Consider the following 43,137-nt stretch of genomic DNA (forward strand, 5'->3'; position numbering starts at 1 on the left):
GGGCAGGGCGCGGCTCGGGGCGTTTGGGCGCGGTCAGCGTGCCGTGGCGATATCGAACCCGCGCCACCGCCGCATATCCGAAAAAGCGGTTCACCCGCGCGATGATCTCCGGCTCGGCATGCTGCATGAAGATCGCCGTGGCGCTGGTCACGACGAGGTGCAGCGTGCCATCGGCCTTCTTGCCGCGGGCAAAGGCGATCGATTCCGGGCTGGCCATAGCGGCATAGCGCGGCCCGGCGATCTCGGCCCAGCGGCTGACCAGCGAGCTCTGGATGAAACCGAACTTGCGGAAGCTGGTCTCGCCGATCGACGGAATCAGGTCGGCAATACCGCGCGCATCGCCGCCGCGCCTGCGCCGGGGTGCCGGGGCAGGCTGCGCTGTCTTGCGCGGCTTGGTGGTAACGGGCTTATCGCTTTCCATTTCGCGTGCGACCATGGCATAGCGCCCCCATGTCCGTCGAGTGTCGCGATGATATTGTGGAAACCGGCACCGGCACCGGCGCTGTCGCTGAAGCGCTGCTCGGTCATTACGACATGCACGCGCGCGACCTCCCGTGGCGCGTTTCGCCCGCCGCGCGCAGGGCAGGGCTGAAGCCCGATCCGTACCGCGTCTGGCTGTCGGAGGTGATGCTGCAGCAGACCACAGTCGCGGCGGTCACCGGCTATTTCGAACGCTTCACCACCCGCTGGCCGACGGTCGAGGCGCTCGCCACCGCGCCGCAGGAGGACGTGCTCGCCGCCTGGGCGGGGCTCGGCTATTATGCCCGCGCGCGCAACCTTATCGCCTGCGCGCGGGCCGTCACCGTGGATCATGGCGGGCGCTTTCCCGGCACGGAGGCGGGTCTTCGTGTCTTGCCCGGCATTGGCGATTACACCGCAGCGGCGGTGGCAGCGATCGCGTTTGACGAACCGGCAGCGGTCGTTGATGCCAATGTCGAGCGGGTGGTCGCGCGGCTGTTTGCGATCACCACATCACTGCCCGCAGCCCGGCCCGAAATCCGCAAGTACACCGCCGAGATCACCCCGCGCGAGCGTCCCGGCGATTTCGCACAGGCGATGATGGACCTTGGCGCGACCATCTGCACGGTGCGCAATCCCTCGTGCCTGCTCTGCCCGCTCGCGCCGCACTGTGCAGCGCACGCGCAGGGCATCGCCGAATCGCTGCCGGTCAAGCCGCCCAAAAAGGCCAAGCCGCAGCGCACCGGCACAGCCTTCTGGATCGAGCAGGACGGCCAGGTGCTGCTCGTGCAGCGGCCCGGCAAGGGGATGCTCGGCGGGATGCGCGCACTGCCCGACGATGGCTGGGCCGCGGGCCGCAACGGAACCGCCCAGCCGCCCGTTCCGGGCCAGTGGCAGGTCATCGATGGTGCGGTCGCGCATGTCTTCACGCATTTTTCGCTGGAGCTTGCATTGGCGCTTTATCGCGGCCCTCAAATCGATAAGGTTGCCATTGAAAACCTGAATGGCATCTGGTGGCCGGTGGAACATATTGCGGCGGCAGGGCTTCCGACGCTGTTCGCCAAGGCCGCCGCGCTCGCCATTCAGTATCGATAAAGCCGGACTGGCCAAAGGCGCAGATCCGATCAACGGGAGAAACACATGTCGAAGCTTTTGAGCCAGATGCCGCAGATGAGCCGCCGCCACATCCTGGGATCGGCGGGCCTGCTGGGCCTGTTCGCGGCGATGCCCGGCTATGCCCGCGCGATGGCGAGCGGGGATTTCGGCCTGATCCGCAAGCAGGTGGAGGATTATGTCGCGACCAAGAAAGTGGCTGGCATGCTGGTCTCGCTCGGCTTTGGCGCCCAGCCGGCGGCGCTGATCGGCGCGGGCAATCTGGCGCTCGACGTGCCCACCCCGGTCGATGCGAATTCGCTGTGGCGCGTCTATTCGATGACCAAGCCGATCACCGGCATGGCCGCGATGATGCTGATCGAACAGGGCAAGCTTAAGCTCGACCAGCCGATCGCCGATTTCATCCCCGAATTCGCGAACATGAAGGTGCTGACCGATCCGGCCAAGAGCCTCGACGCGGTCCCGGCGAAGACGCTGATCACGCCGCGCCACCTGATGACGCACACGGCGGGCCTGGGCTATAACATCATCACCAAGGGGCCCTTGCTCGAGGAATATAACAAGCTTGGCATCAATCCCGCAGCGGTGAGCAAGACGCCGATCCCCGGCTTCCCGATGCCCGCGCCGACCCCATCTATCGACGAATTCGCGCGCCGTGTCGCCTCGCTGCCGCTGATCGCGGAACCCGGCACGGTGTGGAGCTATTCGATCGGACTCGACCTGCTCGGCTATGTCATCCAGGTCGCATCGGGCATGGAATTCGGCGCGTTCCTCAAGAAGAACATGTTCGATCCGCTGGGCATGACTAGCAGCTATTTCACCGTGCCGCAGAGCGAAGTCGCGCGGCTCAGCACCAATTACGCGCCCTTTGCTGGCGCGTTGATCCCGATCGATCCAGCGCAGGACAGCATCTTCACCGTGCCGCCCGCCTTTCCGTTCGGCGGGGCAGGGCTGGTCAGCAGCGCGGCGGATTATGACCGGTTCCTCGCCATGCTGGTCGGCAAGGGGCAGGTGAACGGCACCCGCATCATGTCCGAAGCGACCGCGCTGATGGGCATGTCCAACCTGTTGCCGCCCGGCGTGGAAACCAAGGGCACCATGGCCGACGGATCGGGCTTCGGCGCGGGTGGCCGCGTGGGGATCGGTACCGATACGAGCCCGATCGGCACCTATGGCTGGGGCGGCGCGGCCGGAACCGTGGCCTTTGTCGACCATGTCCGCGGCATTCGCGCATCGGGCTATACCCAGTACATGCCGTCCGACACCTATCCCTTCCAGCGCGAGTTCCCCAAGATGGTGTACGAGCAGCTCAAGGCCATGGGCTGAGCGCGGGCCGGGGGCATCGTCATGAGTCTGTCGCTGATCGCCCCGGCATTGACCGGAAACCGCATCGACCGCGCCGATCAGGTGCGGGTCGATCCGGACCGGCTTGCCGGATACATGAACTGGAAGGCGAAGGTCCTCAGCCTCAATGGGCTCGAGCCAGAGGTGGATTTCGAAGGCCGGCTGGTCTGGCGCAGCCTGGCCGATGCCGCGCCCGACAGCGAGCTCATCTTCCTGGGCCTGATCGATGAGAAGGCGCATTTTGCCGAGCTGAAACGCGGCGAGCGTGGTTCGGGCCTCCACTATAATCCGCGCGTCTGGCAGATGCTCTCTGCGCTGCCCGCCGACGAACTGGCGCTCTATGGCGGTGCACGCACTCTGGTGGACTGGCATGCGCGGCACCGCTTCTGTTCGCTGTGCGGCGCGGCCAGCGCGATGAGCAAGGGCGGCTGGTCGCGCACCTGCACCGGCTGCGGCGCGGAGCATTTTCCGCGCGTCGACCCGGTGACGATCATGCTCGCCGAATATCAGGGCAAGGTGCTGCTCGGCCGCCAGCCGCGCTTCCCGCCGCGCCGCTTTTCCGCACTGGCCGGGTTCGTCGAACCGGGCGAGGGCATCGAGGAGGCGGTCGCTCGCGAGCTCTGGGAAGAGGCGGGCGTGCGCGTGAGGAACGTGCGCTATGTCGCCAGCCAGCCCTGGCCGTTCCCGTCATCTCTGATGATCGCCTGCACCAGCGAAGCGCTGAGCGACGAACTGACGCTCGACACAACCGAGATCGAGGAAGCGGGCTGGTTCAGCGCCGCTGAGGTCCGCGCCGCGATGGCAGGCGACGAAAGCGCCCCCTTCATCGCACCACCGCCCTTCGCGATCGCGCATGATCTGCTGAAACACTGGCTGTCGCAGCAATAGGGGCGGGGTTAGTGCTGGGGTCAGGGGCTCATCCGGTCGCGGCGCATCACGCCAGATATTGACGCGCCCTGCATCCGGTGGCATGTGCGCCCGACCACGCCACACGGCGCCAGGCGCGCGGGTATAGCTTAGTGGTAAAGCTCCAGCCTTCCAAGCTGGCTAGGCGGGTTCGATTCCCGCTACCCGCTCCAAGGCCGCAAGTTTTGGAATGCTTGCGTTACGACCCGGTCTGCAGCGTTTTTGACCCTATCTCTACGCACCTTCCATCGGCCTAGGTCGAAAGCACCATCATCGCTGCTATGCTCCGCATGGAAGCAGCAAGGGTGAAATGACCATACGGCTCCCCGCTGGATAGCAGCCCGAAGGGGTGATGTATTGGGCCGACGGCCTGTAACGCTATCACGTGCCTGGGAACGATCTGCCGAGCCCTGCTTATTGCTGCAAGTGCCGCCCGATTTTGGCGCAGCAATAAAAAAGGATGGAGACAGATATGGAAGCGACCCGCAGCGCCTTGAAATCACTGGTCGAAACGACTTTTGATTCGGTTGAAGGTTATCGCAAGGCGGCTGAGACCGCGAAGTCGCCGCAGCTCAAGGCTGTCCTGACCCAGCAGGCGCAGAAGCGCCAGTCGACGCTGGACGCGCTCAATCAGGAACTGGTGCGGGTCGGTGGCCATGCCGTGACCAGCGGTACGACCGCTGGTGGCCTGCATCGCCTGTGGGCGGACATCACGTCGCTGTTCGAAAAAGGCGACGAAGCTGCCGCCGAGCGTGCCGAAGAGGGCGAGGATTATCTCGTCAAGAAGTTCGAAGCAGCCCTGAAGGACCAGGATATCGACCCAGCCGCGCGAGCCGCGATCGAGAAGGCGTGTCTCGAAGTGAAGGAGGGCGAGCGCCTGACCGATCAACTGGCCCGCCAGTACGACTGACCCGAACCCTCGTTCTACCATCGCAGCCCCGGCGGGACTAATTTCGGGACCACCGGGCCTGCCATGTTCTCCCTTCACTGGAGTGCTCGAAATGCCAGCCCCCGATACGAAAGACCTTCCTTCGCCCGCCATCAGCAATGGCCTTGCTGACCACCAGCCCGGAGAGGGCTCCTCGCCGATTTCCGAAGCCGAAGGCAATGCTGGCGAACTCCATCAGGACGTTCCGGAGGATGCAGACCACGACGCCGCCCAGGCCCATCTGACCGACAATTTCGGTCACCGGATTTCCGACAACCAGAATTCCCTGAAGGCGGGCGAGCGCGGGCCGACGCTGCTGGAAGACTTCGTTCTCCGCGAAAAGATCTTCCATTTCGATCACGAGCGGATTCCCGAGCGCATCGTGCATGCGCGCGGTTCGGGCGCGCACGGGACTTTCGAGGTCACGAAGGCGATACCTGAATGGACCAAGGCGGCGCTGTTCCAGAAACAGGGCAACAGCTGCCCTGTTTTCGTTCGCTTTTCGACCGTAGCGGGCGGCTCGGGCAGCGTCGACACGCCGCGCGACGTACGCGGATTTGCCGTCAAGCTGTACACCGAAGAAGGCAATTGGGACCTGGTCGGCAACAATATCCCCGTCTTCTTCATCCAGGATGCGATGAAATTCCCCGATCTGGTCCACAGCGTGAAGATGGAAGCCGACCGGGGCTATCCGCAGGCCGCCAGCGCCCATGATACGTTCTGGGATTTCATCAGCCTGATGCCCGAATCCATGCACATGATCATGTGGGCGATGTCGGACCGGGGCATTCCGCGATCGTTGCGCATGATCGAGGGCTTCGGCGTCCACACCTTCCGCTTCGTCAATGCCAAGGGCGAAGGAAAATTCGTGAAGTTTCACTGGAAGCCCGTGCTCGGGCTCGAGAGCACCACCTGGGACGAGGCGGTCAAGATCGCGGGTGCCGATCCCGACTTCCACCGCCGCGACCTGTGGGAAGCGATCGACTCGGGCAATTTCCCGCAATGGGATCTCGGCGTCCAGGTGTTCGACGAAGCCTGGGCCTCGCAACAGCCCTATGACGTGCTCGATGCCACGAAGCTGATCCCCGAGGAGGAGATTCCGGTGGAGGTCATCGGTCGGATGACACTGAACCGCAATGTCGACAATTTCTTCGCGGAAACCGAGCAGGCGGCATTCCTGCCGACCAACATTCTGCCGGGAATCGACTTTTCCAACGATCCGCTGCTTCAGGGGCGGCTGTTCAGCTATCTCGACACGCAGAAGTCGCGGCTGGGTACGACCAATTTCCACCAAATCCCGATCAATGCGCCCAAATGCCCGTTTCATAATTTTCAGCGCGATGGCCTGATGCAGACCCTCGTCCCGACCGGACGCGCGAACTACGAGCCGAACACCCTCGCCGAGGCGGGCGAGGACGGCGGTCCGCGTGCATGCCCCGAAACCGGGTTCACCTCATTCCGGGAGAATGCCGAGCGCAACGATCCCACCGAGAAGCTGCGGGTGCGGGCGGAAGCCTTTGCCGATCACTACAGCCAGGCGAGGCTGTTCTATCGTTCGCAGACCGAAAACGAACAGGCGCATATTGCATCCGCGCTCGTGTTCGAGCTGTCAAAAGTGGAGATCGAGCATGTCCCGCCGCGGGTGATCGCGCGGTTGAGAAACATCGATGAGGACCTCGCCAAGCGGGTTGCCGACGGGTTGGGCATCGATCTTCCCGGACGGGCGGCTGCTGCCAAGGCTCCAGTGGATCTTGGCACTTCCGATGCCTTGTCGATTCAAAAGCAGGCCAAGCAGACCTTCAAGGGCCGCAAGATTGGTATCCTGTTCGACGAGGGATCGGATCGCCAGTCGATCACGCAGCTGGTGTCCGACATCCAAACCGCTGGCGGCACGGCGTTTCTGGTGGCGCCGAAAATCGGTCCGCTAAAGCTGAAGGGTGGGGAACTCAAAGCCAATGGCCAACTCGCCGGTTCGCCTTCGGTGCTCTTTGACGCAGTGGTTGCCATGCTGTTGCCGGAGCGCGCCGAGAAGCTGGCGAGGGACGTAGGTGCTGTCGCCTGGTTCTCAGATGCGTGGTTTCACTGCAAGACCATCGGGGCATGCGCGGGCACCCGCAAGTACCTGCTTCCCAAGGCCAATATCGAGCCCGATGACGGGGTCGTGGATCCCGAAGCCTTTATGGCGATCGGGCCAGTCCGACACTGGGAGCGTGAGCCGAACGTTCGCGACCTCGCCTGACACACGTTGATGCGGGCGGCAAACTGACGGCCATAACGGGACGGCCATAGCCTGGCAGCAGGTCGCCGCAAGATATATTTGGCGCATGAGTCCAGCAATGGTCTCATGCGCCAGGCTCCGCCGGTTGCGCGCTGGCGCGCAGCCTAGGGGCAAGCGGATCTCCTAGGGAACTGCGCTTGCCCCGTATGTTCTTTCGCTAGCTGCGCGAGAGCGCTCCTCCACTCATCGCGGTAGCAAAAGGCATCAGCTTTACCTTCGGAACCGTTTGATGGACTATTTCTGAATATCTGCAGATACGTGGATACTCAATTGCACGATAACTGTGGACTTGCAGTCACCCAATAGGTTTTTCCTATGCAGGTCATAGAATGATTTCTAATTTCGTTCTGCCAGTTATCGTGGAATATAGCCCTGTTCCTGCGTGCCGGGAGGGATTTCGTGCGGCTTGATATGGCAGCACAGGATTTCGGTGCGCGCATTGGAGCAGATCCATGGTGATGCCCCGGTTTTGCCGGGTCGCAGCTGGAGCAATCCGGGGCATTATCCATCCCTCAGATGCACCTGTCTAAGCCGCATGATTTGGGTCTTCACTGCGGCTCACGCTGCCAGGTCGGGGCGAGCGAGGCCGGACACCAGACGTGCCAGGAAAAAGCAAAGGCTGACATGCACATCGAACCAGGCCTGTTCCCCGCCCTTGCCCGCAAACGCCAGATTGCCATCCTGGCCGCCGATTGCTGAGCGGACGCGACATCATGCAGCATCGGATTCTGCTCGTTGCGGGCTTCTTTCCGCCTTATTCGCCGCTGGGTGCGGTGCGTGCCCCCATGCTGGCGCGCTGGTGGTCGCAGCAAGGCCATGACGTTAGGGTGATTGCGCTCGAGAATCCGGCGGTTGCGGGACAGCTCGAGCACTGTCTGGCGCCCGAGGCCGTCCGCTACATTCCGTTCAGTCCCCCCGCGCCGGTGCTCCGCCAGGCTGCAGACAGCGCCAAGGTGCTGCTCGCGAAACCAGACAGCCGCATCAAGCCCCATATAGAGAGCTGCAAGACGCTGTATCGCCAGGTGGTCCACTTCCCCGACCGGTACCGCAAATGGATCAAGCCTGCCGTCGAGCATGCGGTGGCGATGGCAGGGCAATGGCAGCCGGACCTGATCTATTCCACTGCTCCGCCCCATTCCGGCCATGTCGTTGCCTGCCAGATTGCCCGGCGCTTGCGGTGCCCATGGGTGGCCGAGCTTCGCGACCTCTGGGCGGACAACCCCTATAATGACGGCCATCCCCTGTTCGAGCCGATCGCGCGTCGCTATGCCTGGACCACGCTGGCGAAAGCGGCGGGGCATGTGGCGCTCACCCGCGGCTCGGCCAAGCGTGTAGGCCGCGCGCTCGGTCGACCGGTGACGCTGAGCTATAACGGCTTCGGTGCAGACGATTTCGCCTCGCTCGACAATGTATCTGCGCATGATCCGCACCGGCTGACGCTGGTCCATGCCGGGATCATCTATGCCGGGCAGCGCGAACCGACCATGTTGCTGGCCGCACTTGCAAAGCTCGACGCTTCTGCACGGGCGCAAATTCGGGTGATCTTCTTTCACGATGAGGAATCGGCCGTGCTGTCGGGCGCTGCGAATCACGGCGTTTCGGACTGTATCGAAATGCGCGACCCCGTTCCGCGCCCCGAAATCCTGAAGCTGGAGCGCGAGGCCGATGCGCTGCTGCTGTGTCGCTGGAACGATCCCGCCGAGGATGCGATCATCCCGGGAAAGCTGTTCGAATATATCGGTGCCCGCCGGCCGATCCTGTCGATCGGTTCGCTCACCGGCGAGGCCGCGGACATCGTGCGTGCAGGTCCGTTTGGCGTGGTGATGACCGATCCGGACGACATCGCGCGCCAACTTCTCGCCTGGCTGGCGCAGAAGGACGCCCATGGCGGCCGACTTCCGGACCTGCCGGAGGAGCCGACCCGCGCCTATCTTCGCGAAACCCAGTTCCAGCAGGTCGATGCGGCGATGGCCGACGTCCTGCGTTAGCCTGGATTTAAGTCACCCGCCTTATGGACAAGACCATGCTTGCTTCGGTGAAGACCGCTGCCAGTCACGCTCTGGATTGCCGGCCCTGGGTAGCCGGGCATGGCGCCTATCTGCTGCATCAGGTGAGCGGCAGGGGTCCGATCGACGAGACCGGGGCACTGGACGATGCGGCGATGCGCGCTGCCGCCGGCTGGCTCGCCGCCGCGCAGGACAGCCAGGGCGATGGCGGCTTTTCCGGGCGGTACAAGCTGGCGAGCGGATGGTCGTCCAGCTATCCCGAAACCACGGGCTATATCATCCCCACGCTGCTGAAGTTGGCAGACCATTGGGGCGAGCCGCAATGGCGCGATCGTGCCGCGCGCGCCATCGAATTTCTGCTCGGTCTGCAACTGGCCGATGGAGCCTTTCCTGGAGGCGAGGTGCTCGAGAACCGCACCAGGCCATCGCCCTTCAACAGCGCGCAGATCCTGCATGGGCTGACCCATTGGGCGCGCAGCACAGGCGACGGCCGGGCTGCCGCCGCCGCTGCCCGCTGCGCGGCGTGGCTGATGTCGGTGCAGGATGCGGATGGTGCCTATCGCCGCCATTTCTATCTCGATGTCGCTGCAACCTATGCCGCGCATCTGAGCTGCTGGCTCGCCGAATATGGCGATGCCTTTGGCGACAGCGCGGCGCTGGCCAGTGCGGAGCGGCACCTGGACTGGGTGCTCGCACGCCAGGACAAGGCGACAGGCTGGTTCGATCTGGCGGGCTTTACCGAGGACCAGCATCGCGACCGCAACGCCTATACCCACACCATCGCCTATACGGTGGCTGGCGTGCTGACGACAAGCCTGATCCTGAAGCGCGAGGACGGTATCGCCGCGGCGCGACAGGCCGCCGAAGGGATCATGCGCCGGCTGGAACTGTCGCGGCGGCTGCCTGGCGTGCTCGACTGGCGCTGGCGCGAGGTCGAACATCCGCAATGCCTGACCGGCAACGCCCAGATGGCATTGATCTGGTTTGCGCTGACGCGGCATGGCGGCGACTGGCGCTTTGCCAATGCCGGGTTCAAGGCGCTCGATCTGGTCAAGCATGCGCAGCTTCGCGTCAATGCGAACCCTGGCCTTGCCGGCGGAATCGGCGGATCGGACCCGGTCTGGGGCAGCTATATTCCCAAGGCACTGCCCAATTGGGCCGCGAAATACTTCATCGACGGGCTGCTGGAGAAGCGCGGCCTTTTGCAGGAGGCCGCTTCGAACCCGTGAGGATCGCGCTGCTGACCCACCGGCACTCGCGCAAGGGCGCGGTGGTCGCCTCGGCGCTGGCGGCGCGCGGAATCCGGCCAGCCCTGATCGTCTGCGAGCAGCCCCAGGTTGCGCCAGCCACGGCGCGGCTCCGCGCGCTTATCCTCGAGCGCGGACCCCGGGCCCTCACCGACAAGCTGCTCTCCAGGCTGGGTGCCAGCTCCCGGGCGGAGCCGCCACAGGCGAGCGCATCGGCCCCCTTGCTCGATGCGGCGGGCTGGGCGGAGCAGCACGCGACCGCACTTCTCGACCTGCCCGACCTCATTTCCGCCGCCTCGCTCGACCGGTTGCGCGGTGAAGCGATCGACCTGATGATCCATGCCGGCGCTGGCATCTTGCGCGCGCCGCTGCTCGCCATCCCGCGCCTGGGCGTGCTCAATGCGCATATGGGGGTGCTGCCGCGCTATCGCGGAATGAATGTCGCCGAATGGGCGGCTTGGGAAAACGGGCCGCTGGGGGCCACGCTGCACTGGATCGATCCGGGTATCGATACCGGGCGGATCATCCGCATCGTCCCGGTGGCGCGCCAGGGCATCAGCAATATTGCTGCCCTGCGCAAGGCGGTGGACGAGGCGCAGACAGCCGCACTCGCCGACCTGGTCGCGGAGATGGTGGCGAGCGATCAGTCGCCCTCAGCCGAACCGCAGCGGCGCGAGGACGGCCGCCAGTATTTCACCATGCACCCGCAGATCGCCCGACTGCTCGAGCAGCGGCTGGCTCAATCGGCATAGACCGCGCACCAGCGGTCGAACATCGCGATGCCCCAGAGCTGTTCCAGCGCGCGCCGGTCGTTCCGGCAGGCGCGGGCGACGATCGGCTGCAGGCCCTCCAGCGATATCCAGTTGTGGAACTCGCGGCTGACCGGAACATAGCCGCGCGCATCGCGCAGCCGCTCGGCAAACCAGGGGAAGATCGGCAGCGGGAAGCCCCGCTTGGGCGCGTTCAGCACCGCATCGGGCAGGCGGGTGGCGACAAAATCGCGCAGCACCGCCTTGGTGCGAAACTGCCCGGGCGAACCGATCCGGGCCTCGATCGGGGTCGACTGGCACCATTCGACCAGCGGCAGGTGGAGAAAGGGCACGCGCGTTTCCAGCGAGGCTGCCATCGCCATCTTGTCGGCCTTCATCAGCAGGTCCTCGACCAGCCAGGTGCCGAAATCGGCCTGCTGGCTCTGCGCCAGCGGGTTCACGCAATCGGGCAGGCTGTACCAGCCCTGCACCAGATCGAAGCTGGGCACCATCGCTGGCCCGCGCCAGAATGCGGCCTTTTCCGCATCGCTGATCGTCCAGCCGATATGCGCGGCCATGCCCCGGCGATAGGCCCCGGGCCCGCCTTCGGCCATGGCGCGGAAGATCGATGCCCGATCGGACGAAACCAGCCGCGCGGCCAGCCCCAGCAGCGGACGGGGCACATGACCATAGCGGCGCTCGACCTTGGCCAGGGTCGCAAGATCGGCTTGCCGGGTATAGCCCAGCAGCAGTTCGTCCGACCCTTCGCCCGACATTGCGACCTTTACATGGTCGCTGGCCTTGCGCGACAGCAGATACAGCGCGGCGCCGGTCGCATCGCCATAAGGCTCGTCAAAGGCGCGTACCACATCGTCCAGCGCGTCGAAATAATCGGCCTGCGCCATGCGGATCTCGTGGTGCCGGGTGCCGAAGCGCTCGGCCACGGCGCGGGCCAGCGGCAGTTCGTCATCGGCGCCAGCGCCATCGCCGCTGATCGAGAAGCTGTGCAGATCGCGATGGCCAAGCTCGCTGGCCGCAGCCACGATCGCCCCGGAATCGAGCCCGCCCGAAAGAAACGCGCCCACCGGCACGTCGGCGGCCACGATATGGCTGTCGACCGCAGCGAGGAACTGGTCGGCAAACTCGCGGGCATAATCGCGCCCCGGGTCAAAAGCTCCGGGGGTGAGATCGGCACGCCAATAGGTCTCTATGGTCTGACGGCCATCGGCAAGCTTGCGCCGAAGCAGCTGGCCGGGGCCGAGCTTGCCGATACCGGCCCAGATCGTCCGGTCGGGCGCCATGAAGCGCAGCGAGAGATAATCCCACAGCGCCTGCGGATCGATCGCGGGGCGGCCGGGCAGGGCGGCCAGAATCGCCTTGATCTCGCTGGCGAAAAGGAACTCGCCCTGATGCTCCGCGATATAGAGCGGCTTGATGCCGATCTGATCGCGCGCGAGGATGAGCTCGTCGCTGCGCGCATCGTGGATGGCCACCGCGAACATGCCGTTGAGGCGCGCAAAAGCCGCCGCCCCTACGGCATGATAGAGGTTCAGGATCACCTCGGTGTCCGAACGCGTGTGGAAGGCATAGCCTTTCGCTTCGAGCTCGGCGCGCAATGCCTGGAAATTGTAGATCTCGCCGTTGAACACGATGGTGACGCCATCGGGGGTCTGCATCGGCTGGTGGCCGGTGCTCAGATCGATGATCGCCAGTCGCCGCATCGCCAGGGCCAGCCCGGGCGCGAGATGAACCCCCGCATCGTCGGGACCGCGATGCAGGATGGCGGCGTTCATGGCCCCGACCCGGCGGGCGAGCCTGTCAGGAGGGTCAGCGCAAATCAGTCCAACGATGCCGCACATGGCTTCGCGAATAGCGAACAATGGTTAGCAAAGCGCTATCCATTTGTCTGGGCGCGCGGGCTAGAGCAGTTTCCGCAGGCTGAAGCTGAACACGCGGCCCAGCGGATCGAGATAGGCCGACTGGTAGCTGAGGGGCACTGTGCCGGCAGCATCGCGCACTTGCGGACGGGTGTTGAACAAGTTGGTTATCCCGATCGATGCGCGCATGCCCTTGAGCCAGCGCGGTGCGGTTTCGCCTCCGAAGCGCTCGGCAAGGTTGGCGAACAGGGCGAGATTGACCACCGCCAGATCGTTGAAGCGCAGATCGCCTGCGACCGTGCCTGTCTCGGCAATGCGGGTGCCGCTTCGCCAGCTTGCGCTAAGCCGTGCGCCGAGCCCGCGCTTGAAGACACCGGCCTGAAGATCGATCTCATGACGGCGGCGGCCCCCCAGAAAATCGACCGCGCCATCCTCGAGCAGGTTGAGGACCGGCACGCCCGGGCGCAGCACGATTTCGTCCTCGAGATACCAGTTGTGGTAGAGGCTCACGAAGAAGCGGCTGGTGAGATTGGACGCGCCCTGAAAAGTGGCGCTTCCCGGCTGCGCGCGCACCATTTCCGCATTGGGGAACAAGCGCCGCGCCTCCGCCTCGCTGGTGACGACGCGGACCTGGGCATTACGCATGAATTCGGGCACCTCGCCGAGCGGACGGGTGAAGTTCACTCCCCAGCGCAGCTGCTGCTGGTGCGCGGCGGCAAAGTTGATGGGCCGTGAGTCGATCCGCAGCAATTGTCCGGTCGCGCTGCGTGCAAAGCGTTCGGGAAACGCGGCCTCGACCTGCGGGGTGACGATGGGAAAGGCGGCGATCGGATCGTCGATCCGGGTGCGGACATAATCGATGCTGAAGGTCAGGTCGGTGCTGGCGAGCGGACGCAGATTGAGGCCGAGCCGGACAAGCTGCCGGTCATCGTTGCGCAGGGCCGCATTTCCGCCGGATATCCGGGTGAGATCGACAACCTCGCGCCGGGCGAAATCGAAGGTGCGCACATTCGGCGTCACCAGAACCGGGCCGCCCAGCTGTTCGAGGCTGGGTGCGCCCTCTTCGCGTGTCACCGATGCCACCAGGTCGATCCCCTTGGCGGGTGACCAGTTCAGACCGAAGCCATAGGTCCATAGCGATCCGGCGTCGGACAGGCGCTCGAACGCGGCATTGCCGTTCAGGGCGAGATGGCCGAGTGGCGAGGCCTTACCACCGGCATCGCCCAGCAAGGGCAGGCCAAGATTGATCTGCGCAGCGCCGCGATCGCGCGCAAGGTCGGATCGGACGTCGTTTCCGGCAAATTCAGCCCGGCTTGAAAAGTCCCTGAACTCGGCCCCCAGACGCAGACTGGCGGTGAACGGCCCGGCCGGCAGCGTTGCAAGCGGGCCGGAGGCAAGCAGATCGACATTGGTCAGCGTGTCGGTGGATCGTGCGGCATCGCGGCGATTGCCGATGCCGGCCCGGTCGGTCTGGATCTCGGTCTTGCTGCGGTCGAAATTGCCTAGCGCCGACCATTGCCAGCGGCCGCTCCTGCCGCTGAACGTGGTGCCGACATGCACAAGCGAGCGGTCGCTGTCGCGCTGCAGCAGCCGCGCACCGTCCGTTCCGAGCAGACTGTCGTTGCGGCTGACATCGATCCGGCCATTGAGAGTCGCCGCCACATCGGACAGCACATGCCCGCTGACGACGCCGTTCACGCCGAAGCTCTCGGTCTCGGACAGCAGGGTGCGCGCTGTCCCCAGGTCCGGCGCGGCGGCAAACTGGCGGATATCGCGCTGGCTTTCGAGCAGCTGGTCAGCGCGGCTGTAGCTTGCGCCCAGAGCGATCCGCGTGTCGCCTGCAAGCTTCAGGTAATCGGCATTCGCGATCCAGCTGTCCCGTCCGCCTTCGCCCGGGACCAGCGCGCTGGCCTGGCCGACGCGCGACCGGAAGTTCGGGAAGGTAACGATGTTGACGACCTTCTGATCGGCCCGAAAGCCATATTGCAGCGCCACTTCCTCCGGAAAGATTTCCATGCGCTCGATGGCTTCGGCTGGGATACGCGCGATTTCCGCAAAGTCGGCAACCCTGCGCCCGTTCAGCAAGGTCACCGGCGCGCTGTTGCCGCGCCCCCGGTTGCTCGCGGTCTGCGATCCGATCGTGTCGAGCACGGCAGCGATGTTCTCCGCGCCGAGCGCCCGGATATCGAGCTGGTTGAAGGTCCGCTCGGGCGGGATATCGCTGTCAATGGCTCCGCGAGGGCGCTGCGAGGAGACGACAATCGGCTGCTTGTCGACCGGTTCTTTCGGAGAAGTCTGATCCGGCCTGCTGTCCTTGTCGGGCGCAGGCGGGACCAGGTCCTTCAACTGTTCCTGCAAGCGACGGGCAACCTCGGGAGGGACCGGTTTGCCATCGGCGCCCAGAATCCTGATCTGAGGCGCCGATGGCTCTGCGCCGTCCGGCCTCTTTTCTGCCTCCGCTTTCAATTGCTCCTCGATCTGGCGCAGCAACTCGGGTGGAAGCGACTTGCCGTCGCCACCCATGATGACAGGTTTGGATGGAGCCCCATCGCTGGGCGGTGCGCTCAGTGCGTCGCTCGCGCGGATCGGTTGCGCAGCGAGCGCGCCTGCCAGGGTGCAGACCCATAGGCCGAGAAGGGGTGTTGCAGGTGCTTTCATGTTGGTTCTCCGGCTTGCCAAAGCAGGAGCGAGGAAAAGCACTTCCGGGTAGCGCGATGATGGCCCGCGCGTAACCGGACCTGATACGCGAATGCTACAAAGCCGTGCTAGGAGCGCGGACATGGAGCCAATGACCGATTCCATGAGCAGCATCCTGGTCGTCGACGACGACGCCAGCATTCGCGACGCGATTGCCGATTTTCTCGGTGCGCATGGCTATGCGGTGCGTGCCGCTGCGAATGCCGCTGCCTGCGACCGGGCGCTGGGCGAGGCAGCGGCCGATCTCATAATCCTGGATGTGATGATGCCGGGCGAGGACGGGCTTTCGCTGTGCCGTCGTTTGGCAGGCGGGGACATCCCGATCCTGATGCTGAGCGCGCTGGACGCGGTGACCGATCGGATCGTCGGGCTGGAAGTCGGCGCGTGGGATTACATGACCAAGCCCTTCGAGCCGCGCGAACTGCTGGCGCGGGTGCGGGCATTGTTGCGCCGGCCGTCTGCCGATCGGTCGGACCAGGCCCAAACGGCCCAGGGGCTGACCTTTGCCGGCTGGTGGCTCGATATAGAGGAGCGGCGTTTGCGCGACCCGGCAGGTCGGGCCCTGGTGCTGACCGAAGGCGAGCACGCCCTGCTCGCGGCCTTCGTGCGTCGCCCGGGGCGCATCCTCAGCCGCGATACGCTGCTCGATCTGACCCGGGGGATCGATTCGGCGCCTTATGACCGCGCGATCGATATTGCGGTCAGCCGCTTGCGGCGCAAGCTGGCCGAGGCCGATCAGACCGCGCTGATCGAAACCGTGCGCGGCGTCGGGTACCGTTTCGTCCCGGCGGTACGCCCGGCATGAAGCGGGCACCCAGCGCGCTGGTGGCCATCGGTGGCTTCGGGGTCGCGGTAGCCGCGCTGAGCGTCGCCACCACGGCCGCGATCGTGCTGGCGGCTCCGCCACCACCTTCGATCCGCATGACGGCGATCGATGCGATCTCGGCCCTGCGCCAGCCGGTCGACGGCTTCGAACGCAGGGTGGATCGCGATCCCCCGTCAGGCACCCGCATCTCCATGGTCGAACTGCTGATCGCGTCGCGCTTGGGCAAGCCCGCCCGCGATGTGCGCGTGACGCGTCTCGAAAGCGCAGAGCCGGTATCGATACGGTTTCAGATGGTGCCTCGACCCTCCCAGGCACCGAACGCGACAACCCGTCTGCCGTCCCCGTTCCTGCTGCGTCAAAGCCGGATGGGAACGATCGAGATCGTGGAGCCTGCTGCGATCGATGGCGCATTGAGCGCTGCTCTGCTCGCGATGCCGCTGCCGGCCTATACCGCCAGCGTGCGCCAGGCCGACGGACGCTGGCTCGTGATCGAGCCGGTTCAGCCTTTTCTGGGCGGTTGGCAGCGCAGCATTCTGATCGCGCTGGCGGTCAGCCTGTTGCTGCTTGCGCCGCTGGCCTGGATCTTCGCGCGGCGGCTGACCCGGCCGTTTCGTGCGCTGGCGGGCGCGCTCGAGGATGATGCGGCGCAGATCCCCAGAGAAGGGCCTCGCGAACTGCGCGAAGCGGCGACGGCCATCGCCGCGATGCAGAGCCGCCTTGCCATGGAAGCTGCGGAGCGCGCCAGGATGCTGACCGCGATAGCGCATGACCTGCGCACGCCGCTTACCGGTCTGCGCCTTCGCATCGAGTCCGCGCCAGAGCCGCAGCGCGCGCGCATGGTGGCGGATGTCGAGCGCATGCAGGCCATGATCGACGAAGTCCTCGCCTTTGCCCGCGATGCCGCTGCGCCCGCAGAGATCGTGGATGTCCGCGCGCTGCTCGCGGGCATCGTGGAGGAAATGTCGCAACCCGACGCCCCGGTACGGCTGCTGGCGGGCGACAATCCGACGGTCCGGGTGCCTGAACCCGCCTTCCGGCGCGCGATCGAGAACCTGATCCGCAATGCCATCGATTATGCAGGCGGCGGCACCATCGCATTGGAACAGGACGAGCGCCAGGTGCGGATATCGGTCAGCGACCATGGTCCGGGCATCCCGGCAAGCGATCGGGAGCGGCTCATGCGCCCGTTCGAGCGCGGCGATGCATCGCGCAACCGGGGAACAGGCGGGGCAGGCCTGGGCCTCAGCATCGTGCGCGACTTCGTGGCGCAGAATCGCGGCGATTTCAGCCTGTCCGATGCGCCGGGCGGCGGTGCGATCGCGACCCTGAGCCTGCCGCGCGCCTGAAAGGGTTTGGGCCCATCGAAAGCCGATGATGTGCCCCATATTGGGAATTGCCTTTGCAAGCAGCCGAGCTAACCTCGAGCAAGTTTTTTGGGGGAGTCGCGGGATGACGAAGCTTCGATCCGCAGCAGCAATGCTGGGCATGCTATTCCTGGCGGGGGCACCAGCGATGGCGCAGACGGCCGAAGAGCTGGTGGCGAAGAATCTCGCGGCACGGGGCGGTGCCGCCGCTCTCGATGCCATCGAGTCAGTGAAGTTCGACGGCACCGTCATCTTTCCCGGCGACTTCCAGCTGACCTATGCGGAGGTCCGTACCAGAGGCGGGGACGTCCGCGTCGATATGGCCCTGCAGGGGCTGACCCTGGTGCAGGGCTGGGACGGGCGGACCGGCTGGCGGATCAACCCGTTCGAAGGGCGCAAGGACGCCGAGCGGATGAGCGATGACGAGGCCCGATCGCTTGCCGATACTGGATCGATCCGCGGGCCCCTGCAAAGGGCGGCCTCGCTGGGATCGACCGTCACCTATCTGGGCCGCGAGGATTTCGACGGCACCAACGCCTACAAGCTCAAGGTGACCGAAAAGGATGGCGACGAGTTCGTCTATCTGCTCGATCCCGACACCATGCTCGAAGTGAAGATGATCGAAACGCGCAGGATCCGTGGCGCGCAACAGGTCTTCGAATATGAATTCGGCGACTATGAAAAGGTGGCTGGGGTCTATTTCCCGATGTCGGTCGAAAGCTGGGCGGCGGGGCAGGGCAACAACCGCCAGCGCACGATCATTGCCTCGGGCACGGCCAACGTGCCTGCGCCTGCCAGCCTTTTCGCTCTGCCCGCCAGCCCGGCCGCCGCGCCGAAGGGGAACTGATCCGATGCGCCGCACCCTCCTTTTTGCCGGCACCATGCTGGCACTTGCTGCTCCTGCCTTCGCCCAGGACGCCGCCACACCTCCCGCCGCTTCGGGGATTTCGGGCCTTGGCATCCGCAATATCGGATCTGCCGAAATGTCGGGCCGCATTGCCGCGATCGATGCCGTGCAAGGCAAGGATGGCAAGGTTACCATGTATATCGGCGCTGCATCCGGCGGCGTCTGGAAGTCCGAGGACGGCGGCACCACGTTCCGCCCGGTCTTCGACAAGCAACCGGTCCAGTCGATCGGTGCGGTGGCGATCGACCCCTCGAACCCCAGCACCATTTGGGTCGGCACCGGCGAGAGCTGGACGCGCAATTCGGTGTCGATCGGCGACGGCGTCTACAAGTCGACCGATGGTGGCGACAACTGGACCCGGATGGGCCTGCCCAAGACCGAGCGGATCACCAAGATCGTCGTCCATCCGACCAATAGCGACATCGTCTATGTCTGCGCGCCCGGCGCGCTCTGGTCGGACAGCCCGGACCGCGGCCTTTACAAGACCACCGATGGCGGCGTCACCTGGACGCAGATCCTGAAAGGCAGCAACCTGTCGACGGGCTGCTCATCGGTCGCGCTTGATCCGGCCAATCCCGATCGGGTGATGGCCGGCCTGTGGGATTTCCGCCGCAAGGGCTGGACCTTCCGCTCGGGCGGAGAGGGGCCGGATGCGGCCTCGGGCAGCGCCATGAAGATATCGAACGATGGCGGTCGGACCTGGGCAGCGATGGACGCCAGCACCACCAAGGGTCTGCCCAAGGGGCCTTGGGGGCGGATCGAGGCGGTGTTCTCGCCGGCGGACCCCAACCGGGTCTACGCCTTTATCGAAAGCGAGCGTTCCGCGCTGTACGTGTCCGAAGACGGCGGCAAGAGTTTCGAGGAGCGCGATCGCAGCCGCAACATGGTCTGGCGGCCGTTCTATTTTAGCAAGATCGTGCCCGATCCCAAGGACGCCAACCGGCTGTTCAAGATGAACCTCAACATGATCGTGTCCGATGACGGCGGCAAGAGCTTCGCCAATGCATCGGGCGGTAGCCATGGCGACTGGCACGACATCTGGATCAACCCGGCCAATACCAAGCATATCATCGGCGGTGACGATGGCGGCCTGTGGATCAGCCATGATGGCGGCAGCAAATGGGTGAAGAGCTTCAACCTGCCGATCAGCCAGTTCTATCATGTCAGCATCGACGACAAGGACCCCTATCAGGTCTATGGTGGATTGCAGGACAATTCGAGCTGGGTCGGCGACAGCGAATATCCCGGCGGCATCACCAATAGCCGCTGGGAAAATCTCTACGGCGGCGATGGCTTCTGGGTGTTCCCCGATCCGGCGGACCCGGATTATGTCTATGCCGAATATCAGGGCGGCAATATCGCGCGGATCAACCGCAAGACGCTCGAATCGCGCGATATCCAGCCCAAGGGCGGCTACAAGGAAAAGCTGCGGTTCAACTGGAACACCCCGATCGCGCTCTCGCCGCACGAAAAGGGGACGATCTATATCGGCAGCCAGTTCCTGTTCCGCACGCGCGATCACGGCACGACCTGGGACCGGATCTCCCCCGATCTCACCACCAACAATCCGGCGCGTCAGCAGCAGGAAAAGTCGGGCGGCATCACCGTCGACAATTCGTCGGCGGAAATGCACACGACCATCTATTCGATCTCGGAAAGCCCAATCACGGCCGGGCAGATCTGGGTCGGCACCGATGACGGCAATGTCCAGCTGACGCGCGACGGCGGCCAGAGCTGGGCCAATGTCGGCAAGGCAATGAAGCTCGGCCCCGATGTCAGCATCGCCTGGGTCGAGGCGAGCCGGCATGATCCGGCGGTGGCCTATGTCGCGGTCGACCGGCACAGCTTCGGCGACATGGCGCCCTATATCCTGAAGACCGCCGATTACGGCAAGAGCTGGACCCGGCTGGTCGGTCCGGCCACCCCGGGCGTGCGCGGCTATGCGCATGTCGTCAAGGAAGACCGGCTGAGCCCCGACATCCTGTTCGTCGGCACTGAATTCGGCCTGTTCATCTCGCGCGACAAGGGAGCGAACTGGGAGGAATTCCGGCCCGGCAACTTCCCCGCAGTGGCGGTGCGCGACATCGCCGTGGCGTCGCAGGGCGATGACCTGGTGCTGGCCACGCACGGCCGCGGCATCTGGATCATCGACGACATCAGCCCGGTCCGGGCTCTGAGCCCCGAAGTCGTGGCCAGCGATGTGACGCTGATCCGCTCGGAACCCGTGCAGCAGCGGATCCGCGGCAGTGGCGGCTGGCCCGAAGGGGATGCGACCTATGTCGGCCAGAACCCGGTCGATGGGGCGGTCATCACCTATTATCAGAAGGCCCGGCACGTGCTGGGGCGGATGAAGCTGGAAATCATCGATCCCAATGGAAAGGTGATCGACGAGCTGCCGACATCGAAGCGCAAGGGGCTGAACCGCGTGGTCTGGTCGATGCGGACCAAGCCGCCGCAAGTGCCGCCCGCAGCATCGCTGGCCTTCGCCTCGACCCAGGGGCAGCGCGTGATGCCGGGCACCTATACGGTGCGGCTGACCAAGGCCGGCAAGGTCACTGAAATGCCGCTGGTGGTCGGACTGGACAAGCGTGCCAAGTTCACGACGGCCGATCGCCAGGCGCAATATGATGCGGCTGAACGCGTGAAGGGCCTGTTCGTGCGGATGAGCGCGCTGACCGCAGGCCTGAACGCCGTGAAATCGCAGGCCCAGGCGGTGGCCGACAATGAATCGACCTCGGCTGCCAACAAGGCCAGGGCGCTGGCGCTGGTCGGCAAGGCCGATGCGCTGCGCAAGCAGGTCGTCGCCACCACCGAAGGCGGCGCGATCACCGGCGAGGAACGCCTGCGCGAGAATATGGACATGGCTTATGGCGCGATCACCGCGACCGAGGCGCGGCCGACCAGCTATGCGCTGGCGCGGGTCGATGCGCTGGAAAAGGAGCTGGCCGAGGTCGAATCCGGCTTTGCCGCGCTCAAGGCAGGCGATGCTGCGGCGCTGAACCTGGCACTGCAGGCAGACGGCGTGCCCGCGATCGACCTGGCCGCTGTCCTGCCGCGCGCCGATGATGCACGCGGTGGTCCGGCGGCGGCGGTGGGCAGCTTCATGCTCGGCACCCGCTATACGGGCTCGATGAGCGCCTTGCGCACCAGCCGCAAGCGCAACTGAGCCCAGCCTGTTCCGACCGTCGCGCTTCTGGCGCAGCGGTCGGCAGGCTTAGGATAATCCTGCTTGCCGCGTGGAAACGGACCGGCGCGGCTGAGCGCCGGGCGGTGCCATTGCGCGCACCACACGGCGCCAATTGACCCGCTGCGTGCGTGGCTGTGGCAACCAAAACCGCAGTTGCGATTAATCCATGTTATATTTTCTCTTCGTGCTCGGAACCCGACCTCATCGGCAACGTATTCAACAGACGTTGAATTAGCTCGGCCGTGTCGTGCCGAACGCATGGATGGCACATGGCAGATCGCAAGAATCCCGGACGCCCACGAGACAATGGGCGAGAAGTCGGCGCCGCCCTGCTCGAGGCGGCAAGGACGCACTTTGCCGCCAAGGGCTATGAGGCCACGCCGCTGCGCCTGATCGCGGCCGATGCCGGGGCGGATGTCGCGCTGATATCCTATCATTTCGGCGGAAAGCTGGGGCTGTGGAAGGCGCTTGTTGCAAGCGCGGCGGCCCAATTGTTCGATGCGCTGAGCGCGGCCGAAAGCGGGGAGGGCGGCTCCTCACCTGCCGCGCGGCTGCGCAGGATCATGGCCGCGTATATCGCGCATCTGTTGGCCCATCCGGAAGTCCCGCGTCTCATTCTGCGCGATATCACGGTCGACTCGGATCGATCGGACTGGCTGCTGCGCGAACTGTCCGCTCCGCTCCATCAGCGCTTCTACGATCTGGCGCGCGCTGCTGCGCAGTCGCTGGCAAGGCCGACGCTCCATCTCGAGTTCAGGGTCGCCAACTTCATCTATGCGGCAGCCAGCAGCGTCGCCCGGCGCGAGCGGCTGACGAGACTGGTCGAGGGCATGGAGGACGACCAAAGGTTCGGCGACGCGCTCGAGCTGGTGCTGATCGACGAGGTGCTCGACTGTGGCTGAGCCCCCGCGTCCCCTGATCGACAAGGCCGACGGCTATGCGTTCAAGCCGCACGAGATGCCGATCCTGCCCGGATCGCCTGCCAATCCCGATCATCCGCCCCGAAGAAAGGCCGCCTATCTGGCCATCGGCGTGTTCATCGGCCTGGTCGGCGGCGCGCAGAACGGCTTTCTGCTGGCGAACACGCCCGCGCTGCAGGCCGAGTTCGCGCTGACCCCGGTCGAGGCGGGCTGGATGACGGTGGCGTTCTACGCGACCTATGCCACGATGAGCATGCTGCTGTTCCGCGTCCGGCAGGAATTCGGCATCCAGCTCTTCGTCCGATGGGCGATGGCGGGGCTGGTGCTTGCCAATTTCGTGCAGCTGATCGGCCCGGGCTATCATGCCGAACTGGCCGCGCGCGCGGTGGCCGGAATCGCCGCGAGCGGGCTGTCGGCGCTCACCATCTATTATCTGATGCAGGGGCTTCCGGCGGCGATGCGCACCGTCGGCCTCGTGCTCTCGCTCGGCCTGACCCAGATCGCCTTTCCGCTCACCCGGGCGCTCTCGCCCGCGCTGCTCGTCGATGGCGACATGGCGCATGTCTTCCAGTTCCAGTTCGCGCTGTCGCTGCTCGGGCTCGCCTTTGTCTATCTGCTGCGCCTGCCACCGGGGGTCCGCAAGCTGACCTTCGAGAAGCTCGACATTCCCAGCATGGCGCTGTTCGTGCTGGGCGTCGCCTCGCTATGCGCATTCCTGATCCTTGGTCGCATCGTGTGGTGGGATGCGCCCTGGCTCGGCTATGCGGTGGCACTGGCGGTCATCGGCCTGGGCGGTTGTCTGCTGATCGAAGCCAATCGCAAGAGCCCGATGCTCGATCTGAGCTGGCTGTCGAGCCGCGCGATCCTGAGCATCGCGGCGATCGGCGCGACCGTGCGCATCCTGGTGGCCGAGCAGGGTTTCGGCGCGAGCGGCATGTTCACCGCGCTCGGCTATGGCAACGAGCAGCTGACCGGCTATTTCTGGGTGCTCACCGGTGCGACGGTCGCGGGCATGCTGCTGTCGGTGATCCGGCTCGACCCCAAGGACCTCACCCGTCCGGTGCTGTTTGCCGTGCTGGTCATCGGCGTCGCCGCCTTTGCCGATACCCGCACCGGCGTCATGAGCCGCCCGCAGGACCTGTATCTGTCGCAAGCGGCAATCGCCTTTGCCGCGGTGTTCGCCATGGGGCCGGTGCTGATGCAGGGCATGCTGCGCGCGCTGGCGGCGGGTCAGAACATGATCATCAGCTTCATCGCCATCTTCTCGCTGTCGCAATCGGTCGGCGGCCTGGCGGGGATCGCGCTGCTGTCGGCCTTCCACACATTTCGGCTGAAGACGCATCTGATCGATGCCGGAACGACGCTGGCGATGAGCAACGCCCAGCTCTCGCAGGCCTTTTCGAACGCTGCGCAGCGCACGGTCCCGCTTCAGCAGGATCCGGCGCTGGTGCAGCAGGCGACCTCGGCCAGCATCTCCGCGCAGATCGGGCGCGAGGCCGCGGTGCTCGCATTCAACGACGTCTTCTTCCTCATCGGCACGCTCTCGGCGATCACCTTCGTCGCGCTGTTCGTGCCTTGGGTGATCAACAAGATTCGCGGGCGCAACCCGCTCGCCAAGGAACTCGCCTTTATCGAGGCCATGCGCGCAAGGAACGAGCCATGACATCCACCAACCCGCAAGCCGCCACCACCGAAGCATCGAGCAGCACGGCCGCACCTGCACCGCCTGAAAAGGGCTGGTCGCCGCAACTGTCGCGCCAGCGCGTGCTGGTTGCCAGCGTGCTGATCGTGATCGGCGTGCTCGTCGCGCTATTCTCCTGGGGATTGCCGCCCTTTGCCGGGGGCGACCAGACCACCAACAACGCCTATGTGCGCGGGCGCACGACCATCGTCAGCCCGCAGGTCGCAGGTTATCTGGTCGAGGTCCGCGTCGCCGATTTCCAGAAGGTGGAAAAGGGCCAATTGCTCGCCCGCATCGATGCCACACCCTTCCGCGAAAAGGTGCAGCAGGGCGCGGCCAATATCGCCGCGCAAAAGGCCAATCTGGCCAATAGCGAGCAGAGCCTGCGCTCGGCCCAGGCCCAGCTGCAGCTTCAGGACGCCGCCGTGGCGAGCGCGCAGGCCGGCTATCAGAAGGCGCAGGCCGACATGAACCGGATCAACGAGCTGGTCGACGAAGGGTCGGTCTCCCTGCGCGAGCGCGATCAGGCGCTGGCAGCACTGCGGCAGTCGCAGGCTGGCGTGCGCCAGGCCCAGGCGCAGCGCGCGATCGCGGCCGAGAATGTGCGTTCGGTCCGCGTGGGCCGGGGTGCGCTCGAGGCGCAGGTACTGGGCGCCGAAGCCTCGCGCGATCTGGCCGCGTTCGAGCTCTCGCGCACCGAAATCCGCGCGCCGCGGTCGGGTCGGCTGAGCGAGATCACCGCGCGCGAAGGCCAGCTGGTCAGTGCGGGCACGCAGCTGATGTACATCGTGCCCGACGAACTGTGGGTCGTCGCCAATTTCAAGGAGGCGCAGACCGAAAAGATGGCGGTCGGCCAGCGCGCGACGCTCGAGGTCGATGCGCTGGGCGGGGCAAAGCTTACCGGACGGGTCCAGAGCATCGCGCCCGCAGCCAGCAGCGAGTTCAGCATCGTCAAGCCCGACACCGGCGCAGGCAATTTCGTCAAGGTGCCGCAGCGAATAGCCGTGCGCATCGTGCTTGATCGCGGTCAGAAGATCGCCCGACGGCTTGGTCCCGGCATGTCCGTGGTCGCCACCGTGCACACCGGGGAGTAAGGCCGATGCGCAGCCCTCTCATCGCCGCGCTTACTGGTGCGCTGCTGCTCTCCGCCTGCGCCCCCGCGCTGCAAGACGCGCCGCAGGGTGCGTCGGTCGTCGCGCCGGTCGCCTGGCGCACCGATCTTGGCGTCTCCGCTCCGGTCGAGGCGCAATGGTGGCAGGCCTTTGGCGATCCGCAGCTGTCCGCGCTGGTCGAAAAGGCCCGCGCCAACAATCCTGATGTCCAGATCGCCGCAGCGCGGGTCGAGGAAGCCCGCGCCACCGAGCGCGGCTCGCGCGGGCTGCTGCTCCCCTCGCTGGGCCTGGGCGTGGATGGTGCGGCGCGGCGCGAAGTCTCGCCCTTCGGGCAGGGATTGAACTCGGTCGCCGCGCAACCGGCGTTCCGGGCGAGCTACGAGCTCGATCTTTTCGGGAAGAATGCCGCGAGGGTCGATGCGGCGCGTGCCAATGTCGCTGCGAGCGAGGCCAGCGAGGAGGCGGCACGGCTTTCGGTCGCCGCAGCCACCGCAACGGGATACATCACGCTGCTCGCGCTCGATGCGCGCCTGGTGGTGCTCGACGAGACGGTGGCAGCGCGGCAGCAGGCGCTCAAGTTCGCACGCGACCGCGCCGAGGTCGGCTATACCTCGCAGCTCGAACTGCGCCAGGCCGAGGCTGAATATCAGGCTGCGGTCCAGCTGGTGCCGCAGCTCAAGGCGCAGATCGCACGGCAGGAAAATGCGCTCGCGGTGCTGACGGGCGAGCTGCCCGGGGCGATCGCGCGCGGCGGGACGCTCGATGCCCTGCGCCAGCCGGCGGCGCCCGCGACCCTGCCTGCCGAGCTTCTTCGCCGCCGCCCCGATATTGCGGCCGCCGAATATCGCATCGCCGCAGCGGACGCGCAGATGCGGGCCGCGCGTGCGCAGTTCATGCCCTCGATCAATCTGGGCGCGAGCGCAGGCCTCGCGATTTCGGACCTGCTCGCCGACCCGATCAGCCTGTGGTCGCTCGGCGGCAGCATCCTCGCGCCGATCTTCCAGGGCGGCCGGCTCGCCGCGCAGCTCGACGGCGCGACCGCGCAGCGCGATCAGGCCGCCTGGGCCTATCGCTCGGCGGCGCTCAACGCGTTTCGCGAGGTCGAGGATCGGATGGCGGTGCTCGCCAATTTGACCGAACAGGAAACGTCCCTGCGCGCCCAGCGGGTCGCCGTGGCAGATGCGCTGCGCCACGCTTCCAACCGATACCGGGCCGGCTATACCGCCTATATCGAGCAGGTGGATGCGCAGCGCGCGCTGCTGGGAGTCGATCTGTCGCTGATCCAGACCAAGGCTGACGAACTGACGACACTGGTCGGCCTGTATCAGGCAGTAGGGGGCGCACCGGGCTGACCATTTCGCATCCATCTTCCCCTGTCCCAGAGCTTGAAGCCGATGACAGGAGCATGGGCATGGCGTAGGGCAGGGGCGAGCCTCTTGCGAAGGCAAGGGCGATCGGTCAACGCTGGACGTCAGACAGCGACAAATGGGATGGAGCAGAACGATGCAGGCACGCCAGGCGATAATCCGGTCCAATGGTGGCCCCGAGGTGATCGAGTGGCAGACGGTCGAGCTTTCCGCTCCAGGACCCGGCGAGGTGACGCTGCGCCAGACCGCGGTCGGGCTCAATTATATCGATACCTATCACCGGCGCGGGATCTACCCCGTCGATCTTCCTGGCGGCCTGGGCCTTGAAGCTGCCGGCATCGTCGAGGCGGTCGGCGAGGGGGTCGAGGGGCTGAGCGTCGGTGATCGCGTGGCGACCTTCGGTCCGGCGCGCGGGGCCTATGCCGATATCCGCAACCTCCCCGCCGCCAGCCTGTTCAGGTTGCCCGAGGATATCTCGGACGATGTCGCCGCCGCCGCGCTTCTCAAGGGGTGCACCACCGAATTCCTGGTCGAACGCTGCGCGCGGGTCGAGCCGGGCCAGGCGGTGCTGGTCCATGCCGCGGCGGGCGGGGTCGGGCTGCTGCTGGTGCAATGGCTGAAGGCCGTCGGCGCGACCGTGATCGGTACCGTCAGCAGCGATGAAAAGGCAGCACTCGCGCGCGGGGCAGGCGCCGACCATATCGTCATCTATACTCGCGAGGATACGGCGCGCCGCGTGCGCGAGCTGACCGGCGGTGCGGGCGTGCGCGTGGTCTTTGACGGCGTGGGGCTAGATACCTGGGAAGCCTCGCTGGACAGCACGGGACGGCGCGGACTGATCGTTTCCTACGGCAATGCAAGTGCGCCGGTGACCGGCGTCAATCTCGGCATTCTGGCTGCCAAGGGATCGCTCTACAGCACCCGGCCGACGCTGTTCGATTATTATGCCGATCCGGCCGAGCGCGAGGCGGGTGCGGCGCGGCTGTGGCAGATGATCCGTGTAGGCAAGGTCAAGGTGACCATCGGTCAGACCTATCCGCTCGATCAGGCCGAACAGGCGCATCGCGACCTGGAAAACCGCGCGACCACTGGCTCGACGCTGCTGCTCCCGTAAATTGCCGGTCGGGCACCGTTGGATGGGCCACTGCCGGAAGCGGCAGGCTCAATCCACCGGCGGAACGCCTTCGGGATACCACGAAACCTCGACGCGCAGACCGTCAGGATCGGGCATGAACAGCGCGACGATGCCGTCGCCGAACCGCTGCAACCGTGCCTCGTGGCCCAGATTGGTCATGTGCGCGGCCAGGGCTTCGACGAAACCGGGATCGGGCGCGGTGAAGCCCAGATGGTTGAGTCCCGCTCCATAGCGTTCATAGGGGCGCGTTTCCGCCTTGGCCGTGCGAAACTGCAGGTACAAGCCATTGGCATTGTGCCAGATGCCGGGCTTGGCGCGCTCGAAACCGAGCCACGGCAGCACCGCGCCATACCAGGCCGCGCTTGCTTCGGCATCGCGGCTCAAGATGGTCAGGTGGTCAAGCGGCAGCGGGGACATCGACATCATGCTTCCTTAGCGGGCAACCAGAGCGGGCCGACCAGGATCAGCAGTACGGCCACGTTGAAGAGCGCGTTGATCGGCTGGCCCGACGCAATCGAGCCTGTGCTGTCGAGCAGGAACCAGCCGAGCAGTCCCGCCAGCACCGCCTGGCGGACCGGCTCCGGAGCGTGCCGGTGGACGCGCGTGGCGAGGAACCAGATCATCACGCCCCAGCCGAGGAGAAATCCGCCGGTGAGCGCGGAGAGAAAGCGCGTGGTCGGCGCGGCAAAATCCTGCGCGCCGTCGATTGGCCAGGCGAGAATGTCGAGCGACCAGCGCGCTGGCGCCGCGATGCTCTCCATCGTACCGGTCGCGAAGATCGGGCCGAATATGGCCACGGCGAGGGCGGTGAATTTCAACCAGCGGCGGTGCTGGGTCTCGGTCATGAACAAATGCTCTCGAATGCCTGTCAACGGATCTTGTAATAGTTGCTACATCGAATTCGATGCGGAGGGAAGGCGGGTTACACCGCCGTGCATCATGGTAGCAGAATATCGGTCAGCGCCTGTTCGACGGCGTCGGCTTCGGCCTCGCCGCTGGTCATGTCGAAAATCGCGATGCCATCGATCAGGGCGAGCAGGAATGCGGCGCGCTGGCGTCTGGCCGGACCCGGGGGACCTTCCAACCTGGCCTCTATCCAGGCCATCAGCTGATGCAGGATCGCCGTGGCGATGGCGGGGAACGGCTGCTCCTGCCGTGCTGCTGCCGCTACCATGTCCAGCCACAATCGCATGGTCGGGCGCATGGCGGGCGTGCGCACCAGCGCACTCGCCTGTTGCAGCAGCACATGCGGCGGTAGCCGCTCGGGCGGCAGCGCCTGGTCTAGCGCGCTCGAAAACTGCTCGGCGACTCGCCCAAGCACCAGGGTCATGATTTCTGCCTTGTCGGCGAAATAATAGAGCAGCATCCGGTCGCTGGTGCCGCACGCAGCCGCCAGCTGCCTGAGGCTGGTTTGCGCCAGGCCGGCTGTCAGCAGATGATCCGCCAGCATCTGGATCACTTTCTCGCGCTGGTCCTGACGATTGGCCATGGCGATCCTTGTAATGACTGCTACAATCCCGTAAACTTATGGGATTGCGGCCGATGACGTGCCGCTGACCGCTATCGTGACGATTTGGAGGGCGATATGCAAATGCGCCGTGCTGCCGAAGACGTGATCGGTGTCATCCGGCCCAAGGCTCCCGGCCTCTCGCTGCAAAGGGCGCGTTGAACATGCGGGCGTCAGGCACGACCAACGGAATCGCCTGGATTGCTGCGGGGCGGATGCGAGCCGACAGGCCCAGCCTGTTGTTCATCCACGGGGCGGGCGGCAACAGCGCAGGCTGGTGGCAGCAGTTCGATCATTTTGCGCCGCACCGTCATGTGGTTGCGATCGATTTGCCGGGCTTCGGCCGATCCGATCTGCCATCGCCCGACAGCGATCCGGTCGCGGCGATGGTACAAGGCGCCGCCGGCGTGTGCGAAGCGCTCGGGCTTACGCGCATAGATCTGGTGTGCCAGTCGCTCGGCGGCTGGGCCGGCCTGCGCCTGGCCCTGTCGCGGCCCGATCTGGTGAACGCGCTGGTGTTGTGCTGCACCCTGGCGGGGATTGCCCATCCGCCCGGGCTTGCGGCCTTTCGCGAGGCGACAGCGCACATGGACGAACGGGGCCCAGCGGCGCTGGGATTGCAGCCGCAGTTCGAAATCGACCAACCGGCCAAGGCCTTGCTCTATCGTCATATCGCGGCGGCCAATGCGCCGCTGGATCCGGCCTGGGGGCAGCGCCTGTTCGCGCCCGAGGTGCTGATCGCGCCTGGCCGGCTTGCCGAATTCGCTGCGCCGGCAACGCTGATCATGGGTGCCTGCGATCCGATCTGGCCACCCGACAGCCTCACCGGCATGCTGGCAACGGCGGGGGCGCGTGAAGTCGTCATGCCCGGGGCGGGACATTCGCCCTATTTCGAGCAGCCGGGTGCCTTCAATGCCGTGCTGGCGGACGCGCTGGGTGTTCCGGCATGAAGGCCGGTGTTCGCCTGGTCCCGGGCGGGCCGGGCGATGCCTCAGGCCGCAGGCTAGGCTGGAGAATCGGGGGCAAGCAAGGGGTCCGCTGCAAAGGCGCGGCTCAGGAAATCGATCAGGCTGCGCGTGCGCGCCGGGACATAGCGGCCCGGGGGCAACACGATATGGATCGGCATGCGCACGGGTTCATGCTCGATCAGGATATGTTCGAGTTGCCCCGCCGCAATCGCATCCTCGAACAGCCAGCGCGCATTCACCGCGACACCCAGTCCGGCGACAGCGGCAGCGCGCACGAGATGCGGGCTGTCGGCGCGGAAGCTGCCATGGATCTCGACCGACGACCCATCCTCGAACGCCCAGCGCGATCCGGTGCCCAGCAGCGAGTAGACGATGCACTGGTGCTGCGCGAGATCGGCCGGGCATTGCGGGCGGCCGGCCCGCGCGAGATAGCCGGGCGCGGCGACCGCGATGCGCCGCGCCACGCCGATCCTGCGGGCGATGAGACGACTATCGGCGAGCTGGCCGACGCGCACCGCCAGGTCGAGATTGTCCGCAACCAGATTGAGCGCATGGTCCGAGGCGGTGAAATCGATCTCGATCCTGGGATTTTCCGCCATGAACCGCGTCAGCATCGCGATAAGGCGGCTCTCGGCCAGCGTCAGCGGCGCGGTCACGCGGACGATGCCCTCTGCTTCCCCCTCGAGCCCGACCGATGCTTCGGCCGCTTCGATCGTATCCAGCGCGCTCATCGCCTTTTCGTAAAAGCGCGCGCCATCGGTGGTCAGCGTCAGCGATCGCGTGGTCCGGTTGAACAGCCGTGTCTTGAGATGCGCCTCGAGCGCGGCGACGTGTTTCGACAGGGTCGACTGGCTGCTGCCTATCCGCGCCGCAGCGGTGGAAAAGCTGCCTGCATCGGTCACGGCGGCGAAGCTTTTCATCCAGATTGCGATATCGGCCATCGGGTCTCGCCATGCAGAAAGCGCGGATAAGGGCTTGAGGGCAAATTAATTCGATTACGGACTAAATGATAGTCAGATCGTCACAATTGACGCCTGTTTATCGTTAGATCACTGTGCCACTTGCTGCGAAAGTCAGGGGTTGTCCGGCGGAAAACGGGGATTTTCTGGCTGTACCGCCCGGAGCGCCTTTGATGGAAATGCATCAGGTCCGATATTTTCTGGCGGCGGCGCGGACGCTCAATTTCACGCGCGCGGCGGAGGAGTGCAATGTCACTCAGCCTTCGCTCACGCGTGCCATCCAGAAGCTGGAAGAGGAATTCGGCGGGCAGCTGTTCCGGCGCGAACGGTCGCTGACGCATCTGACCGAACTGGGGCGGCAGATGGTGCCGCATCTGCAGCGCACCTATGACGCGGCGCAGGCGGCCAAGCTGCTCGCGCGGGGCATCGGCAGGCAGGTACATGCCCCGGTGACGCTCGGGGTGTCCGGGGCGGTTTCCGAACAGCTGGGCAAGGCGCTGGCACAGGTGATGGAGGGGCTGCCCGGCTTTCAGCTGTCGCTGCTCAAGGCGGATGCCGCCAGCCTGTTGCAGAGCCTGTTGAAGGGCGAGGTCGATGCTGCCGTGTTGCCCGAGCCCGGCGATCCGCCCGAGCGCCTGGACACCATCGTGCTGTCCCGCCAGGAGCTCACCGCTGTTGCCCCGATCGATTGCCCGGTGGCGCAGCAGCCCGCCGTCGAGCTGCCCGAACTGGCGGCGCTCGCCTGGATCGACGGCGACGCGCATGTCGCGGCTGAGTTTACCGCCTTGTGCGCGGAGGCCGGATTGCGTCCGGAATTCCGCCATAGCGCCAATCTCGAGGGCGATGTGGTGGATCTGGTCGCCAACGGGCTGGGCTGCGCCTGGGTGCCGGCAGGCCTGGCCTTGCCGGATCGGGTCAGGCCGGTCGCAGTCCAGGGCGTTGTCATGACGCGCACGACCGTTTTTGCGACCGTATCTGGCCGCAAGCGATCGGTGGCGACCGATGCGCTGGTGCGGGCGATCCGCGCCCGGGCCTGGGGCTGAGCGCGCTTACCCGCCCGACCGGCTCAGGGCCTCGACGACCGCAATCACGGCATTGGGGTCGGCGCGCCGACGGAAATCGGGATCGATATTGGCGAAGCGAACGATGCCGCTGCGATCGATGACATAGGTCGCGGTGATCGGCAGCAGCTGGCCGGAATTGCCATAGATCGCGCCGAGATCGAGTCCGGCATCGGCATAGCGCCGGTTCAGATCCGCCCCGATCGGAAATGCCAGCCCCAGCAGCAGGGCGAGGCCGTGATCGACATCGCACAACATTGTCGCTCCGGGCGCGATCTCCCGCCGGAACTCCTCTGCCCGGCCGCCGGTCTCGGCGCTGATCGCTACGAACCTGCCCCCTGCGGCCTCGAGTCGGGGCATCGCGTCGTGCCAGGTGCTGAGCTCGCGCGCGCAGAACGGGCACCAGCGCCCTCTCAGGAAGCTGAGCACCAGGGGCCCCCGATCGAGTAGCTGGGGCAGCGTGACATGATGCCCGTGGGAATCGGGCAGCGCGAAATCGGCGAAGCGATCGCCGATGCGGGGGGCCCGCGAACCGGCGCCCGACTGGCACAGCCGCGCGACAAGATCATTGGTCGGCTGTTCCCATGGGTCATGCGCGGCAGGGCAGGGATCGCGGTCGGGCTGAGGGGTGAGGGTCATCCGCGGGATCATGCACCCTGTCGCCGCGTTTGCAAATGGTGGCAGCGTGCATGGGTTTCATGCCCTGCGGTCATGGCAAGCGCGCTGGTCACGTCAGCGCGACGAGTACTGCCTCGGAAATCCAGCGTTGCAGCATCGCACCTGCCTGCGCCGCTGCCGCTTCGCTTCCTGCGGAGCTCTTGGCGAGCATGGCACAGATCGCGCCGAAGCTCTCGCCCCGCATCGCCAGCCCCAGCGCATCGAGCTCGACAAATTCGATCGTCTGAAAGCGCGGCACCAGGCCCTGCCGCCAGACGGTCAGCACCGCTTCGCTCGGCAGCCGATCGGCCGGTGGCGGGTCGGCCTCGCCATCGTCGAGCGCTTGCCAGATCAGCGCGACATTGGTGACGATCGGGCGGCTTGCCAGCGTGGGGTTGATCACAAGCCGCGCGCGGTCCCAATCGACCTCGGCCAGCCCGGCAAGGTCCAGTTCCGGGCTGTCGGGGCCGTTGAAGGCAGCGCGCAGCGTCCAGTCGAGCCAGGCGAGCTCGGCGACTTCGGGATGGTCGGGATAAAGCGCGGAGAGCGTCTCGTCGAAGCCCGCGCCATAATCGGCCAGCGTCCAGCTCGACGGCGGATGAAGCGCGATATGGCGGTCGGCCGCCTGTTCGAAGCGCGCATCGCCCAGCCATGCGTGCGTTCGCTCGAACACGTCGCGCAGCGCGGCGCCCAGCGTCGCGCGATGCGCGAAATGATAGACGCCGAGACCCCGTTGGGCGGCCGGAGCGACGCTCGCGAGCGGGGTCGCCCTGTCGCTGCGCAGGAACGAGCAGAACTCGCTTTGAAGATCGTGCAGGGTCATGCTGCCAGGCTTTCGCCGGGTTTGGCCAGCCGCCGCGCCAGGGCCAGTTCGTCCAGCAGCGTCTCCAGCGGCGGAATATCGTCGTCGCGCTCGATCATCACGGCCACCTTGCCGAGCATGGGCATCGCTTGAGCGTAAAGCGCCCAGACCGGATCAGGAACGGGATGGTCGTGCGTATCGATCAGCAGGCCGTCCTGCCCGGCGCTGTGCCCGGCGAGATGGACCTGGCGTACGCGTTCGAGCGGGATGCCGGCCAGATAGGCGAGCGGATCGAAGCCGTGATTGGTGGCGCTGACATAGATGTTGTTGATGTCGAGCAGCAGATAGCAGCCGGTTCGGCGTGTAAGCTCGGCCAGGAACTCCCATTCTGCCATCGCGTCATCGGCAAAATGGATATAGCTCGACGGGTTCTCGATGAGCAGCGGCCGATCGAGCAGGTCCTGTGCCAGCGCGATATTGCGCGCGGCGGTTTCGAGCGCTTCGCGGGTATAGGGCAGGGGAAGCAGGTCGTGCGAATTGAAGCCATCGACGCCGGTCCAGCACAGGTGATCCGACACCCAGAGCGGCTCGATGCGGTCGGCCAATCGCTTCAGCCGGGCGAGATAATCGGCCCTGAGGCCGTCGGCAGACCCGATCGACATCGAGACGCCATGCATCGCGACGGGATAGTTCTGGCGCACCCGTTCGAGCAGGTGCAGCGGGCGGCCGCCTTCGCCCATGAAATTTTCCGAGATGATCTCGACGAAATCGGCCGGCGCGGTGCCGCTCAGATAGGCGTCGTAATGCTCGGTGCGCATGCCCAGGCCAAAGCCTGCAAATCGGGGAAGCGAGGGCTGGGGCATGGACGGGGCTTTCCGTTAGGCAACTTGGCCTGCAGCGCACGGCTGGGCAGACAATGCCCGGCCTCGCCTTTGCGGAGCCGGGCCTGTCTCAGTCGAGCGGCGCGATTACTTGGGTTCGGTCAGGCTGCCACCCTTGGCGGCGCATTCCTTGGCCGTGGTCGAGATGAACCCGCTGCCCTTGCACGAGTTCTGGCCCTTGCACGAGGTCTTGGCGGTGGCGCAGTCCGATGTGCCCTTGCAAGTGTTGATGCCATAGCAGTGCACCAGGTCCTTGGGCTTGGCCTTTTCGGCGGCATGGGCGCTGATGCTGAGGCCTGTCACGGCCAGCATCGCGGCGGTGGCAGCAAGGCTGATGGTCTTTTGAGCGCTATTCATGATCGTGTCTCCGGGAATGGGTCGTTGCGGTGCCTGTCTGGCACTCTTCCGTTCGCGGAGACGCGCTGATCGGTTACAGTCCCAGCCCGGTCACCATCGCAAAAGTCGCGGAGCGCTCACCGCGCCGAGCAATATCGCCAGCGCGATGCCGAGGCCATACCAGCACAGCACGAAAGCGGCCGATTGTTCGGTGCACGCCAGCGCATAGACCGCGGCGGCGATCGACCCCGAAAGCAGCCCGGCGATCGCGCCGGCCCGCCGCAGATGCACCGGTGCCTGCTGGCGCAGCGACCGGAATATGCCGCCGAGCAGCGGCAGCGAGAGGCCGACTATCCGCCAGGGGCAGGCTTGCCAGCTCTCGCCGAACATCAGTTGTTCTGCGCCCGATTCATGCGCTACGAGCATCTGGCCCAGCGCGACGAACCCCAGCACGGCGGTGATGACCGCCAGCCCGGGCCACAGCGCGACAGGCACGGCAGCCGGTCGCGCGAGTGCCGCCAGGCTGCGCAATGCGATGGCCGCGAGCGCCATCATCGCGCCAGCCTTCAGCAGGAATGCGCAGAGCGTCGAGCCATGATCGATGCCGGGCTGCACGCCCCAGATCGCGAGCACGGCAAGCAGCGCCGCGCTGCCGCCGATCAGCGCGCCCCTGACGATTGTCTCGCTCGGGCTTGCGGGGGTCACCGGAGTCAGGTCGTCGCAAAGCGCCTGGATGAGTGCGGCCTGGTTCATGAGATTATGCTGGGTCCAAAAGGCATCGCTGAAATGCGGATGCGCGCCACGGCAGTTGCCATGCGGTCTGTTTCGCAATTGGGGCCGAAGCGGTTACAATTTTGATGAGCCGATTTGCTGTATTGGTCCGCTAATCGCGTAACCTTGTTCGTGACATCAACGAAAACAGCGGCATGGCCCGTTGGCAAGTTACGGACCATCATGCGGCAGCTTCGGCCACACCGTTCCCCCCGAAACCCCGATGGCCAGGCTGCCGCATGCGTGTTCTTGCCCAGGGGATAGTCGGATGAAGCGATCTGGTTACTGGCAATTCGCGCTCCTGGGCGTAGCCTGGCTGCTGGCCGTGCCGCCCGCCAAGGCTGCGTGCAACAGCCCGGTCGCCATGCAGATCCTCGGGTCTGGCGGCCCGATTGCCGAAGGCTCGCGCGCCGGATCGTCCGCGCTGCTCTGGCTCGATGGCAAGGCGGTGCTGCTGATCGATGCGGGCAGCGGCGCCTTTGTGCGCTATGGAGAGGCAGGGGCGCGCTTCGAGGACCATCTAGCCATTGCGATCACGCATTTTCATGCCGATCATGCCGCCGATCTCGACGCGATCCTCAACAGCGGGGGCTTTTCCGACCGGACGGCCGATCTGCCGGTCATCGGTCCGGTGGGCAGCGACTATTTTCCGGGCATGCGCGATCACTTGCGCGCGCTGTTCGATCCGCAGGCGGGGGCCTATCGCTATCTGTCGGGCTATCTCGACGGGAGCGAGGGCAAGGTGAGGCTGCTGCCGGTCGAGGCGTCACCCGATGGCGCGACGCTTGTGTTCGAGGATGTAGCGCGGCAGGTGAAGGTCACCGCCGTTCCGGTCGAGCACGGCGTGGTCCCGGCGCTCGCCTATCTGGTCGAGATACGCGGGCGGACCATCGTCTTTGCGGGCGATCAGAATGCGATGAGCCAAGGCTTTGTCGACGCGCTCGCGGGGCGCAGACCCGACATTCTGGTTGCACACAATGTCATTCCCGAAGGCGAGGGACAGCCGCGCGGGCTGCACCGTCCGCCTGGATCAATTGGCGAGATGGCCGCGGCGATCGATCCGAAACTGCTGGTCCTGTCGCACAACATGCAGCGCGCGCTGGTGCGCCAGCAGGAGGGCGAGGCGGCGATCCGTCAGCATTATAAGGGGCCGATGGTGGTCGCGGACGACCTCGCCTGTTTCGCGCTGTGAGCGGATGATCGTCACGACCCGTCACTCTGCAGGCGCGGCGGCATAACCCGCCAGCCTGGCAAGACCGCGATGGATGTTGACCTTGACCAGCGATTCCGACTGGCCGGTCATCGCGGCGGCTTCCTCGATGCTGTAGCCCTTGAGCTTGACCAGGCGGATGACTGCGGTCTGGGCCGGACGCAGGCGGGAGAGTAATTCCTCCAGCACGATCGCGCTGGTGACGCTGAACTCGTGATCGTCGACCTGCGGCTCGACCAGCTCGTCCTCGATCGACACCGTGGGCCTGCGTCCCATGGCGCGCAGCCGGTCGATCCACTTGTAGCGCGCGATCGTCGCCAGCCAGGGACGGAAGGGGCGACCGGGCTCGTAGGTGTGGCGCTTCTGGTGCACCGCGATCAGGCATTCCTGGGCCAGGTCCTCGGCGATGCTCATCGGCAGGCGCCGCATGAAATAGCGCTCGAGCCAGGGCTGGATCTCGCCAAGCAGCCGGTTGTACGCGCCCTTGTGGCCCGCCAGCGCCGCCGCCATCAATCGACCCCATTCGTCCGGAGCGCAAGCGAGGGAGCGTTCGGCAACGGTGAGGCTTTCAGGGGCCATGATCGGTCTCCGGCCCGACGCGGAGGATGCCGCGTTCGGATGACCGTTTATCGCCGGAGGCCTTGTCGCCGTGAACGTATCAGGCGGGTATGGATTCGATACGCGTTGTGCATGAAGCGGCGGAAAGCCGCCACAAACGGCGCATCACAGCTGAGTCAGCGCCACCACCATCGCTGCCGGATCGGCGCGGACGCGGAAGTCTGGATCGACGCATGCCTCTCGCACCAGACCGCGGGAATCGATCAGGAAGGTTGCGGGTATGGGGAGAATGCCGCTGGCCGTGCCATAGACATCGGTAAGGTCGAGCCCGGCGTCGTGGTAGCGCTGCAGCAGATCGGCCCCAGCATGATATGCCAGGCCAAGGTCGAGCGCGGCGCCATGGTCGATATCGCACAGCACGACCGCTTCGCCGCCGAGCATCGCGTGGATGCGGTCCGCGCCACCTGCAATTTCGCCGACCACGACGACCAGCCTGCCGCCCGCCGCCGCCAGTGCCGGCATCTGCTCGCGCCATTGTTCCAGCTCGCCCCGGCAATAGGGGCACCAGCCGCCGCGCACGAAGCTGACGATCATCGGGCGGTTGCCCTGCAGGGCCTGCAGGCTCTGATACTGCCCGTGATGGTCGGGAAGCTGCAGATCGGGAAAGCGTGCGCCTGCGCTCGGCGCGGAGCGGCCCGCCTCGAGTGCAGTCAGCCGGGCGACGAACCGGTCGTAGATTTCGCTCCAGCCGCTATCGCCGTTGGGGCGGCGCTGCAGATCAGCATAAAGTCGGGTGGTCTGTTCCATCGCCAGCCTATGGACCCTGATCGGGCGGAAGAGAAGAGAGAGGGGTGTATCAAGTCGATACGCGCTGCGCATGGCGAAGGATGCGCAGCTGGCACCGCATGGCCTGCCTCCTTGACGCCGCGCGAGCACATGGCAAGCTGTCCGCTTCCCTGGGGTGCAGGCGATGATCGCATATTTCGAACGGCAGCCGGATCGGGCGCTCAGCTGGGCGGTCAAGGCGTTCTGGCATCTGGAGGGGCATTTGCTGGGCGAGGCCGCCGCCATTCCCAAGCCCTATGTCGAACTGGTGATCAGCCTGGGCGACGGCCACGATTGGAGCGCTGGCGAGCGCGCGACGGGCTTTGCGGGCGGATGGATCACGCCGATCCAGACCGGCCCGCGCTTTTCTCGCTCGCTGGGGGTAACGCGGTTCGTTGCTGCGCGCCTGCACCCTGACGCCGCCATCCTGCTATTCGGGCCGCTGCCGCTGGGCGATGGCGCGCCGCCGGTTCTGGCCGAGGATGTGATTGGTCCGGACTTCCGAGCCCTGCGCGACCGGCTTGGCGAGCAGAGCCACCCTGCTGCGCGGATCGATCTGTTGCAGGCCTGGCTGGCCCGGCGCTTGCCGCCGCCGCCTGCCGGGCTGCGCGTCGCGCCTGCCGAACCCTGGCGCGCCGAGCAGCTCAGCCAGCTGCTCGGCTGGACCGACCGCGACATGCGCCGCCATTTCGCCCGGATGATCGGCTGCTCGCCCAAATACTGGCTGCGGTTGCACCGGCTCTCGGCGGTGCTTGGCGATCCCAGCTTCCAGCAGGGCCGCGAAACGCTCGCCGATACCGCTGCTGCCTTCGGCTTTGCCGATCAGGCGCATTTGGCGCGCGAGTTCCGCCTGCTCGCCGGCATGCCGCCCTCGGCCTATCAGAAGCGGCGCGAGGCCGAAGGGCTCGACACCGCGCCGACCATGGCGCCGCGCGCGCCGGTTTTTTCAAGCCAGGCCGGGCGGGCCGTGGCAGACCCCAGCCACCAGGAGGTGATGGCATGATCGTTTCTCGTTTTCCGTTCCGCTTCGTACTCGCGAGTGCGCTCGCCGCTGCCCTGCTTCCTGCCAATGCCGCAGCACAGGAGGCACCCAGGCGTATGCCCGCTCCCATCGTCTATTTCGATATCGCCGGTCCCGCCGATGCCGGACAGGCCGCTTTTTACGAAAAGGTGTTCGGCTGGACCGCCGGCCCGGGCGGCGTCGTCGCGGTGCCGGTGAGCGGCCCCGTGCTCCCCGGAACGCTGCGCACCGACCCCGCGCAGAAGGTGATCTATATCGGCGTGACCGATGTCGCCGCAACGCTGGCAGAGATCGAGGCGCATGGCGGCAAGACCGTCGCGCCGCGATTCGAGGTGCCCGGTGTGGTCGTGCTCGGCCTGTTCACCGACCCTGCCGGAAACGCGATGGGGCTGGTCGAGCTGACCGCAGACGGGAAGACCAGGATCCCCTGATTTTTGCGCTGCCCAGGCCCGATTTTCCGCGCGTTTCGTTTGCCGTTCCCCCGGCCTTGCTGCTATGCAACATCGCAGCAATAATCGGGGGAGCACGCGCGTGGCGATCGACTTCAAGGTGAACGGCAAACCGGTCAGCGTCGAGGCGGAGGCCGATACGCCTCTGCTCTGGGTGCTGCGCGAGGAGCTCGCGCTGACCGGCACCAAATTCGGCTGCGGCATCGCCGCCTGCGGCGCGTGCTCGGTGCATGTCGATGGTGAACTGACGCGCTCGTGCAGCGTGCCGCTCGCCGACATGGCGGGCAAGTCGGTCACCACCATCGAGGGGCTGAAAGGGGCCGATGGCACGCTGCATGCGGTGCAGCAGGCCTGGATCGAGGCGCAGGTGCCGCAATGCGGCTATTGCCAGTCGGGCCAGATCATGGCGGCGGTGGCGCTGATCGAGCGCACCGGCAGCCCGAGCGACGAACAGATCGACGAGGCAATGACCAATATCTGCCGCTGCGGCACCTATCCGCGCATCCGCAAGGCAATCCTCGCCGCGACCGGCAAGGCTGCCGCTGCCACGAGCGCGCCTGCGACTGCACCGGCGATGGGAGAGGCATGATGGCGGACAATCCCAATCCCGATATGGACGTGATGGAGCCGGCAGCACCGGTGAAGAAGAAGCGCGGCATCGTGCGCCGCGCGTTTCTGGTCGGCGGCGCGCTGCTGGTCGGCGGCGGCGTGTTTGGCGTATACTGGTCGGATCGTTCGGCCAATGCCCGCGCCAAGGCGCTGACCGAGACGGGCAACGACTACAATTTCCTCAGCTGGATGAAGATCGCCGAGGACGACACGGTCACCGTCTACTCGCCGCATATCGATTTCGGCCAGGGCACGCACACCGCGATGGGGCAGATGCTCGCCGACGAGCTCGATGCCGACTGGTCCATGGTGAAGGTCGAGCAGGCCCCGGCGGACCTGTCCTTTGCCAATGCCGCGCTGGGCCGCGGTTTCCTGCTCAGCGATTCGTCGATGCCGGGCGTGATCAACGCGCTGCCCAATGCGGTCATGGCGATGCTCGCGCGCTCGATGCCGCTGCAGATCACCGGCGGCTCGTCGGCGGTGCGCTTTACGGGACAGGTCGGCATGCGCGTGGTCGGTGCTTCGGTGCGCCTTGCGCTGATCGAGGAAGCCGCCGACCGGCTCGGCGTTCCGGCGAGCGAGTTGACCACGGCAGACAGCAAGGTCATCCACGCCAAGTCGGGCAAGTCGCTGCGCTATGGCGAACTGGCCGCCGGTGCAGCGGAGCGCTCGCTGACCGGCTCGCCCGAACTCAAGTCGGCCAAGGACTACAAGCTGATCGGCAAGCCCGTTCCGCGCATCGACATTCCCGCCAAGGTGGATGGCAGCGCCAAATACGGTATCGATCTGGTGCTCCCTGACATGCGCGTCGCCACCATTGCTGCAGCGCCGGTGCGCGGTGGCAAGCTGGTTTCGGTCGATGAAAAGCCCGCGCTGGCCGTGGCCGGCGTCGAGAAGGTGATCAAGCTCGAAGACGCCGTTGTCGTCGTCGCCAAGCGCTATTGGCAGGCGCTCAAGGGCCTGCAGGCACTGACCCCCAAATTCTCCGATGGCGGGCATGGCAATCTGACCAGCGAGACGATCCATGCCGCGCAGGTCAAGCTGCGCCAGACCGGTGAGCCCGAGGGCGAGGCGGGCGATGGCGATGTCGACGCAGCGTTCAAGGCGCCGGGGGCGAAGCTCGTCACCGCCGATTACCGCGTGCCCTTCCTGCACCATGCGATGATGGAGCCGTTCGCGCTGACCGGCCATTACAAGAACGGAAAGCTGACGCTCTGGGGCGGCCTGCAGGACCCGCTGACCACACGCGATCGCGCTGCCAAGGCCGCCGGGCTGGGCATCGACGATGTCGCGTTCAACCCGATGATCATGGGTGGCGGCTTCGGTCGGCGCTTCCCCAATGTCACCGAGATCATCGACCAGGTGGCGGTCATCGCCAAGCAGGTGCCCTATCCGGTCAAGCTGGTCTGGAGCCGCGAGGAGGAGGTGCGCCACGGCACCTATCGCCCGCAATCGTCGAGCCAGTTCAAGGCATCGCTGGGCGAGGACGGCAAGATCACGGCATGGCAGGCCGATTATGTCCAGAGCGACACCGCCGAGGGCGAGGTGACATTCATCTACGACATTCCCGCCGTATCGCGCCGCCATTTCAAATATCAGTCGAACCAGAATGATGGGCCCTGGCGCTCGGTCAATTCGACCCAGTTCGGCTTCTACAACGAAAGCTTCATCGACGAGCTGGCGAAGGCGGCGGGCGAGGACCCGTACCAGTTCCGCCGCAAGCACCTGGCCGAAGGATCGCGCCACCGCGCGGTGCTCGACATGGTCGCCAAGCGTTCGGGCTGGGGCACGCCGCTGCCCGAAGGCACTGGGCGCGGCATCGCGATCGTCGAGAGCTTCGGCACCATCGTCGCCGAGGTGGTCGAGGCGACGGTCAAGGAAGATGGCCGTCCCAAGGTGCTCAAGGCCTGGGCGGTGGTCGATTGCGGCACGACGGTGAACCCGCTCAACGCCGAGGCGCAGATTGCGGGCGGGCTGATCATGGGTCTTTCCTCTGCGATCGGAGAAGAGATCACGCTCGACAAGGGCGCGGTGGTGCAGAGCAACTTCAACGATTACGAGCTGATCAGGCTGGCCGATGCGCCGCCGCAGATCGATGTGCATTTCATCGAAAGCGGCGCGAAGATCGGCGGCATCGGCGAGCCCGGGCTGCCGCCCGCGACGCCCGCGCTCGCCAATGCGCTGTTCGCCGCGACCGGCAAGCGCATTCGCACCCTGCCACTGCGCGATCAGGCCAAAGCCTGATCGCCGCGCGCGCGATGGCGCTGTTCGGCTGGTGCGCGGTCATCCTGGCCGCAGGTGCAGGCCGTCGCTTTGGTGGGGCCAAGCTGCTTGCGCCGCTCGATGGCGTGCCGATGATCCGCCGCACTGCCCAGGCAGTGACAGCCGGGGGTTTCGATGAGGTGCGGATTGTGGTCGGC

Annotated in this window: 39 protein-coding genes and 1 tRNA gene; 26 read left to right on the forward strand and 14 right to left on the reverse strand. The window is 65.8% G+C overall.

The window, feature by feature from the left end; genetic code table 11:
• Window positions 1-436, reverse strand: a 436-nt coding sequence (locus tag AX735_RS03450; protein WP_066275608.1) for a DciA family protein, incomplete at its 3' end; no start/stop codon positions are given.
• 14 nt (window positions 437-450) lie between these two features.
• Between AX735_RS03450 and mutY the strand changes: the two genes are divergently transcribed.
• The 9 genes from mutY (at window position 451) to AX735_RS03500 (ending at window position 11,033) form a co-directional block, all read left to right on the forward strand.
• Window positions 451-1,554 (forward strand): A/G-specific adenine glycosylase, encoded by a 1,104-nt coding sequence (gene mutY, locus AX735_RS03455; RefSeq protein ID WP_066275613.1) that lies wholly within the window; start codon window positions 451-453, stop codon window positions 1,552-1,554.
• Window positions 1,555-1,599: 45 nt separating this feature from the next.
• A complete protein-coding gene (locus AX735_RS03460) occupies window positions 1,600-2,898 on the forward strand; it encodes a serine hydrolase domain-containing protein (RefSeq protein WP_066275615.1) in 1,299 nt (432 codons plus the stop codon).
• 21 nt (window positions 2,899-2,919) lie between these two features.
• Window positions 2,920-3,804: an NAD(+) diphosphatase gene (nudC, locus tag AX735_RS03465; protein ID WP_066275620.1), complete on the forward strand. Its 885-nt coding sequence runs from the start codon at window positions 2,920-2,922 to the stop codon at window positions 3,802-3,804.
• A 117-nt stretch (window positions 3,805-3,921) separates the two neighbouring features.
• Window positions 3,922-3,995, forward strand: a tRNA-Gly gene (locus tag AX735_RS03470).
• Window positions 3,996-4,294: 299 nt separating this feature from the next.
• Window positions 4,295-4,732 (forward strand): PA2169 family four-helix-bundle protein, encoded by a 438-nt coding sequence (locus AX735_RS03475; protein ID WP_066275623.1) that lies wholly within the window; start codon window positions 4,295-4,297, stop codon window positions 4,730-4,732.
• Window positions 4,733-4,823: 91 nt separating this feature from the next.
• The gene (locus AX735_RS03480) at window positions 4,824-6,989 is read left to right on the forward strand and encodes a catalase (RefSeq protein ID WP_082750906.1); all 2,166 of its coding nucleotides are present in this window, start codon (window positions 4,824-4,826) and stop codon (window positions 6,987-6,989) included.
• A 752-nt stretch (window positions 6,990-7,741) separates the two neighbouring features.
• Window positions 7,742-9,016, forward strand: coding sequence for a glycosyltransferase (locus AX735_RS03490; RefSeq protein ID WP_137776231.1), 1,275 nt, complete (start codon window positions 7,742-7,744; stop codon window positions 9,014-9,016).
• Between the two features lie 35 nt (window positions 9,017-9,051).
• Complete coding sequence (locus AX735_RS25580) at window positions 9,052-10,263, forward strand: hypothetical protein (RefSeq protein ID WP_202189493.1); 1,212 nt, start codon at window positions 9,052-9,054, stop codon at window positions 10,261-10,263.
• Window positions 10,260-11,033: a formyltransferase family protein gene (locus AX735_RS03500; protein ID WP_066275633.1), complete on the forward strand. Its 774-nt coding sequence runs from the start codon at window positions 10,260-10,262 to the stop codon at window positions 11,031-11,033. The genes AX735_RS25580 and AX735_RS03500 overlap by 4 nt, the downstream gene beginning before the upstream one ends.
• Here the strand turns inward: AX735_RS03500 and asnB are convergent.
• Complete coding sequence (gene asnB / locus AX735_RS03505; protein ID WP_082750902.1) at window positions 11,021-12,889, reverse strand: asparagine synthase (glutamine-hydrolyzing); 1,869 nt, start codon at window positions 12,887-12,889, stop codon at window positions 11,021-11,023. The two genes, AX735_RS03500 and asnB, sit on opposite strands and share 13 nt — an antisense overlap.
• Before the next feature lie 60 nt (window positions 12,890-12,949).
• Window positions 12,950-15,565 carry a TonB-dependent receptor domain-containing protein gene (locus AX735_RS03510; protein WP_171009901.1) on the reverse strand — a complete coding sequence of 872 codons (2,616 nt, stop codon included), beginning with the start codon at window positions 15,563-15,565 and terminating at the stop codon, window positions 12,950-12,952.
• Window positions 15,566-15,707: 142 nt separating this feature from the next.
• Between AX735_RS03510 and AX735_RS03515 the strand changes: the two genes are divergently transcribed.
• The 9 genes from AX735_RS03515 to AX735_RS03555 all read left to right on the forward strand — a co-directional run bounded on the left by AX735_RS03515 (window position 15,708) and on the right by AX735_RS03555 (window position 28,082).
• Window positions 15,708-16,409 (forward strand): response regulator transcription factor, encoded by a 702-nt coding sequence (locus AX735_RS03515; protein ID WP_231750003.1) that lies wholly within the window; start codon window positions 15,708-15,710, stop codon window positions 16,407-16,409.
• On the forward strand, window positions 16,406-17,776 hold the full coding sequence (locus AX735_RS03520) for a sensor histidine kinase (protein WP_066275644.1): 1,371 nt from the start codon (window positions 16,406-16,408) through the stop codon (window positions 17,774-17,776). The genes AX735_RS03515 and AX735_RS03520 overlap by 4 nt, the downstream gene beginning before the upstream one ends.
• Window positions 17,777-17,879: 103 nt before the next feature.
• Window positions 17,880-18,641, forward strand: a complete 762-nt coding sequence (locus AX735_RS03525; RefSeq protein ID WP_137775587.1) for an outer membrane lipoprotein-sorting protein — start codon at window positions 17,880-17,882, stop codon at window positions 18,639-18,641.
• 4 nt (window positions 18,642-18,645) lie between these two features.
• Window positions 18,646-21,867: a WD40/YVTN/BNR-like repeat-containing protein gene (locus AX735_RS03530; RefSeq protein WP_066275649.1), complete on the forward strand. Its 3,222-nt coding sequence runs from the start codon at window positions 18,646-18,648 to the stop codon at window positions 21,865-21,867.
• 290 nt (window positions 21,868-22,157) lie between these two features.
• Window positions 22,158-22,790 (forward strand): TetR family transcriptional regulator, encoded by a 633-nt coding sequence (locus tag AX735_RS03535; RefSeq protein ID WP_066275650.1) that lies wholly within the window; start codon window positions 22,158-22,160, stop codon window positions 22,788-22,790.
• A complete protein-coding gene (locus AX735_RS03540) occupies window positions 22,783-24,471 on the forward strand; it encodes an MFS transporter (RefSeq protein WP_231750004.1) in 1,689 nt (562 codons plus the stop codon). Before AX735_RS03535 ends, AX735_RS03540 begins: the two co-directional genes overlap by 8 nt.
• On the forward strand, window positions 24,468-25,583 hold the full coding sequence (locus AX735_RS03545; RefSeq protein ID WP_066275651.1) for an HlyD family secretion protein: 1,116 nt from the start codon (window positions 24,468-24,470) through the stop codon (window positions 25,581-25,583). The genes AX735_RS03540 and AX735_RS03545 overlap by 4 nt, the downstream gene beginning before the upstream one ends.
• 5 nt (window positions 25,584-25,588) lie before the next feature.
• Entirely contained in the window at window positions 25,589-26,953 is a 1,365-nt protein-coding gene (locus AX735_RS03550) for an efflux transporter outer membrane subunit (protein ID WP_066275652.1), read from the forward strand.
• Window positions 26,954-27,104: 151 nt separating this feature from the next.
• Window positions 27,105-28,082: a quinone oxidoreductase family protein gene (locus AX735_RS03555; protein WP_066275654.1), complete on the forward strand. Its 978-nt coding sequence runs from the start codon at window positions 27,105-27,107 to the stop codon at window positions 28,080-28,082.
• Window positions 28,083-28,130: 48 nt separating this feature from the next.
• On the opposite strand, the gene AX735_RS03560 is transcribed toward AX735_RS03555, so the two are convergent.
• From AX735_RS03560 to AX735_RS03570, 3 genes are all read right to left on the reverse strand, one after another.
• Window positions 28,131-28,526 carry a VOC family protein gene (locus AX735_RS03560; RefSeq protein ID WP_137775585.1) on the reverse strand — a complete coding sequence of 132 codons (396 nt, stop codon included), beginning with the start codon at window positions 28,524-28,526 and terminating at the stop codon, window positions 28,131-28,133.
• The gene (locus tag AX735_RS03565; RefSeq protein ID WP_066275659.1) at window positions 28,526-28,948 is read right to left on the reverse strand and encodes a hypothetical protein; all 423 of its coding nucleotides are present in this window, start codon (window positions 28,946-28,948) and stop codon (window positions 28,526-28,528) included. Before AX735_RS03565 ends, AX735_RS03560 begins: the two co-directional genes overlap by 1 nt.
• Before the next feature lie 92 nt (window positions 28,949-29,040).
• Window positions 29,041-29,592: a TetR family transcriptional regulator gene (locus AX735_RS03570; protein ID WP_066275662.1), complete on the reverse strand. Its 552-nt coding sequence runs from the start codon at window positions 29,590-29,592 to the stop codon at window positions 29,041-29,043.
• Between the two features lie 182 nt (window positions 29,593-29,774).
• Between AX735_RS03570 and AX735_RS03575 the strand changes: the two genes are divergently transcribed.
• Window positions 29,775-30,560, forward strand: coding sequence for an alpha/beta fold hydrolase (locus AX735_RS03575; RefSeq protein ID WP_082750903.1), 786 nt, complete (start codon window positions 29,775-29,777; stop codon window positions 30,558-30,560).
• 53 nt (window positions 30,561-30,613) lie between these two features.
• Here AX735_RS03575 and AX735_RS03580 read toward each other — a convergent pair whose 3' ends face one another.
• Entirely contained in the window at window positions 30,614-31,519 is a 906-nt protein-coding gene (locus AX735_RS03580; protein ID WP_066275667.1) for a LysR family transcriptional regulator, read from the reverse strand.
• A gap of 191 nt (window positions 31,520-31,710) precedes the next feature.
• Between AX735_RS03580 and AX735_RS03585 the strand changes: the two genes are divergently transcribed.
• Window positions 31,711-32,580, forward strand: coding sequence for a LysR family transcriptional regulator (locus AX735_RS03585; RefSeq protein WP_066275672.1), 870 nt, complete (start codon window positions 31,711-31,713; stop codon window positions 32,578-32,580).
• 6 nt (window positions 32,581-32,586) lie between these two features.
• Here AX735_RS03585 and AX735_RS03590 read toward each other — a convergent pair whose 3' ends face one another.
• From AX735_RS03590 to AX735_RS03610, 5 genes are all read right to left on the reverse strand, one after another.
• Window positions 32,587-33,237, reverse strand: a complete 651-nt coding sequence (locus AX735_RS03590; protein WP_171007755.1) for a peroxiredoxin-like family protein — start codon at window positions 33,235-33,237, stop codon at window positions 32,587-32,589.
• A gap of 88 nt (window positions 33,238-33,325) precedes the next feature.
• Window positions 33,326-34,078 carry an HvfC/BufC N-terminal domain-containing protein gene (locus tag AX735_RS03595; protein ID WP_066275681.1) on the reverse strand — a complete coding sequence of 251 codons (753 nt, stop codon included), beginning with the start codon at window positions 34,076-34,078 and terminating at the stop codon, window positions 33,326-33,328.
• Entirely contained in the window at window positions 34,075-34,920 is an 846-nt protein-coding gene (gene bufB / locus AX735_RS03600; protein ID WP_066275684.1) for an MNIO family bufferin maturase, read from the reverse strand. Before bufB ends, AX735_RS03595 begins: the two co-directional genes overlap by 4 nt.
• A 105-nt stretch (window positions 34,921-35,025) precedes the next feature.
• Entirely contained in the window at window positions 35,026-35,295 is a 270-nt protein-coding gene (gene bufA2, locus AX735_RS03605; protein WP_060980069.1) for a BufA2 family periplasmic bufferin-type metallophore, read from the reverse strand.
• A 90-nt stretch (window positions 35,296-35,385) separates the two neighbouring features.
• On the reverse strand, window positions 35,386-36,027 hold the full coding sequence (locus tag AX735_RS03610) for a DUF1109 domain-containing protein (protein ID WP_066275686.1): 642 nt from the start codon (window positions 36,025-36,027) through the stop codon (window positions 35,386-35,388).
• Window positions 36,028-36,313: 286 nt separating this feature from the next.
• Between AX735_RS03610 and AX735_RS03615 the strand changes: the two genes are divergently transcribed.
• Window positions 36,314-37,237, forward strand: a complete 924-nt coding sequence (locus AX735_RS03615) for an MBL fold metallo-hydrolase (protein WP_066275688.1) — start codon at window positions 36,314-36,316, stop codon at window positions 37,235-37,237.
• Between the two features lie 21 nt (window positions 37,238-37,258).
• On the opposite strand, the gene AX735_RS03620 is transcribed toward AX735_RS03615, so the two are convergent.
• Together AX735_RS03620 and AX735_RS03625 are read right to left on the reverse strand one after the other, a co-directional pair.
• On the reverse strand, window positions 37,259-37,834 hold the full coding sequence (locus tag AX735_RS03620; protein ID WP_066275697.1) for a sigma-70 family RNA polymerase sigma factor: 576 nt from the start codon (window positions 37,832-37,834) through the stop codon (window positions 37,259-37,261).
• A 144-nt stretch (window positions 37,835-37,978) separates the two neighbouring features.
• Window positions 37,979-38,620: a peroxiredoxin-like family protein gene (locus tag AX735_RS03625; protein WP_066275702.1), complete on the reverse strand. Its 642-nt coding sequence runs from the start codon at window positions 38,618-38,620 to the stop codon at window positions 37,979-37,981.
• Window positions 38,621-38,783: 163 nt separating this feature from the next.
• On the opposite strand from AX735_RS03625, the gene AX735_RS03630 reads away from it, so the two are divergent.
• From AX735_RS03630 to AX735_RS26635, 5 genes are all read left to right on the forward strand, one after another.
• On the forward strand, window positions 38,784-39,641 hold the full coding sequence (locus tag AX735_RS03630; RefSeq protein ID WP_066275707.1) for a helix-turn-helix domain-containing protein: 858 nt from the start codon (window positions 38,784-38,786) through the stop codon (window positions 39,639-39,641).
• Entirely contained in the window at window positions 39,638-40,090 is a 453-nt protein-coding gene (locus AX735_RS03635) for a VOC family protein (protein ID WP_137775584.1), read from the forward strand. The genes AX735_RS03630 and AX735_RS03635 overlap by 4 nt, the downstream gene beginning before the upstream one ends.
• Before the next feature lie 100 nt (window positions 40,091-40,190).
• Entirely contained in the window at window positions 40,191-40,697 is a 507-nt protein-coding gene (locus AX735_RS03640; RefSeq protein ID WP_231750005.1) for a (2Fe-2S)-binding protein, read from the forward strand.
• Entirely contained in the window at window positions 40,694-42,961 is a 2,268-nt protein-coding gene (locus AX735_RS03645) for a molybdopterin cofactor-binding domain-containing protein (protein ID WP_066275720.1), read from the forward strand. The genes AX735_RS03640 and AX735_RS03645 overlap by 4 nt, the downstream gene beginning before the upstream one ends.
• Before the next feature lie 14 nt (window positions 42,962-42,975).
• On the forward strand, window positions 42,976-43,137 hold a 162-nt coding region (locus AX735_RS26635; protein ID WP_156447403.1), incomplete at its 3' end, for an NTP transferase domain-containing protein.

This window comes from Blastomonas sp. CCH1-A6, assembly GCF_001556365.1.
Taxonomy (GTDB): Bacteria; Pseudomonadota; Alphaproteobacteria; order Sphingomonadales; family Sphingomonadaceae; genus Blastomonas; species Blastomonas ursincola.

Coding starts and splice junctions, on each gene's coding strand:
- mutY (WP_066275613.1), top strand. CDS start 451: ATGTCCGTCGAGTGTCGCGATGATATTGTGGAAACCGGCACCGGCACC.
- AX735_RS03460 (WP_066275615.1), top strand. CDS start 1,600: ATGTCGAAGCTTTTGAGCCAGATGCCGCAGATGAGCCGCCGCCACATC.
- nudC (WP_066275620.1), top strand. CDS start 2,920: ATGAGTCTGTCGCTGATCGCCCCGGCATTGACCGGAAACCGCATCGAC.
- AX735_RS03475 (WP_066275623.1), top strand. CDS start 4,295: ATGGAAGCGACCCGCAGCGCCTTGAAATCACTGGTCGAAACGACTTTT.
- AX735_RS03480 (WP_082750906.1), top strand. CDS start 4,824: ATGCCAGCCCCCGATACGAAAGACCTTCCTTCGCCCGCCATCAGCAAT.
- AX735_RS03490 (WP_137776231.1), top strand. CDS start 7,742: ATGCAGCATCGGATTCTGCTCGTTGCGGGCTTCTTTCCGCCTTATTCG.
- AX735_RS25580 (WP_202189493.1), top strand. CDS start 9,052: ATGCTTGCTTCGGTGAAGACCGCTGCCAGTCACGCTCTGGATTGCCGG.
- asnB (WP_082750902.1), bottom strand. CDS start 12,889: ATGTGCGGCATCGTTGGACTGATTTGCGCTGACCCTCCTGACAGGCTC.
- AX735_RS03510 (WP_171009901.1), bottom strand. CDS start 15,565: ATGAAAGCACCTGCAACACCCCTTCTCGGCCTATGGGTCTGCACCCTG.
- AX735_RS03515 (WP_231750003.1), top strand. CDS start 15,708: ATGAGCAGCATCCTGGTCGTCGACGACGACGCCAGCATTCGCGACGCG.
- AX735_RS03520 (WP_066275644.1), top strand. CDS start 16,406: ATGAAGCGGGCACCCAGCGCGCTGGTGGCCATCGGTGGCTTCGGGGTC.
- AX735_RS03525 (WP_137775587.1), top strand. CDS start 17,880: ATGACGAAGCTTCGATCCGCAGCAGCAATGCTGGGCATGCTATTCCTG.
- AX735_RS03530 (WP_066275649.1), top strand. CDS start 18,646: ATGCGCCGCACCCTCCTTTTTGCCGGCACCATGCTGGCACTTGCTGCT.
- AX735_RS03535 (WP_066275650.1), top strand. CDS start 22,158: ATGGCAGATCGCAAGAATCCCGGACGCCCACGAGACAATGGGCGAGAA.
- AX735_RS03545 (WP_066275651.1), top strand. CDS start 24,468: ATGACATCCACCAACCCGCAAGCCGCCACCACCGAAGCATCGAGCAGC.
- AX735_RS03550 (WP_066275652.1), top strand. CDS start 25,589: ATGCGCAGCCCTCTCATCGCCGCGCTTACTGGTGCGCTGCTGCTCTCC.
- AX735_RS03555 (WP_066275654.1), top strand. CDS start 27,105: ATGCAGGCACGCCAGGCGATAATCCGGTCCAATGGTGGCCCCGAGGTG.
- AX735_RS03560 (WP_137775585.1), bottom strand. CDS start 28,526: ATGTCGATGTCCCCGCTGCCGCTTGACCACCTGACCATCTTGAGCCGC.
- AX735_RS03565 (WP_066275659.1), bottom strand. CDS start 28,948: ATGACCGAGACCCAGCACCGCCGCTGGTTGAAATTCACCGCCCTCGCC.
- AX735_RS03570 (WP_066275662.1), bottom strand. CDS start 29,592: ATGGCCAATCGTCAGGACCAGCGCGAGAAAGTGATCCAGATGCTGGCG.
- AX735_RS03575 (WP_082750903.1), top strand. CDS start 29,775: ATGCGGGCGTCAGGCACGACCAACGGAATCGCCTGGATTGCTGCGGGG.
- AX735_RS03580 (WP_066275667.1), bottom strand. CDS start 31,519: ATGGCCGATATCGCAATCTGGATGAAAAGCTTCGCCGCCGTGACCGAT.
- AX735_RS03585 (WP_066275672.1), top strand. CDS start 31,711: ATGGAAATGCATCAGGTCCGATATTTTCTGGCGGCGGCGCGGACGCTC.
- AX735_RS03590 (WP_171007755.1), bottom strand. CDS start 33,237: ATGACCCTCACCCCTCAGCCCGACCGCGATCCCTGCCCTGCCGCGCAT.
- AX735_RS03595 (WP_066275681.1), bottom strand. CDS start 34,078: ATGACCCTGCACGATCTTCAAAGCGAGTTCTGCTCGTTCCTGCGCAGC.
- bufB (WP_066275684.1), bottom strand. CDS start 34,920: ATGCCCCAGCCCTCGCTTCCCCGATTTGCAGGCTTTGGCCTGGGCATG.
- bufA2 (WP_060980069.1), bottom strand. CDS start 35,295: ATGAATAGCGCTCAAAAGACCATCAGCCTTGCTGCCACCGCCGCGATG.
- AX735_RS03610 (WP_066275686.1), bottom strand. CDS start 36,027: ATGAACCAGGCCGCACTCATCCAGGCGCTTTGCGACGACCTGACTCCG.
- AX735_RS03615 (WP_066275688.1), top strand. CDS start 36,314: ATGAAGCGATCTGGTTACTGGCAATTCGCGCTCCTGGGCGTAGCCTGG.
- AX735_RS03620 (WP_066275697.1), bottom strand. CDS start 37,834: ATGGCCCCTGAAAGCCTCACCGTTGCCGAACGCTCCCTCGCTTGCGCT.
- AX735_RS03625 (WP_066275702.1), bottom strand. CDS start 38,620: ATGGAACAGACCACCCGACTTTATGCTGATCTGCAGCGCCGCCCCAAC.
- AX735_RS03630 (WP_066275707.1), top strand. CDS start 38,784: ATGATCGCATATTTCGAACGGCAGCCGGATCGGGCGCTCAGCTGGGCG.
- AX735_RS03635 (WP_137775584.1), top strand. CDS start 39,638: ATGATCGTTTCTCGTTTTCCGTTCCGCTTCGTACTCGCGAGTGCGCTC.
- AX735_RS03645 (WP_066275720.1), top strand. CDS start 40,694: ATGATGGCGGACAATCCCAATCCCGATATGGACGTGATGGAGCCGGCA.